The organism is Methylophilus sp. 'Pure River', from assembly GCF_046765995.1.
In the GTDB taxonomy this organism is placed as follows: Bacteria; Pseudomonadota; Gammaproteobacteria; order Burkholderiales; family Methylophilaceae; genus Methylophilus.
In genome coordinates, this window is sequence record NZ_JBKOUE010000012.1 from 1 (window position 1) to 57,671 (window position 57,671).

52 protein-coding genes, 1 tRNA gene and 1 other RNA gene (1 of these 54 running past the window's edge) are annotated in these 57,671 nt (G+C 48.2%); 26 read left to right on the forward strand and 28 right to left on the reverse strand.

All coding sequences use genetic code 11. The features are described from left to right. The 8 genes from ACIDE9_RS13335 to cheZ all read left to right on the forward strand — a co-directional run. Positions 1 to 531: methyl-accepting chemotaxis protein (locus tag ACIDE9_RS13335; protein ID WP_411995190.1), on the forward strand; the 531-nt coding region annotated here is incomplete at its 5' end. A 333-nt stretch (positions 532 to 864) separates the two neighbouring features. Continuing rightward, a complete protein-coding gene (locus ACIDE9_RS13340; protein ID WP_411995191.1) occupies positions 865 to 3,432 on the forward strand; it encodes a methyl-accepting chemotaxis protein in 2,568 nt (855 codons plus the stop codon). 52 nt (positions 3,433 to 3,484) lie between these two features. Continuing rightward, on the forward strand, positions 3,485 to 4,192 hold the full coding sequence (gene fae, locus ACIDE9_RS13345) for a formaldehyde-activating enzyme (protein ID WP_194754522.1): 708 nt from the start codon (positions 3,485 to 3,487) through the stop codon (positions 4,190 to 4,192). Between the two features lie 44 nt (positions 4,193 to 4,236). Continuing rightward, on the forward strand, positions 4,237 to 5,136 hold the full coding sequence (locus ACIDE9_RS13350; RefSeq protein WP_411995192.1) for a CheR family methyltransferase: 900 nt from the start codon (positions 4,237 to 4,239) through the stop codon (positions 5,134 to 5,136). Further along, positions 5,133 to 5,741, forward strand: coding sequence for a chemoreceptor glutamine deamidase CheD (gene cheD / locus ACIDE9_RS13355; protein ID WP_411995193.1), 609 nt, complete (start codon positions 5,133 to 5,135; stop codon positions 5,739 to 5,741). Before ACIDE9_RS13350 ends, cheD begins: the two co-directional genes overlap by 4 nt. Positions 5,742 to 5,765: 24 nt before the next feature. Further along, on the forward strand, positions 5,766 to 6,836 hold the full coding sequence (locus ACIDE9_RS13360; RefSeq protein ID WP_194741958.1) for a protein-glutamate methylesterase/protein-glutamine glutaminase: 1,071 nt from the start codon (positions 5,766 to 5,768) through the stop codon (positions 6,834 to 6,836). Between the two features lie 111 nt (positions 6,837 to 6,947). Beyond that, entirely contained in the window at positions 6,948 to 7,346 is a 399-nt protein-coding gene (gene cheY, locus ACIDE9_RS13365; RefSeq protein WP_019882316.1) for a chemotaxis response regulator CheY, read from the forward strand. A gap of 2 nt (positions 7,347 to 7,348) precedes the next feature. Next, positions 7,349 to 8,029, forward strand: coding sequence for a protein phosphatase CheZ (gene cheZ / locus ACIDE9_RS13370; RefSeq protein ID WP_194754519.1), 681 nt, complete (start codon positions 7,349 to 7,351; stop codon positions 8,027 to 8,029). A gap of 47 nt (positions 8,030 to 8,076) precedes the next feature. On the opposite strand, the gene ACIDE9_RS13375 is transcribed toward cheZ, so the two are convergent. Continuing rightward, complete coding sequence (locus ACIDE9_RS13375) at positions 8,077 to 8,457, reverse strand: DUF779 domain-containing protein (protein WP_194741960.1); 381 nt, start codon at positions 8,455 to 8,457, stop codon at positions 8,077 to 8,079. A gap of 107 nt (positions 8,458 to 8,564) precedes the next feature. Next, complete coding sequence (locus ACIDE9_RS13380) at positions 8,565 to 10,085, reverse strand: aldehyde dehydrogenase family protein (RefSeq protein ID WP_194754518.1); 1,521 nt, start codon at positions 10,083 to 10,085, stop codon at positions 8,565 to 8,567. A 322-nt stretch (positions 10,086 to 10,407) separates the two neighbouring features. Between ACIDE9_RS13380 and ACIDE9_RS13385 the strand changes: the two genes are divergently transcribed. After that, positions 10,408 to 10,497, forward strand: a tRNA-Ser gene (locus ACIDE9_RS13385). A gap of 58 nt (positions 10,498 to 10,555) precedes the next feature. Here the strand turns inward: ACIDE9_RS13385 and ACIDE9_RS13390 are convergent. From ACIDE9_RS13390 to cmk, 6 genes are all read right to left on the reverse strand, one after another. After that, positions 10,556 to 10,855, reverse strand: a complete 300-nt coding sequence (locus ACIDE9_RS13390; RefSeq protein WP_411995194.1) for a ComEA family DNA-binding protein — start codon at positions 10,853 to 10,855, stop codon at positions 10,556 to 10,558. A 110-nt stretch (positions 10,856 to 10,965) separates the two neighbouring features. Then, positions 10,966 to 11,661 carry an orotidine-5'-phosphate decarboxylase gene (gene pyrF, locus ACIDE9_RS13395; protein ID WP_411995195.1) on the reverse strand — a complete coding sequence of 232 codons (696 nt, stop codon included), beginning with the start codon at positions 11,659 to 11,661 and terminating at the stop codon, positions 10,966 to 10,968. Between the two features lie 33 nt (positions 11,662 to 11,694). Beyond that, positions 11,695 to 12,924, reverse strand: a complete 1,230-nt coding sequence (gene lapB / locus ACIDE9_RS13400) for a lipopolysaccharide assembly protein LapB (RefSeq protein WP_411995196.1) — start codon at positions 12,922 to 12,924, stop codon at positions 11,695 to 11,697. 130 nt (positions 12,925 to 13,054) lie between these two features. Next, a complete protein-coding gene (locus ACIDE9_RS13405; protein ID WP_018985241.1) occupies positions 13,055 to 13,342 on the reverse strand; it encodes an integration host factor subunit beta in 288 nt (95 codons plus the stop codon). A gap of 14 nt (positions 13,343 to 13,356) precedes the next feature. Then, positions 13,357 to 14,823, reverse strand: a complete 1,467-nt coding sequence (gene rpsA, locus ACIDE9_RS13410; RefSeq protein ID WP_228519930.1) for a 30S ribosomal protein S1 — start codon at positions 14,821 to 14,823, stop codon at positions 13,357 to 13,359. Between the two features lie 207 nt (positions 14,824 to 15,030). Continuing rightward, entirely contained in the window at positions 15,031 to 15,708 is a 678-nt protein-coding gene (gene cmk / locus ACIDE9_RS13415) for a (d)CMP kinase (protein ID WP_411995197.1), read from the reverse strand. 91 nt (positions 15,709 to 15,799) lie between these two features. Here cmk and ACIDE9_RS13420 point away from each other — a divergent pair, with 91 nt between their 5' ends. After that, positions 15,800 to 16,024 carry a DUF2061 domain-containing protein gene (locus tag ACIDE9_RS13420; protein WP_194754505.1) on the forward strand — a complete coding sequence of 75 codons (225 nt, stop codon included), beginning with the start codon at positions 15,800 to 15,802 and terminating at the stop codon, positions 16,022 to 16,024. Positions 16,025 to 16,029: 5 nt separating this feature from the next. Here the strand turns inward: ACIDE9_RS13420 and aroA are convergent, their stop codons facing one another. Together aroA and ACIDE9_RS13430 are read right to left on the reverse strand one after the other, a co-directional pair. Continuing rightward, a complete protein-coding gene (aroA, locus tag ACIDE9_RS13425; RefSeq protein ID WP_411995198.1) occupies positions 16,030 to 17,310 on the reverse strand; it encodes a 3-phosphoshikimate 1-carboxyvinyltransferase in 1,281 nt (426 codons plus the stop codon). 12 nt (positions 17,311 to 17,322) lie between these two features. Further along, positions 17,323 to 18,192, reverse strand: a complete 870-nt coding sequence (locus tag ACIDE9_RS13430; protein WP_411995199.1) for a prephenate dehydrogenase — start codon at positions 18,190 to 18,192, stop codon at positions 17,323 to 17,325. An 81-nt stretch (positions 18,193 to 18,273) separates the two neighbouring features. Between ACIDE9_RS13430 and ssrA the strand changes: the two genes are divergently transcribed. Continuing rightward, positions 18,274 to 18,638, forward strand: a transfer-messenger RNA (tmRNA) gene (ssrA, locus tag ACIDE9_RS13435). Between the two features lie 124 nt (positions 18,639 to 18,762). Here ssrA and ACIDE9_RS13440 read toward each other — a convergent pair. The 6 genes from ACIDE9_RS13440 to ACIDE9_RS13465 form a co-directional block, all read right to left on the reverse strand. Further along, a complete protein-coding gene (locus tag ACIDE9_RS13440; RefSeq protein ID WP_411995200.1) occupies positions 18,763 to 19,194 on the reverse strand; it encodes a hypothetical protein in 432 nt (143 codons plus the stop codon). 223 nt (positions 19,195 to 19,417) lie between these two features. Continuing rightward, positions 19,418 to 20,494, reverse strand: a complete 1,077-nt coding sequence (locus ACIDE9_RS13445; protein ID WP_411995201.1) for a two-component system response regulator — start codon at positions 20,492 to 20,494, stop codon at positions 19,418 to 19,420. Positions 20,495 to 20,529: 35 nt separating this feature from the next. Then, positions 20,530 to 20,889 (reverse strand): response regulator, encoded by a 360-nt coding sequence (locus ACIDE9_RS13450; protein ID WP_411995202.1) that lies wholly within the window; start codon positions 20,887 to 20,889, stop codon positions 20,530 to 20,532. Further along, complete coding sequence (locus ACIDE9_RS13455; protein WP_411995203.1) at positions 20,867 to 24,106, reverse strand: response regulator; 3,240 nt, start codon at positions 24,104 to 24,106, stop codon at positions 20,867 to 20,869. The genes ACIDE9_RS13450 and ACIDE9_RS13455 overlap by 23 nt, the downstream gene beginning before the upstream one ends. A 311-nt stretch (positions 24,107 to 24,417) precedes the next feature. Further along, entirely contained in the window at positions 24,418 to 24,933 is a 516-nt protein-coding gene (locus ACIDE9_RS13460) for an FxDxF family PEP-CTERM protein (protein ID WP_411995204.1), read from the reverse strand. A gap of 261 nt (positions 24,934 to 25,194) precedes the next feature. Further along, positions 25,195 to 26,997: a pyrroloquinoline quinone-dependent dehydrogenase gene (locus ACIDE9_RS13465; RefSeq protein WP_411995205.1), complete on the reverse strand. Its 1,803-nt coding sequence runs from the start codon at positions 26,995 to 26,997 to the stop codon at positions 25,195 to 25,197. A gap of 155 nt (positions 26,998 to 27,152) precedes the next feature. On the opposite strand from ACIDE9_RS13465, the gene ACIDE9_RS13470 reads away from it, so the two are divergent. From ACIDE9_RS13470 to ACIDE9_RS13520, 11 genes are read left to right on the forward strand one after another with little or no spacing between them, the layout of a single operon-like run. Further along, positions 27,153 to 28,205, forward strand: coding sequence for an SAM-dependent methyltransferase (locus tag ACIDE9_RS13470; protein ID WP_411995206.1), 1,053 nt, complete (start codon positions 27,153 to 27,155; stop codon positions 28,203 to 28,205). A gap of 30 nt (positions 28,206 to 28,235) precedes the next feature. Then, positions 28,236 to 28,757, forward strand: a complete 522-nt coding sequence (locus ACIDE9_RS13475) for a DUF2878 domain-containing protein (protein WP_411995207.1) — start codon at positions 28,236 to 28,238, stop codon at positions 28,755 to 28,757. Further along, positions 28,754 to 29,530: a DUF1295 domain-containing protein gene (locus ACIDE9_RS13480; RefSeq protein WP_411995208.1), complete on the forward strand. Its 777-nt coding sequence runs from the start codon at positions 28,754 to 28,756 to the stop codon at positions 29,528 to 29,530. Before ACIDE9_RS13475 ends, ACIDE9_RS13480 begins: the two co-directional genes overlap by 4 nt. Beyond that, positions 29,523 to 30,158: a DUF6134 family protein gene (locus tag ACIDE9_RS13485; RefSeq protein ID WP_411995209.1), complete on the forward strand. Its 636-nt coding sequence runs from the start codon at positions 29,523 to 29,525 to the stop codon at positions 30,156 to 30,158. The genes ACIDE9_RS13480 and ACIDE9_RS13485 overlap by 8 nt, the downstream gene beginning before the upstream one ends. 38 nt (positions 30,159 to 30,196) lie before the next feature. Continuing rightward, the gene (locus ACIDE9_RS13490; RefSeq protein ID WP_411995210.1) at positions 30,197 to 30,703 is read left to right on the forward strand and encodes a lipocalin family protein; all 507 of its coding nucleotides are present in this window, start codon (positions 30,197 to 30,199) and stop codon (positions 30,701 to 30,703) included. A gap of 42 nt (positions 30,704 to 30,745) precedes the next feature. After that, the gene (locus ACIDE9_RS13495; RefSeq protein WP_411995211.1) at positions 30,746 to 31,687 is read left to right on the forward strand and encodes an acyl-CoA desaturase; all 942 of its coding nucleotides are present in this window, start codon (positions 30,746 to 30,748) and stop codon (positions 31,685 to 31,687) included. Between the two features lie 9 nt (positions 31,688 to 31,696). Continuing rightward, positions 31,697 to 32,944 (forward strand): NAD(P)/FAD-dependent oxidoreductase, encoded by a 1,248-nt coding sequence (locus ACIDE9_RS13500; RefSeq protein WP_411995259.1) that lies wholly within the window; start codon positions 31,697 to 31,699, stop codon positions 32,942 to 32,944. Continuing rightward, complete coding sequence (locus ACIDE9_RS13505; protein WP_411995212.1) at positions 32,941 to 33,723, forward strand: DUF1365 domain-containing protein; 783 nt, start codon at positions 32,941 to 32,943, stop codon at positions 33,721 to 33,723. Before ACIDE9_RS13500 ends, ACIDE9_RS13505 begins: the two co-directional genes overlap by 4 nt. Positions 33,724 to 33,725: 2 nt before the next feature. Beyond that, positions 33,726 to 35,012, forward strand: coding sequence for a class I SAM-dependent methyltransferase (locus tag ACIDE9_RS13510; protein ID WP_411995213.1), 1,287 nt, complete (start codon positions 33,726 to 33,728; stop codon positions 35,010 to 35,012). Positions 35,013 to 35,047: 35 nt separating this feature from the next. Further along, positions 35,048 to 37,012 (forward strand): bifunctional tRNA (5-methylaminomethyl-2-thiouridine)(34)-methyltransferase MnmD/FAD-dependent 5-carboxymethylaminomethyl-2-thiouridine(34) oxidoreductase MnmC, encoded by a 1,965-nt coding sequence (mnmC, locus tag ACIDE9_RS13515; protein WP_411995214.1) that lies wholly within the window; start codon positions 35,048 to 35,050, stop codon positions 37,010 to 37,012. Next, complete coding sequence (locus tag ACIDE9_RS13520; protein ID WP_411995215.1) at positions 37,009 to 38,796, forward strand: tetratricopeptide repeat protein; 1,788 nt, start codon at positions 37,009 to 37,011, stop codon at positions 38,794 to 38,796. Before mnmC ends, ACIDE9_RS13520 begins: the two co-directional genes overlap by 4 nt. On the opposite strand, the gene ACIDE9_RS13525 is transcribed toward ACIDE9_RS13520, so the two are convergent. Beyond that, a complete protein-coding gene (locus tag ACIDE9_RS13525; RefSeq protein WP_411995216.1) occupies positions 38,793 to 39,704 on the reverse strand; it encodes a DMT family transporter in 912 nt (303 codons plus the stop codon). The two genes, ACIDE9_RS13520 and ACIDE9_RS13525, sit on opposite strands and share 4 nt — an antisense overlap. 15 nt (positions 39,705 to 39,719) lie before the next feature. Between ACIDE9_RS13525 and dapC the strand changes: the two genes are divergently transcribed. Further along, positions 39,720 to 40,910, forward strand: coding sequence for a succinyldiaminopimelate transaminase (dapC, locus tag ACIDE9_RS13530; protein WP_411995217.1), 1,191 nt, complete (start codon positions 39,720 to 39,722; stop codon positions 40,908 to 40,910). A 71-nt stretch (positions 40,911 to 40,981) separates the two neighbouring features. Here the strand turns inward: dapC and ACIDE9_RS13535 are convergent, their stop codons facing one another. From ACIDE9_RS13535 to ACIDE9_RS13565, 7 genes are all read right to left on the reverse strand, one after another. Next, positions 40,982 to 41,497: a PEP-CTERM sorting domain-containing protein gene (locus ACIDE9_RS13535; protein ID WP_411995218.1), complete on the reverse strand. Its 516-nt coding sequence runs from the start codon at positions 41,495 to 41,497 to the stop codon at positions 40,982 to 40,984. A gap of 36 nt (positions 41,498 to 41,533) precedes the next feature. Then, positions 41,534 to 42,022 carry a hypothetical protein gene (locus tag ACIDE9_RS13540; protein ID WP_411995219.1) on the reverse strand — a complete coding sequence of 163 codons (489 nt, stop codon included), beginning with the start codon at positions 42,020 to 42,022 and terminating at the stop codon, positions 41,534 to 41,536. A gap of 341 nt (positions 42,023 to 42,363) precedes the next feature. Then, positions 42,364 to 43,809 carry a phosphomannomutase gene (locus tag ACIDE9_RS13545; protein WP_411995220.1) on the reverse strand — a complete coding sequence of 482 codons (1,446 nt, stop codon included), beginning with the start codon at positions 43,807 to 43,809 and terminating at the stop codon, positions 42,364 to 42,366. Then, complete coding sequence (locus ACIDE9_RS13550; protein WP_411995221.1) at positions 43,796 to 45,208, reverse strand: mannose-1-phosphate guanylyltransferase/mannose-6-phosphate isomerase; 1,413 nt, start codon at positions 45,206 to 45,208, stop codon at positions 43,796 to 43,798. Before ACIDE9_RS13550 ends, ACIDE9_RS13545 begins: the two co-directional genes overlap by 14 nt. 33 nt (positions 45,209 to 45,241) lie before the next feature. After that, positions 45,242 to 46,216, reverse strand: coding sequence for a UDP-glucose 4-epimerase GalE (galE, locus tag ACIDE9_RS13555; protein WP_194741999.1), 975 nt, complete (start codon positions 46,214 to 46,216; stop codon positions 45,242 to 45,244). An 18-nt stretch (positions 46,217 to 46,234) separates the two neighbouring features. Continuing rightward, complete coding sequence (locus ACIDE9_RS13560) at positions 46,235 to 47,401, reverse strand: nucleotide sugar dehydrogenase (RefSeq protein WP_411995222.1); 1,167 nt, start codon at positions 47,399 to 47,401, stop codon at positions 46,235 to 46,237. Positions 47,402 to 47,447: 46 nt separating this feature from the next. Continuing rightward, on the reverse strand, positions 47,448 to 48,209 hold the full coding sequence (locus ACIDE9_RS13565; RefSeq protein ID WP_411995223.1) for a WecB/TagA/CpsF family glycosyltransferase: 762 nt from the start codon (positions 48,207 to 48,209) through the stop codon (positions 47,448 to 47,450). A gap of 249 nt (positions 48,210 to 48,458) precedes the next feature. On the opposite strand from ACIDE9_RS13565, the gene ACIDE9_RS13570 reads away from it, so the two are divergent. The 3 genes from ACIDE9_RS13570 to ACIDE9_RS13580 are packed head-to-tail and all read left to right on the forward strand — an operon-like array spanning position 48,459 to position 52,105. After that, positions 48,459 to 50,138, forward strand: coding sequence for an FAD-dependent oxidoreductase (locus ACIDE9_RS13570; RefSeq protein WP_411995224.1), 1,680 nt, complete (start codon positions 48,459 to 48,461; stop codon positions 50,136 to 50,138). A gap of 13 nt (positions 50,139 to 50,151) precedes the next feature. Next, positions 50,152 to 51,123, forward strand: a complete 972-nt coding sequence (locus tag ACIDE9_RS13575; RefSeq protein ID WP_411995225.1) for an NAD-dependent epimerase/dehydratase family protein — start codon at positions 50,152 to 50,154, stop codon at positions 51,121 to 51,123. Then, entirely contained in the window at positions 51,110 to 52,105 is a 996-nt protein-coding gene (locus ACIDE9_RS13580; RefSeq protein WP_411995226.1) for an acyltransferase family protein, read from the forward strand. Before ACIDE9_RS13575 ends, ACIDE9_RS13580 begins: the two co-directional genes overlap by 14 nt. Positions 52,106 to 52,121: 16 nt before the next feature. On the opposite strand, the gene ACIDE9_RS13585 is transcribed toward ACIDE9_RS13580, so the two are convergent. The 4 genes from ACIDE9_RS13585 to ACIDE9_RS13600 all read right to left on the reverse strand — a co-directional run. Continuing rightward, a complete protein-coding gene (locus ACIDE9_RS13585; protein WP_411995227.1) occupies positions 52,122 to 53,537 on the reverse strand; it encodes a hypothetical protein in 1,416 nt (471 codons plus the stop codon). A 329-nt stretch (positions 53,538 to 53,866) separates the two neighbouring features. Continuing rightward, entirely contained in the window at positions 53,867 to 55,345 is a 1,479-nt protein-coding gene (locus tag ACIDE9_RS13590; protein WP_411995228.1) for an Atrophin-1 multi-domain protein, read from the reverse strand. Positions 55,346 to 55,809: 464 nt separating this feature from the next. Next, positions 55,810 to 56,889 carry an acyltransferase family protein gene (locus ACIDE9_RS13595; protein ID WP_411995229.1) on the reverse strand — a complete coding sequence of 360 codons (1,080 nt, stop codon included), beginning with the start codon at positions 56,887 to 56,889 and terminating at the stop codon, positions 55,810 to 55,812. 42 nt (positions 56,890 to 56,931) lie between these two features. Then, positions 56,932 to 57,671, reverse strand: partial view of a glycosyltransferase family 2 protein gene (locus ACIDE9_RS13600; RefSeq protein ID WP_411995230.1) — the 3' portion only. Its footprint extends 448 nt past the window's final position; the window shows 740 of its 1,188 coding nt (coding positions 449–1,188); its start codon lies off the right edge, out of view; it ends in the stop codon at positions 56,932 to 56,934.

Sequence of the window (57,671 nt, forward strand, 5' to 3'; positions counted from 1 at the left end):
AGTGCCGCCAAAGAGATCAAAGAACTGATCACTGACTCTGTGAATAAAACCACAGAAGGCACCAAGCTGGTAGAGAATGCTGGTAACACCATGGACGAAGTGGTTTCTTCAGTACAACGTGTGGCAGACATCATCAGTGAAATCTCTGCGGCTTCTACAGAGCAGACCACGGGTATTGACCAGGTGAACCAGGCAGTGACCAGCATGGATGAAACCACGCAACAGAATGCGGCCTTGGTGGAAGAGGCTGCAGCTGCGGCTGAATCCCTGGTCGACCAGGCCAACCAGCTAGCGGATGCTGTTAGCCAGTTCAAGCTTGAGGGACGTGTAGGCGGTGGTTTCGGCCAAAGCAGCCAGTCCAGCGGTTTTAAAGCCAGCCCGCATGTCTCTGCGTCGTCACCACCGGTGTCCAGCAGTTTCAGCAGCGCATCGTCCGGGCGACCTGTGGCGGCACCCAAACCGCACGCGGCACCCGCGCCCAAGATATCGGCCAAAACTGGCACCGATGATAGTGATTGGGAAGAGTTTTAACAGGATGTAAAACAAAAAACCGGCTGCTGATGCAGCCGGTTTTTTTATGGCTGCTCATGGCGCAGCCAGTTGCCAGCCCTTGTCACAAGCCACTCTGGCCAACATGCGCATTTGAATTTCTTTAGGGTTGCAATTACAGCAAAAGAGCCGAGATTCCCCTTTTTACAGGCAATTCAATTCGGGCTTGAATGTTGAATAATCATCAACATAGGCCGACAAACAAGATAAACAGGCCAGTTACCGGGATTTGAAATCAATTAAGGAGCGGCAAACATGTCCTCATCATCGTTAAATACATTGACGTTGAGTACATTGGCGGGAAAATTTTCTCACATGAAACTCAAGTCACAGTTGGGCTTAATGCTGGCTGTGCTGGGTGCAGGCATTGTCACGACCAGTTACCTGGATAATTTAGGCGATCGCGAGTTGGCGATTCATGGTGCGCATTATCAGCAAATCATCAATCACAAGGATTTAATTGCGGATGTATTGCCGCCGCCTGAATATTTGATCGAATCCTGGCTCACCGTGCTTGAAATGGTGTCTTTGAACAACCAGTCTGTGCAGGCACTGGTGGATAAAGGCAACACACTGAAAAAGTCATTTGAGGAGCGTCATGCCTACTGGCAAACACAATTGCCGGAATCCGCTTTGAAAAGCAGTGTGATAGGCCCTTTGTTTGAGAGTGGCAATCAGTTTTTCAACGTGCGTGACAACGAGGTTATTCCCGCTATCCGCAGTGGTGATAAAAAGCAAATTGATCAGGCCCTGGAAAGATTGCAGGCCGCTTATCAAAAGCATAGACTGGCGGTTGACAATGTCGTCAAACTGGCGAGTGATGGTGCCTTACGCATTGAGCAGCAAACGCCAGTGTTGATTAACCAGAATGAGTGGATTAACTATGGCCTGAATATTGGCCTGATGCTGTTCACTGTGGCAGTGGGTTCGTTATTGATTACGTCGATCAGACGTAATGTGGGTGGTGAAACTTATGAAGCGCTGGAGGCGGCCAAAGGCATTGCCAGTGGCGACTTTAATAGCAGCTCAGAGTCACATGCCAACAGTGATGATAATGTGATTCATGCCTTAAACCAGGCCAAAGCAACTTTACGCACATTAGATCAGCAAATGACGCATGTCGTGGCTGAGCACGCCAAAGGCAACATCAAGGCCATTATTGATGTCGACAAGTTTAGTGGCGAGTATTGCAATATGGCGCAGGATATTAATCGCATGCTCAATATGCATGCCGATATCCTGCACAAAACCAGTCAGTCCATGCAGTTGCTGGGGGAAGGTGATTTTAGCGCCCAGCTGGAAACCTTGCCAGGCGATTTAAATGCTTTGAATGTCAGCTTTGACAGCTTGAAGAATAACGTCAAAACACTGATTTCTGATATGGCACAGGTCTCTGCGGCACATGCACAAGGGGAGATTGATGCCTTGCTGGATATCAGCCAGTTTGATGGTGACTTTAAAGCGGTGGCAGAAGGCGTGAACCACATGGTGACGGCTTATGTCAGTGATACCGAGAAGTTTATTGCGGTGATGGACAACATTGGCCGTGGCGACCTGACAGTACAGCTGGAAGCCATGCCTGGCCAAAAAGCCGCCATGAACAAGAGCGTAGACCGCATTCGCGGCAATCTGAAAGGCATTGTCGACTCTGTGAATTGGGTCAATGCCGAGCATGAAAAAGGCAATATTGACATGACCTTGCGTGCCGATATGTTTAAAGGCCAGTTCTCAGTGCTCGCTGCCAGCATCAACCAGATTGTGGCCGGGCACATTGAATTGAACCAGAAAGCCATGGCCTGTGTGCAGGCGTTTGGCGATGGCGACTTTGACGCACCATTAGAGCGTTTCCCTGGCCAAAAAGCCCAAATTAATCAAACCATTGAGCAAGTACGCAGCAATTTGAAAGCATTGAATGCAGATGCACAAATGCTGGCAGAAGCGGCCCGTGAAGGCCGTGTGACGGTGCGCGCCAATGCCACACAACACCCTGGCGACTATCGCAAGATTGTTGAGGGCATGAACCAGACGCTGGATATGATTGTTGAGCCGGTGCTGACCGTGAAAGCGGCTGCCGAGTCCATCAATATTGCCGCCAAGGAAATCGCCCAAGGCAATGCCGACCTCAGCCGCCGTACCGAAGACCAGGCCGCTAACCTTGAAAAAACAGCGTCCAGCATGGATGAACTGGCTTCGACCGTGAAACAGAATGCTGACAACGCCAAACAGGCCAATCACTTGGCCGCGCAGGCATCAGAAGTCGCCGTTAAAGGCGGTGAAGTGGTCAATGCCGTGGTGAGTACCATGAGTGATATCAACGAAAGCGCACGCAAGATTGAAGACATTATTTCTGTCATCGATAGCATCGCTTTCCAGACCAATATCCTGGCGCTGAATGCGGCCGTTGAGGCGGCACGTGCCGGTGAGCAGGGCCGTGGTTTTGCGGTGGTGGCCAACGAAGTGGGTAGCCTGGCGCAACGTTCATCTGTGGCCGCACGTGAAATTAAAGAGTTGATTAATGACTCCGTAAACAAGACTGCAGAAGGTAGTCGCCAGGTTGAGGAAGCCGGTAACACCATGCATGAGATTGTGGATTCAGTAAAACGCGTCAGTGTCATTATCGGTGAAATTGCCTCCGCCTCTAACGAACAGAGTGCAGGCATTGCTCTGGTCAATGATGCCGTGATCCGCATGGACGATGTGACGCAACAGAATACCGCCTTGGTAGAAGAGGCAGCAGCAGCGGCTGAGTCATTGATGGATCATGCCAATGAACTGGCAACCGCTGTCGGTGTATTTATTGTGGATGGGCATGCAACAACGCCCGGCCACAAAGCAGGAAATGCAGGCTGGGGCGATGCTTATCGCCAGGTCAGCAACGGTTAGGGTGGTCGCAATCGCCCTTTAATAAGTAGTACTTTTATCAGGAGTTAAAAAAATGGCTGTGATTGATCGAGTGTTAATTGGTGAAGGTTTGGTTATCGAAGATCGCCCAGAGGGTGGCTTGGATTTGAAAAATGTGGCGCACATTGACTTAATTATGGGCCCACGCGGTAGCGCTGCAGAAGACGCATTTTGTCGTACGCTCACCGACCAAAAACAAGGGGTAAACGGTTTATTGGCGATTGCAGCGCCAAACATGATGGTAAAACCAAACACTGTAATGTTTAACAAAGTGACGATTAAAGATGGTCGTCAGGCAACACAGATGTTTGGCCCAGCGCAACGTGGCGTGGCCATGGCTGTGATGGACTGTGTCGCTGATGGCACGATCCCACTGGAAGAGGCTGATGACGTATTTATCTGCGTTGGCGTGTTTATCGACAGCAAAGCAGACATGGATGACCGTATCCAGGACTGGAACTATCGCGCAACGAAAATTGCGATTAAAGCCGCGATTGCCCGCGAGCCTAAAGCCGCTGATGTGGTGAAACAGTACAAAGAAGCCTTGCATCCATTTGCAGCACAAACCCCAGAAGCACAAAACCGCCGTGCTGATGACCAGGCTGCTGCATTGGCAATCTCTCAAATGAAAGAGCGTAGCCAGTTTGCACGCACCAGTGCTGAAACCAAAGCACGTGAAGACAAGCAAGTTGAATTGGCAATTGCACAAATGAAAGATCGTATTGATACAACAAAGGCCTAATTTTTAGCCAATGTTCACCCAACGGATTTGCATAGGATAACGAAGTGAGTGCATTGAAAAAACAAGAACAGGAAGAGCGCGAGTTTTTGTTTACGCGCGATGATTTCGTCAGAATTAAAAGCCTGATTTATCGCCATGCAGGCATTTCATTATCCGATGCAAAGACCGATATGGTGTATAGCCGTATTGGTCGGCGGTTACGCGCATTGGATATGCTCAGCTTCAAGCAGTATCTGGACACGTTGGAAAACCATAACAACGCAGATGAGTGGCAGGCATTTACCAATGCACTGACCACGAATCTGACCTCATTCTTTCGGGAAGAGCATCACTTCCCGATCTTAGCGGAACATTTGAGCAAGCTTTCCGCACGCAAGCCTGCCAAACCGATACGCATCTGGTGTTCAGCGGCATCGACCGGGGAAGAACCTTATTCGATTGCCATCACCGCTTGCGAGGCCTTTAATACACTCAAGCCGCCGGTTGAAATTATTGCTACTGACATTGATACCAATGTGCTGGCAACGGCCGCGGCAGGGGTTTATCCTCTGGATCGCATCAAAAAAATGGAAGATGCCAGAGTACGCAAGTTTTTTGAAAGAGGCACTGGCAAGCACGATGGACTGGTGCGTGTGAAGAAGGCAGTACGCGAGTTGATTCATTTCCATCAGCTCAACTTGCTGGATACACAATGGCCATTTCACGACGGCTTTGACGTGATCTTTTGTCGCAACGTCATGATTTATTTTGACAAGCCGACACAAGGCAAGATTATTGATAAATTTGTCACCTTAATGCATGAAGACAGCTTGTTGCTGGCCGGACATTCGGAAAACTTTTTGTATGTTTCCGATCACCTGCAACTGTTAGGAAAAACCGTCTATAAATTAAAAACCAGTGGCGCGGCACGTTCCAGCCTGTTTACGCATCGGAAATCGACATGAGTGTCATGCAAGAAGAAATTTCAACCACCCTGTATTTTGACAGGACGTTTAACACAAACGCCGCCAAAATCTCACCAGGGGAGTATTACTACACCGATAAGGACATGCTGATTGTCACTGTGCTCGGTTCGTGTGTGTCTGCCTGTATCCGCGACAGCCGTACCGGCATTGGCGGCATGAACCACTTCATGCTACCGGAAGGTGGCAGTGCGGATAAAGACAGCCCGGTTTCTGAATCTATGCGCTATGGCACCTATGCCATGGAAGTATTGATTAACCAGTTGCTGCGTAATGGCGCTAAACGAGAAAACCTGGAAGCGAAAATTTTTGGTGGCGGCAATGTGTTGCGCAGTTTTACCACCAATAACGTGGGTGACCGCAACGCGGCTTTCGTTAAAAAATACCTCAAAGAAGAAGGTATTAAAGTGACTGGCGAAGACTTGCTGGATATCTATCCGCGTAAAGTCTACTTTTTTCCCAAAACGGGCAAAGTGCTGGTTAAAAAACTGAAACAACTGAACAACTACACCTTGGTCAAGCGCGAACAGGCTTACTCCAGCAAGCTGCAGACCAACGATGTGGGTGGCGATATCGATTTGTTTTAATAATAATTAAAAAGAGGGCATGCCATGAAAACAAAAGTGCTCGTGATAGATGATTCGGCACTGATCCGCAGTCTGCTGAGCGAGATTATCAATGACACCAAGGATCTGGAAGTGGTCGGTACCGCGCCGGATCCACTGGTGGCTAGAGAAATGATCAAGCAATTGAACCCGGATGTATTGACCCTGGACGTGGAAATGCCACGCATGGATGGGTTGGATTTTCTGGAAAAACTCATGCGCTTGCGCCCGATGCCAGTGTTGATGGTGTCTACGCTGACTGAAAAGGGCTCTGAAATTACACTGCGTGCGCTGGAACTCGGCGCGACAGACTTTGTGACCAAGCCTAAAATGGGCATTGCACAAGGCATGCAACAGTATGCGGACGAAATCACAGACAAAATCCGCACTGCCTCCAGGGCTAAAGTCAGTACTTTGCAAAGTATTGCCAAGGCCTCGAATACGCAGGTGCAACAAAATGCGATCCGCAATCCGCTGATCAGTAGTGAAAAGCTATTGATTATTGGCGCCTCTACAGGTGGCACCGAGGCGATTAAAGCCGTATTGATGCAAATGCCTTCAGATTGCCCGGGAATCCTGATTACCCAGCATATGCCAGCCGGATTTACCAAGTCTTTTGCCGAGCGCCTGAACAGTTTGTGCAAAATTGCGGTGAAAGAAGCGGTGGATGGTGAGCGTGTCTTGCCAGGCCATGCGTATATCGCCCCTGGTGACAAACATTTGTTGCTGGCCAGAAGCGGTGCGAACTATGTGACCAAGCTGTCAGACAGCGAGCCGGTCAATAGACATAAACCTTCAGTCGATGTATTGTTTGATTCTGCAGCCATCAATGCGGGTAAAAACGCAGTGGGCATTATCCTGACTGGCATGGGCAAGGATGGCGCTGCAGGGATGCTGCGCATGAAGAATGCTGGTGCCTATAATTTTTCACAAAATGAAGAAAGCTGCGTAGTGTATGGCATGCCGCGCGAGGCAGTCGCGCATGGTGGCGTCCATGAGGTGGGGCATCTGAAAGACCTGCCGCGAATGGTGCTACATTATTTAGCTACTAATAGTGAACGTGCCCTGCGTGTGTAACGTAGCGGTGAACAAACAGACAAATCCCGGTTTTATTGACAATAGCATTGCGTGTCATTTGTCAGATAATCAATGCTACGGGATAGGTAACTAATGATAGTGGAGTAACAAATGGGCAACCCTAATACAAAATTTCTGGTAGTGGACGACTTTTCCACCATGCGTAGAATCGTACGTAACCTGCTCAAGGAGTTGGGTTATAACAATGTGGAAGAGGCCGAAGATGGCGCGGATGCATTGAACAAGCTGCGTAATGGTGACTTTGAGTTTGTGGTCTCGGACTGGAATATGCCGAACATGGATGGTTTAACCATGTTGCAGAATATCCGTGCGGATAACAAGCTCTCTAAATTGCCAGTACTGATGGTGACCGCCGAAGCGAAGAAAGAAAACATCATCGCAGCGGCACAGGCGAAAGCAAATGGTTATGTCGTAAAACCATTTACGGCAGCCACCCTGGAAGAGAAATTATCCAAAATCTTTGAAAAATTGGAAAAAGGCGAGGTGTAACCATGACCGAAGCTGTCAATCCTAATCAGGATAATCTTGTCGTGGACATTGCTGCCACCATCATGCAAGACCTGAATGGAAATCAACAAGAAGAAATGATCAGCCGGATTGGTCACATGACACGCTCGCTGCATGACAGCTTGAGTGGCTTGGGCTATGACAAAGTGCTTGAACAGGTCGCCCAGGAAATCCCTGATGCACGTGACCGTTTGAGCTATGTCGCTAAAATGACAGAGCAGGCTGCAGAGCGTGTGTTAAATGCGACAGATCAGGCCACGCCGCTGCAATCTGAATTGGCAGACCGTGCCGGTGCATTAAAACAGCGCTGGGAAGAGGTGATGCAACGTGCCTCACTGAAGTCAGAATATGATGCCGTGGTGCAGGAAACATTGGCTTATTTGGCATTGGCCAACGAACATACCACCACCACGAAGTCGTTGCTGATGGATATCATGATGGCGCAAGACTTCCAGGACCTGACTGGTCAGGTGATTAAGAAAGTCACCACGCTGGCGCAAGACCTGGAAAGACAACTGGTGCAAGTGCTGGTTGATTTTGCCCCACCAGTGAAAAAAGACGATGATTCTTTATTGAACGGCCCACAAATTGATCCGCATAATACGGTGGATGTGGTGGCTAACCAGGAACAGGTCGATGATTTGCTGGAAAGCCTAGGCTTCTAATGGTGTATCGGCTTATCAAAAAAGGCATCCTTGGATGCCTTTTTTATTTACTGCAAGCCTATGCGTTGCTCAGGCTGCAACTGCGTCAACTCTTCATCTGAATATAAACGGCCACGTGTAATAAACGCCATGCCACTGCCACAATCCAGTGAGAATGAACCGCTGGAACCAGGCATCGCATCCAGTATGGTATGCGTGCTGTGCATAAAGCTGAAGTGGCTGTCGCTCATGTAAAAAATGGCGCCGCCAGGTAAATCACCCAGCTTTACGTCTGCCGGGCTAGGCCTGAATTCTGCGGCTGGCAGACACATGGGGCCACTGCCTTCGCAACAGCCACCAGACTGGAAAAAAACGATAGGGCCATGTTGTGCCGTCAGTTGTTCAATCAGTGCAACGGCCGCTGGTGTTGCAGAAACGCGCTCAGTCATTTATCTCTCCCCGTTGATCTTGCCATCATGACATTATAGATAAAAAAAGGAGCGAAAAATTCGCTCCTTTTTTAAGCCTTCATACTTGTCTGGCGTTTACCCGAAAATTAGAAGAATCCCAATTTTTTCGGGCTGTAGCTGACCAGCATGTTTTTCGTTTGCTGGTAGTGATCTAACATCATTTTGTGGGTTTCACGGCCAATACCAGACTCTTTGTAACCACCAAATGCGGCGTGTGCAGGGTAGGCGTGGTAACAGTTGGTCCAGACACGGCCAGCCTTGATGCCACGACCCATGCGATACGCACGGCTGCCGTCACGTGTCCATACGCCTGAGCCCAGGCCGAAGATGGTGTCGTTAGCAATGCTCAAGGCTTCCGCTTCGTCTTTAAAGGTCGTCACAGCCAAGACCGGTCCAAAAATCTCTTCCTGGAAGATACGCATTTTATTATGGCCTTTGAACAGCGTTGGCTTGATGTAATAACCTTCTGCCAAATCACCGCCCAGAATATTGCGCTCGCCACCACACAGTTGCTGCGCGCCTTCCTGGCGGCCGATATCCATGTACGACAGAATCTTGTTCACCTGGTCCTGAGAGGCTTGTGCGCCTATCATGGTGTTTGGATCCAGCGGGTTGCCTTGCTTGATTGCGGCCACGCGTGGCAATACACGCTCCATAAACTTGTCGTAAATGGATTCCTGGATCAATGCACGGGAAGGGCAGGTACAGACCTCGCCCTGGTTAAAGGCAAACAGCACAAGGCCTTCAACAGCTTTATCCAAAAAGTCATCGTCAGCGGCCATGATGTCTTCAAAGAAAACGTTAGGCGATTTGCCACCCAACTCCAGCGTCGCAGGAATCAGGTTGTTGGCAGCAGCCTGGGCAATATAACGGCCAGTGGCGGTTGAGCCGGTAAAGGCGATTTTGGCGATACGTTTGCTGGTAGACAACGGCGCGCCGACTTCACGGCCAAAGCCATTCACCACGTTAATAACACCAGGTGGCAGCAAATCTGCAATCACTTCCATCAAAATCAACAAGCTGATTGGGGTGAACTCTGCAGGTTTCATCACCACTACGTTACCCGCGGCAACAGCTGGTGCCAGTTTCCAGGCGGCCATCAGAATAGGGAAGTTCCATGGAATAATCTGGCCAACGACGCCCAGCGGTTCATGGAAGTGATAAGCCACGGTGTTTTCATCCAGCTCACTGATGCTGCCTTCTTGAGCGCGCAAAGCACCGGCAAAGTAGCGGAAGTGATCAGCGGCTAACGGGATGTCAGCATTCAGCGTTTCACGAATCGGCTTGCCATTGTCCACGGTTTCTGCCGTGGCAATCAGTTCAAGGTTTTGCTCAATGCGGTCAGCAATTTTCAGCAAGAGGTTAGAACGTTCAACGACTGAAGTTTTGCCCCATTTGTCTGCCGCCGCATGTGCCGCGTCTAATGCCAGCTCGACATCTTCAGCGCTGGAGCGTGCAGCCTGGGTATATGGTTTACCGGTAATGGGTGAAATCACATCAAAATATTCACCTTTCACCGGCGCAACCCATTTGCCACCGATAAAGTTGTCATACTTGGCTTTGTATGGGACTTTGACGCCCATCGCCTTAAGAAGATCCAAACTCATAGTTACTCCTGTACTTTTTCTATTAATGTTGTAGCAGAACTGCTCTCCAAACCGCTTGCATCAAATCGCAATTAGCTATCGCGATAAACATGCCTTAACACCTTATTTTACAAGGCTTAGGCGACTGTTTGTGTGCTAAACATTAAACCTTCATGCTGACAAAAGCAAGCCTTTTTAGATAACTTTTTGATGATTTATAAGAGTGCTGAGTGGTGTTATAGAGTGCGTTTTTATGGCCTGTTTTGACCGATGCGCGCCTGAAAAAATCCATTAAATTGTTTGGCGGCAAAGAGTTTTATGGGCTATAATCGCGCCTTCTTTCGGAGAGATGGATGAGCGGTTTAAGTCACCACCCTGGAAAGGTGGCATAGGGGCAACTCTATCGAGGGTTCGAATCCCTCTCTCTCCGCCAAATATAAAAAGCACCCATTGGGTGCTTTTTTGTTTTTACGATTTAAGCTGCAATATTGCTATTTCTTTTTATCTACTTTGATCGCTTCTGCAGATGGTGGCTTTTTACCGCTAATGCTGACATCTTTTTTCAGGTTAGCTAATGTTGCCTGACCAATGCCCGGCACCTGATCGAGTTCATCCACAGATTTAAAGCCACCACTTTTTTTGCGATATTCAATGATGGCCTGTGCTTTTGCCGGGCCGATGCCATTCAGGCTTTCTAATTCGGCCTGGCTGGCGGTATTGATATCGACGACGGCATAAGCGGCTGGTAACAGAATGAAATACAGTAAATAAGCCAAGATGGTTTGCTTCATATATCCTCCGTATGGTCAAAAATAAAAAACAGGCTCAAGTGGCCTGTTTTTTATTTTACTGACGCGCTACAGATGCAAATGCTCCTGTGGTGTTATATTGTTAATTTATATTAAATATTTTTAATAATTGCGTTTAGCGCAACAAGCGGGTCAGCGGCTTGTGTAATAGGGCGCCCAATTACCAGGTAGTGTGCACCCAGATTTAATGCATCCTCTGGCGTGACGATTCTGGTTTGGTCGTCCTGGCTCGCATCACGCGGGCGAATACCAGGCGTCACCAGGCAAAAGGCTGCACCTAACGCCTCTTTAAGCATCTGCGCCTCTTGTGCCGAGCAGACAACACCATTTAAACCGGCCTGTTGCGTCATGGTGGCCAGTGCTAACACGTGCTCATTGAGAGAGCGTTGAATCCCTAAGCTGTGCAAGGTGGCTTCATCCATGCTGGTTAATACGGTGACGGCAATGAGTAAAGGGGCCTTGTTGCCAAAGGCTTTGTCCAGCCCTTCACGTGCTGCCTGCATCATGGGCAAACCACCACTGGCATGCACATTTAGCATCCAGACGCCCAGGTTAGCTGCCGCCTGACAGGCTTTGGCGACGGTGTTAGGAATATCGTGGAATTTTAAATCGAGGAAAACATCGTATTCGCGTTTGACCAGCGACTCTACGAATGCTGGGCCAGCCGCAGTAAATAACTCTTTGCCGACTTTGAGCTTGCAGAGTGTAGGATCCAGGCGGTCAACCAGGGCGGTGGCAGATGCAGCATCTGCGTAGTCCAGGGCGACAATAATTTTGCTATCAGTCATAAAAGGTGATTCGTATATTCTGGTTAATAAAGACTACTTGCGTTTGAGTAGCTTGATATCTCTGATGGTTGCCTCAGTGGGTTCAGGGGGGAGTGATTCCCAGGCGTTACAGGCCGGGCATTGCCAGTGATATTGTTTGGCGCGGAAGCCGCACTGGTCACAATAATAAGCAGCACGGTCACCAATAGCGTTACGCACGGTCTGTTGCATCAGTTGCAGGTCATGCTGTTCGTCATCCAGCATGGCGCGTGCTTGCAATAGCTGGTCCAGCGATTTCAGGCTGGGTTTGCGTATCAGCTCATTACGCGCCAGTTTGGCGGCTTTGTCAGCGCCTTCTGCTTGCAACGTTGCTTCATATAGCACGGACATCATACTGCTGATTTGATAGGTTTCCAGGTATTGGTGTAATTGGTTCAAGCCTTCGCTCAACCCTTTGCTGACTTTATTGGATTCTGTATCATTTTCACCATACAGCAATGAATAGCTCTTGAGCATTTTTTGCGCAACTAGGCCCAGGTGTTCTGGTGCCTGCATTTCAATCCGTTTCCAAAGCGCAATCGCGTCTGTATGGTGGCCTTGTTGTGCGGCGATGTCACCTAGCAACACATTGGCGCGTACACAGTTTTTATTAGCGTCCAACGCTTGTTCCAGCTGTGTTTTGGCATGCGCCCAATCCTGGCGAATCATGGCATTGGCGGCCAGTTCGCAGTAATATTGTGCAACCTCTTTGCGGTAAGAAATGCCAGAAGAGCGTTCCAGCTCAATGGCAATGGCAATCGCTTCTGACCATTCGCGTTCTTTGACATAGATTTCAAGCAAATGCCGCAAGGCTGCTTGTTCATAGCGTGTATGACGCAGGGTCTTGAAGATCTCTTCAGCGCGGTCATACAAACCGGCTTTAAAGTAATCTTGTGCGAGCTCGACCTTGATCGAGGTCGATTGCTGCTCGGTCAGCTCATAATTTTCGAGCAAATTCATATGCAGGTGAATAGCGCGGTCGGTTTCACCGGTGCGGCGGAACAGGCTACCAAGCACAAAGTGCAGTTCGAGGGAGTCTTTGTTCAGATAAAGCGCTTCGCTAAACGCATCTACCGCTTTGTGATACTGGTCTGCAATCAACAGATTGAGGCCTTTAAAATAGGTGGCTGGCAGTGAAGTGGATTCTGCAATCAATTGCTTGATATCCACGCGGGCGGCAATCCAGCCCAGTGTAAAAAACAGCGGCAGAATCAATAGCCACCAATATTCAAATTCAACCAGCATAGGGGGTCTCTTTTCAGGTCAGGCTTTATTTTACCCAAGCAGTGGTCGATGCGCTATGAATAGCGTTGATCACAGGTAAAAAAAACGGTATCCGAAGATACCGTTTTTTGCTTACTACTTAATCAAAAAATTAAGATTCGATAGCGTCTACGCGGTCACGCAGCTCTTTACCCGCTTTAAAGTGTGGCACGTACTTGGCCGGAACTTGTACTTTTGTACCAGTTTTCGGGTTACGTCCCAGACGAGGCGGGCGATAGTTGAGGCTAAAGCTGCCAAAACCGCGTATCTCGATACGCTCGCCCGTCGCCAGGTTTTCCGTCATCGCATCGAGGATGGTTTTGACGGATAACTCGGCATCTTTCAGCACTAATTGCGGAAAGCGCTGGGCAAGCAAGTCTATCAGTTCAGATCTTGTCATGATCTAAAGCCTTCTTATTTTTTGCTGTCCAGCTTGGCTTTCAACAAAGCACCCAAGTTGGTTGTGCCAGCAGAAGCTTCGTCGATCATTACATCGTCAGCTTTTGCTTTCTTGGCTTTTGGTTTGCCAGATTTGTCGTCACCAATCGGAGCGCTGTTGCCGCTAGGATCTTCAGTCAACTGTTTAACGCCCAGAGAGATACGCTCTTTCTCAACGTCAATGCCCAGGATAACGGCTTGCAGCTCGTCACCTTTCTTGAAGTTGCGGATTGCTTCTTCGCCAGACTGTGTCCATGACAGGTCAGACAAGTGAACCAAGCCATCGATGCCACCTGGCAAGCCGATAAACACACCGAAGTCAGTGATAGACTTGATTTGGCCAGATACTTTGTCACCTTTAGCGTGAGTAGCAGCGAAATCATCCCATGGGTTTGGTTTGCACTGTTTCATGCCCAGTGACAAACGACGACGGTCTTCGTCGATTTCCAGGATCATGACTTCAACTTCGTCGCCCAATTGAGCGATTTTGCCTGGGTGAATGTTCTTGTTGGTCCAGTCCATTTCAGACACGTGTACCAAACCTTCGATACCTGGTTCTACTTCAACGAACGCGCCGTAGTCAGTCAGGTTAGATACTTTACCGAACAGGCGTGTGCCTACTGGGTAACGGCGGCTCAATGCCACCCATGGGTCGTCGCCCAATTGTTTGATGCCCAGAGAAACACGGTTTTTCTCTTGGTCGAATTTCAGGATCTTGGCTTCAACTTCTTCACCAACGGTCAGCACTTCAGATGGGTGCTTCACACGGCGCCATGCCAGGTCAGTGATGTGCAACAGGCCATCGATACCACCCAGATCCACGAACGCGCCGTAGTCGGTGATGTTTTTAACGATACCTTTGATCACTGCACCTTCGGTCAGGCTGCCCAGCAGTGCTTCACGGTCGGCACCCAGGGTGTCTTCCATCACTGCGCGGCGTGAAACCACGATGTTGTTACGCTTACGGTCCAGTTTGATGACTTTGAAGTCCCACTCTTTGTTTTCGTAAGGAGTCGTGTCTTTAACCGGACGGATGTCTACCAGTGAACCTGGCAAGAATGCCATGATGCCGCTGACAGAAACACGCAGACCGCCTTTAACACGGCTGCTCACAAAACCTTTGACCACGCGGCCTTCGTTCATGGCTTCTTCCAGATCCAGCCATGCTTGCATTTTCTTCGCTTTTTCGCGAGAAAGTTGTGTAGAACCAAAACCATCTTCCAGTTTTTCGATCGCTACTTTAACGAAGTCGCCAACGGCAACTTCCAGCTCGCCTTGAGCATTTTTGAATTCACCAGCGTTGATCACGCTTTCGGATTTCAAGCCAGCGTTCACGATAACGAAATCGTTGTCTACAGACACTACTTCGGCGGTGATTACTTCACCTGCGCGCATTTCCTGGCGGGCCAGGCTTTCTTCGAAGAGGGCTGCAAAAGATTCCATGGAAGAGGATGTATTAGAAATAGAAGCCATTAAAAAATTGTCCAATTTTTACTCGCATGAAAGACAGACATCCTTCAGCGAGCCACTGTTACGCAAGTGCGCAAGCAATGGAAAAGGTTAAAAAATATTGCCCAAGCATGACTTGAGCAATCCGAATCCAAAACTATACACAAAAAAATTATTGAGTTCAATGACTTAAGCGGTTTTTTATGCGGTTTGGCTGGCTTTTTTAAAGGCTTCGATAATGATGTTCACGGCCTGCTCGATATTCTTGTCTGTTGTATCAAGCAAAATGGCGTCTGGCAATTGTTTCAAAGGGGCGGCGGCGCGCTGGCTATCGCGCAGGTCGCGCTGTTGCAAATCTGCCAGAATCAGGTCGTAATCGGCTGTTTCACCACGGTTAATCAGCTGGTCGTAGCGGCGTTTGGCGCGGGTTTCGACTGCGGCCGTCAGGAAAACTTTCAATCCGGCATCCGGAAAAATCACCGAGCCTATGTCGCGGCCATCACCTACCAGCCCCGGCGTTTGCCTGAAGTTGCGCTGTGTCTGCAGCAGGGCGGTGCGTACTTCTGGATGCACGGCCACTTCAGAGGCACCTTTGCCCATTTGCTCGGTGCGAATATGAGTGCTGACCTGTTCGCCATTCAAATAGGCTTCACCGTTCTCGAACTTGATATCCAGCTTAGCTGCAATTTCAGCCAGTGTGCTGGCATCGGACCAGGCAACATTTTGTTGGTAGGCAGCATACGCCAGCAGCCGGTAAATGGCGCCGGAATCCAGGTAGTGGAAGCCGAAATATTTGGCCACGCGCTCGGCGACGCTGCCTTTACCTGAAGCAGAGGGGCCATCAATGGCGATGACGTGCGGAAGGGGTGTGTTCGTCATAAATTTTACTTATCAAATTCTTTTAAACAATGAATTGGATTTTGATTTTGGGCTTTTGTAACATGGAGCCATCGTTTTGAAGGAGCCTACCATGATTAAAACCGCCTCATTCGCCATGCTGCACTTTAGCGTCGCCTTTACCGTTGCCTATTTGCTGACTGGCAGCATGTTAGTGGGCGGGCTCATGGCACTGGTGGAGCCCGCTTGCAATACCGTTGTGTTTTATTTTCACGAACGTGCCTGGCAGCGTCACCAGCATAGCCATGCTGCTACACCGGCAGAGCCAGATGAGCATGAGTGGGCCTATGCCGCTTAAGCGGCTTAACGCGCAATGCTGGCAAATACCTTAAAGTATTCTGGAAACGTTTTGCCCACGCACTTTGGATCATTAATGGTAATTGGCACGCCAGCCAGACTGATCAGTGAAAAACACATAGCCATGCGGTGATCATCGTAGGTGTCGATCACTGCATTCGGCGTCAGTTGTGCCGGTGGCGTGACTTGAATATAGTCAGCACCTTCAACAACGGTGGCACCCACTTTGCGTAACTCTGTTGCCATGGCGGCAATGCGGTCGGTCTCTTTCACGCGCCAGCTGGCAATATTGCGTAACGTGGTTGTGCCGTGGGCGAATATCGCCATTACACCCAATGTCATGGCGGCATCCGGAATATGATTGCAATCAAGGTCTATTGCTTGCAGCGATTGTGTTTTTTCGGCGCGAACGTGGTTGTCACCGTAGCTGATACGGCCACCCATCAAGTTGGCGGCTTCTGCAAAGCGGATGTCGCCCTGGATACTCTGCTCGCCAACGCCGTTAACGGTGACATCGCCAGCCAAAATGCCTGCTGCAATAAAGTAAGAGGCGCTTGAAGCATCGCCTTCCACATAAATCTCGCCCGGCGACTGATAACGCGCTACTGCCGGAATATGAAAACGCTCCCAGCCATCACGTTGCACGGTGATACCAAAACGCTGCATCAGGTTAAGCGTGATTTCAATATAAGGTTTTGAAATCAGTTCACCGACGACTTCTATGCTGGCGGCTTGCCCGGTTAACGGTAGCGCCATGAGTAGGGCCGTTAAAAACTGGCTAGATACATCACCGCGGATTTTAATCGGCTGGCTAACATCCAGCTGTGCAGGGGAAATCTGCAGGGGAGGGTAGCCCTCGTTGGCCAGGTAGTCCACCTGGGCGCCGGCTTGCTTTAAGGCATCCACCAGGTCGCCGATTGGGCGTTCGTGCATGCGTGCGATGCCGTGCAAGTGATAGTCGCCGCTAGAAAAAGCCAGCGCAGCCGTGAGTGGCCTGAACGCCGTGCCAGCATTGCCTAAAAATAAATCGGCTTTTTTGTTGGGAAAATTGCCGCTACAACCGGTGACTTGCCAGGCGTTTTCACCGATGTTTTCCAGCTTGACGCCTAAAGCCGTTAAGGCTTCCAGCATGCGTGCTGTATCATCTGAGGCCAGTAAGTCGCGAATGACGGTGACGCCATCGCTCAAGGCGGCCAGTAATAAGGTGCGGTTGGAGATACTTTTTGAACCTGGCAGGGTGATTGCGCCTTGTGCCTGATGTGCCGCGGGTAAATGCAGTTGTTCCATAAGTTAAGCTAATTATTGAATTTTAGATTTTGCCCAGTCATTACGGGCACGGCTGGCATGGTCAAACAGAGTGTGCAGAGCATCGTCATCGCTGTTTTCCAGCAATAATGTCATGTCACTCACCGCTTGCTGATAGGTTTTTAATTCGTTTAATAATGCCTGTTTATTTGCCAGCGCAATATCTCGCCACATTTCAGGGTGGCTACCAGCAATGCGGGTAAAGTCACGAAAACCGCTGGCGGCAAATTTGAACAAGAGCTCTGCGTTATCGCGCTTGGCCAAATCGTCAACCAGCGCAAATGCCAGCAAATGCGGTAAATGACTAACGGCAGCAAAGACACTGTCATGCTCTTGTGGGCTCATGTTGCTCACAACCGCCCCACATTGCTGCCACAATGCCGCCACTTTCTCTAATGCCTGTGGCTGTGTGGTTGGTTCTGGCGTCAAAATGACATTTTTCCCTACATATAAATCTGCCAATGCTGCAGAGGGGCCACTTTTTTCAGCCCCAGCAATCGGGTGACCACCTACAAACTGGCCAATGTGATCGCCCAGTTCAGCGCGGGCATAAGCCATCACATCTGACTTGGTGCTGCCCGCGTCAGTGATAGCCATGTGCTGGTTGATATAAGGGCGTATTGCTTTCAAAATGGCTGGCGTCTGTGCCACCGGGGTCGCGATCAACACCAGGTCAGCCCCTGACAAGGCCAGGCCAATGTCTGTTTCTGCGGTATCAATTAATCCTAGCTGTAATGCCTCTTGCAAACTTTGAGCGCTACGGCCTACGCCGGTGATATGAGGCGCATGAGGGTGTTTTTTTAGCGCCAATGCTACCGAGCCGCCAATCAATCCCACTCCGAAAATCACAATTTTTTTGAACATAGCCGGATTGTACCATGTCATATATTGGCGCTCGAAGTTTGGCTAGCCAGCTTTTCAGGCGTATAATCCCAAGATTGCATTGGGGCTGACCCGGTTTCGACGTGGGTTGCAAAGCAGTGCAGGGCATACCGAGGATTCAGGTTCCCTCGTAAATCCATCTGAACAAGTATAGTCGCAAACGACGAAACTTACGCTCTGGCTGCTTAATCCAGCCGGACGCTGCACCGAAGAGCCTCTCGGTCGGGCCGGGTAACCGGCAGCAGCGTCATTTAGAGAGGATCGTGTCTTATCGGGTTGCTTGGTAAGGCATTAAATCTAAGGCAACTCGCTAGTCATCTGCTTGCTCGTTGGTGGGTGCCTGGTTAAACATAAACAACACAGCTAAGTATGTAGAACTGTCTGTGGAGGGCTTGCGGACGGGGGTTCAATTCCCCCCAGCTCCACCAATAATAGTAATAGATTAATTTAATCCTTTAATTGATTGTTTTTAATGGATTATTTAATTTTTAAAATAAAAAACCACCCTTAATGGGTGGTTTTTTATTGCCTGTGCCGTCCGGTGATGAATGCTTATTCCTCAAGCATTTCAGTCGTTTGATTTTCTGCTTCCTGTTTTTTACTGCTCACTAACAGTGCCTTTTTAAAGCGCTTGCAATAACGGCGCTTGGTGAGCGTCGTCATCTCATCAAACAGCATCATTTTCCATAAATACTTGGTCTCAACTAACTCTGCATTCAGTGCCGCTTCGTTGGCGTAGCTTCTTAGTACGTGATGGCTGTAGCCAATGCGATAGGGTGCAAATGCCCGTCTCTTAATGATATTCAATTTGATCTCTGGTGCAGCTTGTTTTCCCGATAGCCATCTATCGAGGGTGTCTGGTTTGACATTTACCAGGTGCGTGAGCTCCTTGAGTGACAGTGTTCCCAGATACTCACCAATTTTAAGGCACCAAATTAAGGTGTATTGCGTATGTAATTTCTTTAAGCGATTTCTATCTTGCATAGCCACTCCCGTAAAACCTTGCACAAACTACATTTGGATATTAACACTTGTTTTATAAATGTAAATGACATGGAAGGTGTTATTGAAAAATGATTGTTATGTGCATTTGTGGCAATGAATTGATCATCCATATTAATATTCGCATAATGTATATTATGTTAAATTATAGGTGCGCGATGAAAAGCAAGGATTGGCATCTCAGGTTTGAATATCCCCTACATTTTTAAACCTCAGGGTCTGAATGTTCTTCAAAGATATCCCTGAAGCGCGAGGAAAGTTTTTTGAATGCATTGAGGACTGTGGGATCAAAGTGGTCGGGATGTGTGCGGCCATCACCTTGCATAATGATGTGTAAGGCATGCTCGTGTGTAAATGCCGGTTTATAAGGGCGCTTGCTACGGAGTGCGTCATACACATCGCTGATCATCATGATGCGGGCAGACAAGGGAATTTCTTCGGCCTTTAATCCGTTGGGGTAGCCACTGCCATCCCAGCATTCGTGATGATTTAATGCAATTTCAGCCCCCATTATGGTAAACGGTGACGTACTGTTGCCCTGCCCCAAAATGCTGTTACCGAGCACAGTATGCGTTTTCATGATTTCCCATTCTTCAGGCGTGTGTACGTCGGGTTTGAGCAGGATATGGTCTGGAATGCCAATTTTTCCGACATCATGTAGCGGGCTGGCATGATAGATGGTATCGACAAATTCAGGACTCATGCCCAGGTCACTGGCGAGTTCTTTGCAAAAAAATGCAATGCGATGAATATGCTCGCCGGTTTCTTTGTCGCGGAATTCGGCAGCGCGCATAATGCTGAACATAGAGTCAAAGTAGCTTGAGCGCAACTGGGCTGTTCGTTCTTCAACTTGTATTTCCAGGGTGCGGCTGTAGTCGGTTAAAAAGTCGTTGTATTCTTTGAGCCGTAATAAATTACGAACCCTGATCCAGAGTTCGGCTCGATCTACTGGTTTGGTGACAAACTCTTCTACCCCGCATTGCAATGCACGCATTTTGGAGGTGCGGTCGATGAGGGCTGTGAGCATGATAATCGGGATAACTTTTGTCGCTTCGTTGTTTTTGAGTTGCTCGGCCAGCTCAAAGCCATTTAAAACAGGCATCATGGCGTCTAGCAAAATCAGGTCTGGCTGATGCGATGAAATCAGCTCAAGCGCCATTTTTCCATCATGGGCTTGTAACGTGGCATAGCCTTCGGATGAGAGCAAGGCCTCTAGATAGCTACGATTGTTTTCTTCGTCATCAACAATAAGTATGGTCTTGCGCGTGACTTTCATGTCCATAGTTATCCCTGCCGTCTGGTTTTTAGGTTGTTTTTTTAAAGCAAAGCATTAATTTTTTGCAAGAACTCTTTGTAGCGAATGGGTTTAGCGATATAGCCATCACAGCCCGCCTGACGCATTTTCTCTTCATCGCCCTTCATCGCAAAGGCTGTGAGTGCGATGATCTTGATATGGCTGGTGTTTGCATCTTGCTTGAGCAACCGTGCCGCCGTTAGTCCGTCCATACCAGGTAACTGTATGTCCATGAGGATCATTTCGGGCGCATGGCTATGTGCAATACTGATACCATCCACAGCATTGACTGCCTGCAGTACATCATGCCCAGACGTTTCTAACAGTAGCTGAGCCAGTTTCATATTGTTCGGGTTGTCTTCAATGATCAGTATTTTTGCCATGCTTGTCTCGCTGCTTTTTGGGCGGCCGGCTGCTTTGTTTGCCAGCCAATGCGCGATGTACTTCGCTGATGAAGTTGCCATGGTTGAATTCAGACTTTTCCAGCACGGCTAATACTTGCCCCTTGAGCACGTGGTGGTCTTCTGGCGTCAAAAATTTAGAGGTCACAATAATGATAGGAATTTTGGCCGTGCGTTTATCCTGTTTTAACTCTTCTACAACCTCAAATCCATTAATTTCGGGCATCATTAAATCCAGCACAATCAAGTCAGGCTTTTGCAGTTTTGCAATATGCGTAGCCTCATTACCGCCATAGGCGCGCAGCACTGTATGGTTGGCGTGCTCCAGATACGATGAAATGATTTCTACCGCTTTGGGGTCGTCATCTACGACCAGCACTTTCAGGCCTGTTTGCGTGCTGGATGGCCGTGTAAATCCCAGTTTGCTTAAAGCCGTTTGCAAGTCGTCTGCAGACACGGGTTTTTGTAACACCTGAGCGGCACCTAACGATAAGCCGCGATTGCTATCTGCCACAATCGAGACAATCACTACCGGAATATGGGCGAGTTTTTTATTGGCCTTGAGTTTGGTTAAAAACTCCCAGCCATCCATGCCTGGCAACAAAATATCCAGCGTAATTAAATCAGGCGGTGTGCCATCGGCCAGAATCGTCAGGGCAATTTCGGCGGTCGCTGCGCGGGTGACTCGGCAGTGATCAGACTCCAGTTGCAGCCTGATCAAGTCAGCGGCACGGTCATCGTCCTCTAGTACCAGCACATGCGGCGGTTCAGCATTGTGCAACTGCCAGGAAGACTCTTCTGTTTGGTTTTCGCCTGCGGCGACATCTTTCAGATGGGCGACATATTCTAGCCATACGGTGAAGGTACTCCCCTCCCCCGGTGTGCTGCTGACGGCAACTGCTCCGTTGTGTAGCTCAGATAGTTTGCGGACTAACGCCAAGCCCAGGCCTGTACCTTCAAAGCGTCTGGAAAGCGTGCTTTCAACCTGGACAAATGGTTGGAACAGGCGAGAAATATCTTGCGCTTCAATGCCTATGCCGGTGTCTGTAATCGATATTTGCAGGAATTGCTGGGCATTGCCCAGTGGCGTAGTATCGCGCCCTGTCAGTACTCCTGCTTGCTCAAGCACGCTATCATGCGACACCAGATGTGCCCGCAAAGTGACCTGCCCGCCTTCTTCGGTAAATTTGACCGCATTGGACAGCAAGTTATACACAATCTGCTTGACCTTGCGCGCATCCAGCCAGGCATTGCCTAATTCATTCGATAGGTCAGTGATTAGTTTGATGCGTTGTGAGGCGGCTTTTTCTTTAATGATGGACAGGCAGTTTTGTAACAGCAACTGGACATCGGTGAGCTCGGGCTCAAGCTCCATGCGGCCTGCTTCGATTTTTGAAAGATCCAGTACATCGTTAATCAGTGACAGCAGGTGCTGCCCACTCTCAAAAATATCATTCACATAGTTTTTTTGTTTATCTGCTAGCGGGCCAATCAAGCCATCGCGCAGTATCTCCGAAAAACCAATAATGGCATTGAGTGGCGTGCGTAACTCATGTGACATGGTGGCCAAAAACTCAGACTTCATTTTGTCGGCTTCTAGCAACTGTTTGTTTTTTAAACCGACTTCTTCACTGCGCAGGTGCAATTGTTCCGCCAGCAGCTTGAGGTCGCCATATTGCTGGATATTATGCAACGCGACGCCCAGTTGCGCCGATAAACGCTCAATAAAGGTTTTATCGCGCTCGCTAATGCTGTGACTTGCCGCCAGCACCAGGGCGGCCAGGCTCTTTTCCTGGTAAGTCACCGGGCAAATGATGATGGCAGCAGGTTTGAGTGAAAATAAGCCGGTCTCAATCGTCAACGAAGGAAACGCATCCATATCACTAATGATCAGCGTTTGGTTGTTTTGAATCGCCTCCCCAATCACGCCGTCACCTAGTTTGAACGCACTGAGGATCCCCGTTGGCGCTGCATGCGCGGTCTCCAGGCGGTAGAATCCACTCCATTCGTCGTAGCTATAAATGGCAGAGACCGGAAAAGCATGATTTCTAGCCAGAATATCCAGCATACTGGGTAGTATCTGCGTGCGGTCATAATTGGCATTGAACAGCCTTAGCACTTCGCTATGTGTTTGGTCATACATGGCGGCATGTGTCAGGTCATATTCAATCTGTTTAAAGTCAGTCACATTGCGCGCTATTGTAGATAAATGCGTAGGCACGCCCTCTGCATCACGATGCACCACAATCACTTGAGACACTGGAACTTCGGTGCCTGCGCGGGTCGTATAAGCACTCTCGCCGCTCCAAACACCGGTTGCCAGTGCGGCGGGAATTGCCTGCTGGTGGATTAATGCAGCCGCCCAGGCCGGGTGCAATTTTGTGATTGATTGCGTCGCAATCTCCTCATGCTCCCCCATACCCAACAGCTTGCGCCCACCGCTGTTCAGATAAAAATAATCGCCTTGCAGGTTGGTGTTGGCAATCAGGTCAGGCGACGCATCCAGAATGTCGGTGAGTCGCTTTTGCTCAGCTGCCGTTCGTCTTCGTATATTCAGGTCGCGTTGAATGCGCCAGATCAGTAGTGGGAAGAAAATAAGAATGGCGACCGACATGACGGTAAACAATGTCAGCAGGTCTTTGGCGTGGCTTTGCTCTGATTGGGTGCGCTCAGTGAGCAGGTTTTGTTCTTCAAGCGACATGGCGCTAAAAACGCCACGAATTTCAAGCATATCCTCTCTGCGGATGGCATCTTTACGCAGAATGTCTCTGAGTTTAGCGATGGAGGTGGTACGTGCAATTTCAATAATCTGGTTGAAATAGATAATTCGCCTATCAACCAATTGCCGTAACTGCGTGATTTGACGCTGTTGAAAACTGTTGTCTTTGGTTAAAACAGCCAACTCGGTGATGTCTTTTTGCAGCTCTATCAGCGCTGCATCGCGGCGCGTAATGGCACTATCATCGCCGGTCAGGAGGAAACCGCGTTGAGAGACTTCCAACTGGTTGAACAGAGTCAAGCCACGTTCCAGCTTGGTAATTACTTCATTGGTATGGCTGACCCAGCGATTGTTTTCAGAAAAGCGCTGTAAATAGATAATACTGGTGATGCCGAGAATGACCAGCAGCGCAAAAAAGCTGATGAATCCATAAATAATGATGGACTCCAGCCCCCACTTTGCTTTATTTTTTGCGTTCAAACCGATGCGACCCTGCAATCAAGCATTACGACTCCTGTCTTGTTTTTAACATCAAGAATCTATCAGTTTCCGCATGTGTGCCAGCAGGCAATTGAATGGCGGTGTTTACATATTGACTACAATAGAACGTAGTTTGCTTAATTTATGCGCAGCCGTTATGTATGTCAATGCTAATTTGTACTAAACAAGTATATACCCGGATAATGATTGTGAGTATTACGCTTGTCGCTCGCTGAATCATGGCTTCTGTTGGGTAGATGGGCAAATAAAAAAGGGCTACAAGAGCCCTTTTTTATGCAGCAAGCAAAAAATTATTTTGCTTTGCGACGGCTTACCAAGCCCATCAAACCTAAGCCAGCCAGCATCAAAGCGTATGTATCCGCTTCTGGTACTGGTGTAATTGGATTGATGTTGAAGCTGACATTGAAGTCACCGCCCAAAGAACCAGACAGTTTGCCTGTGGCAGTCAGGAAATAAGTACCAGCAGCCAGGTTGGTCAATGTGGTCACGGCTTCGCCGTTTGCATCATAAAAACCATAGTTCATAAATGTCACGTCATATTGTGCATTGTTGCCTGTGGTGATTTCTGTGATGCTGTATGAAAAATCAGATACCTGAGTCAGGTTGATTTCATAAGAGTCTTCAAAATATGGGCCTCTTACATATGAAGCGCCAGTGGTTTTAATAATATCAGCATCAGCGATCAAGCGAACAAAATCCAGGCTCTGGCTGGTCGTGTATGGACCAAAGTCTTGCGCTTGTGCTGCAGATATAGATGCAATGCCGAATACGCCAGCGATTGCCATTTTTTTCAAGGTTTGAAACATTACAACTTCTCCAAGAATGAATACTAACTAAAAAACTATAATCATTATTTGTGACAACCGTTAGACAGGCAATAGTACTAACGGGCTAGTTCATGGCTTATTTTTATAATCATAAAACTGCAATTTCAAAATCGCAGCCATTCTAACTGTTTACGCTACATTCTGTAAATTTAACAATCTGTTTTTCAAGAAAAAAATGCCATTTTTAGCCGTTAAAAATATATAGCAACCAATCTAATTGGTTGGAATTTTAAAAAAGGATTAATGCTTTGACGGCAATTTAAACGTTAAAATACGGTCACCTTGCTTGAAACCAAACAGCGAGTTACCGCCACTGACCACCGCAATATATTGTTCGCCATTGATTTGATATGTAATCGGTGGTGCATTGACGCCATACTCCGATGCAAACTGCCATAACGATTGCCCGGTTTGACTGTTATAGGCGGCGAATTTTCCATCGCCCTCCCCGCAAAACAATACCCCGCCCGCTGTGGCCAGCACACCACCTACCAAAGGCTGGCTGGTTTTGTGTTGCCAGGCAATCTGCCCGGATTTAAGGTCAATTGCACTGAGTAAGCCCCAGCGCGCATCGTCTGTTGGTTCGCTGGCAGCATAGCGGATTGGCTTTTCACCTGCGCTGACTTCAGTTTCGTGCACGCTGTATTTGATCGGGCTGTGCATCGCCGCGACATAAGCCTTTTGCTGCTGTTCATCTACGCTGACTGGCGACCAATTGGCACCACCAAGAATGCCCGGGTAGACAATCGTGCCTTCTGCGCTCGGTTTTTTGAATAGGTTGTGTTGTGGTACAAAGGGTGCCGATTTAGCCAGGAATTGCCCGTTGGCACGGTCATGAATATAGAACCAGCCCGTTTTACTCGCCTGGCCGACTGCAGCAATGGTTTTGCCCTGGTGGTTGTAATTAAACAATACTGGCGGGCTGGCCAAATCATAGCCCCATAAGTCATGTGGTACTTGTTGGTAATGCCATTTGTATTGGCCGGTTTCTGTATCCAGGGCGACCAGCGAAACGGTGTAAAGGTTGTCGCCAGGCCTGGAAACATCATTCATTTGCGGCGACGGATTGCCGGTTCCAAAATACAGGGTGTGGCTAGCAGTATCAATGGCAGGTGTGCTCCAGGCCGAACCGCCGCCAAAACGCGCAGCATCCGGGTAGTCTGGCAGAGCGGCTTGCTCCGCAGCAATATCTCGATCGAATTGATTCCCGTCAGCGGTTTTTGTTGCAAACTGCCCTTCCCAGCCTTGCTTGGGAATGGTGTCAAATTGCCAGACCTGGTGACCGTCATTGACATCAAACGCCGCCAGAAAACCTGGGCGGCCATAGCGTCCGGTGACACCGATTACAGCGCCCAAGGGTGCATCACTGCGCGGGTTGTCGATATGCAGGCCGTAACCAACACCGGTAATACCAATAATGACTTTATGCTGGTATACCACCGGCGCCATAGCGATGCCCACGCCGGTGCCGCCAGTGACTTTACGTGTTTTATTCGGGTCCGAGCCACTTAAAGCATCCTGGTGTTCGGTATTCACCTGGTTGCCTGCTACATCAATATCCCACAGCTTTTGCCCGCTTTGTGCATCCAGTGCGATCAGCCTGGCATCTACCGTGCCGATAAAGACCTTGCCTTCTGCCACGGCGACGCCGCGATTGGCCGGGCCACAGCACATCTGCCAGTCTGCTTTGCGTTCGTGTGTGTATTTCCATAATAGCTTGCCGCTGGCTGCATCCAGGGCTAATACGTGGTTAAACGGCAGGCTGACATACATGATGCCATTCACCACAATTGGCGTGGCCTGAAAGGTTGCCTTCACGCCTGTTTCTATAGACCAAGCTGGTTGCAATTGGGACACATTGTTTTGGTTGATCTGCGACAGCGCTGAAAAACGCTGCGATGCCATATTTAAACCATAACTTGGCCAATCCACCTGGTTATTGTGTTGTGCCTGCGGCTTGGTCGCTTGTGTGCAGGCCAGCAAGAGGCCGCAAATGGTAGCAGTAATGCAACGTGTAATCTGTTTGTGAGGTGCCAGGTTCATATCAAAAGCCCATAAACTATACAGGTTAGTATACACCTTAAAAGTGAGGACTTGCCAAGTGGATTAGCCGATGAAAAAAAATTTAAACCACGAAACTAAATCTAGCCTGAAATGGCCATAGACAGTATCAATTAATTCGTACAATAATAATGAGCATGACAACTAAATCTGAAAAAACACCCATTGGACTCAAGCTGGCCGAGAAGGGAATGTTATCTGATGCGTTAATCCGTCGCGGCATCAGGTCGTTGTGCAAGGACAGGTTGCAGGAGATCGCTGCTGGGGATTGCGAAAGCATGCAGTCCAAGCTGATCCAGTTTATTGAGCAAATGGGCTTGGCTGACATTGCGCCTTTATCTGAAAAAGCCAATGCGCAGCACTATGAAATACCGTCGTCGTTTTACCAGTATTGTCTGGGCATGAACCGTAAATACAGCAGCTGTTTTTGGCAGCATGATACGCAAACACTCGATGAAGCTGAGCAACTGGCGCTAGCGCAAACCTGTTCACATGCATGCCTGGGTGGGCCATTAGCTATATTAGAACTGGGTTGTGGCTGGGGCTCGCTGACCTTGTGGATGGCCAGTCATTATCCTAGTGCGCAGATTACCGGGGTTTCTAACTCAGCCTCGCAACGCGAATATATCTTGCAGCAAGCCAAGGCACGGGGACTGTCGAATATCAATATCATTACCGCAGACATGAATGTGTTTGATACTACGCAAACATTTGACCGCGTGGTCTCTGTAGAGATGTTCGAGCATATGCGCAATTACCAGGCGTTGTATGCACGGGTGGCGCGTTGGCTCAAACCGGATGGTTTGTTTTTTAAGCACATATTCGTGCACAAAGACGCGGTCTATCCATTTGATGTGAAAGCAGATGATGACTGGATGAGTCAGTACTTTTTTAGTGGTGGCATGATGCCCAGTGATGATCTGCCACTGTATTTCCAGGATGACCTGAAAATTGTGAACAAGTGGCGCTGGAACGGCACGCATTATCAAAAAACGGCTAATGCATGGCTTGCCAATATGGATAAACACCATGCTGAACTGACCTCTGTTTTAGAGTCGATTTATGGCAAGGCAGACGCTGAACTCTGGCGTCAACGCTGGCGTATTTTCTTTATGGCATGTGCCGAACTGTTTGGTTTCAATCAAGGCCAGACATGGTGGGTGAGCCACTATCTGTTTTCAAAAAAATAGAAAACACTCGATATGCCAACGCAAAAGTGGATGATCCTTAATTTTCTGGGCTTTCAGTTGTTATGGTGGGTCTGTGTGTTATCCGCAACCTCCCCTGTTGGCGGGCTCGTGCTACTGTTGGTGGCTTTAATTTCAGCCGCTCAATTACACTGGCTCGAAGGTTGGCAGCAAGTTGTGCCCACCCTGCTTGCTGCCACGACAGGCTGCATTCTTGATCAAACCATGCTGATGGCTGGCTGGATCAAGTTTCATCATCAATTGCCGCTAGCGCATGCTGCCGTGCTGCCCCTTTGGATGATGGCATTGTGGTTGGCGTTTGCGAATACACTGAATCTCAGCATGCGCTGGATGCAACAACACTTGTTTATGGCAGCCGTTTTGGGTGCAATTTTTGGTCCTGTTGCCTATTTGGCTGCCGAAAAACTGGGTGCAGTGCGACTGTACTCCACGGTAAGCTTGGTTTTGATCGCCATTGAATGGGCGGTGGCCTTGCCGCTGATGCTGTTGATACGCCGCCGATTTAATCAACATATGGGTATCGCCCTGCCATGATTTACTACTACGCCCTGATCGCTATCCTGACGTTCGCGCTCTGCGGATGGTTATTGAGCTTTGCCACCCGTCACTACAGCCATGTCGATAGTATGTGGAGTTTGTTTATGGCGATCACGGCTTACGTGACAGCGATATTCACTTACGACCTGTCACTGCGCGCCGCGCTGGTAATCACTGCAGTGACATTGTGGGCGCTGCGCCTGAGTATTTTTCTCACCTGGCGCAACTGTGGAAAAGAGGACCATCGCTACGAAACGATACGCATCAACAACGAGCCCTTTTTCGTTTTTAAGAGTGTTTATATTATTTTTGCTTTCCAGGGAGTATTGGCCTGGTTGATTTCCTATCCTGTCTACAGCGCTGTCAGTAGCCATACACCGCTGCAATGGCTGGATTATGCAGGTTTATCTTTATTTGTAATCGGGTTTTACTGGGAGGTGGTTGCCGACTGGCAGCTCATGCAGTTTCGAGCACAGCCCGAGCATGATGCCGCCGTGATGAATCATGGTTTATGGCGATATAGCAGACATCCCAACTATTTTGGTGAGGCCCTCATCTGGTGGGGATTTGCTTTGCTAGCCGCAACGGATGGAAATGTCTTTATTTGGTTTTCGCCCGTTTTAATGACTTTTTTACTGCTCAAATTCAGTGGTGTGTATTTGATGGAGCAGACCATACACAGGCGTAGGCCAGGTTACCGCGAATATGTAGCAACGACCAATGCGTTTATCCCTGGTTTACCAAAAAGCAAGCGGGCTGACCATGATTAAACGCATAACGCTAAGCTTGGCCTTAGCCTATAGCGTGTTGTGCAGTCAGATGGTGCAAGCACAAGAATGGTCATTTGCTGTCTGGCTCGATCAACAGCAGATCGGCACACACCGTTTTAGCTTAGACCAAAACCAACTGCAAAGCCGGGCAGACTTTAAAGTGAAAGTGTTGTTTATCAATGCTTATCGCTACCAGCACCAAGCCGATGAAACCTGGCAAGGTCCATGCCTGAAAAAACTCAGCGCCCATACCGAAGAAAATAAAGCGCGCACCGACGTCACAGGTCAGCAGCAGGATGCGCAGTTCGTGGTGGAGAACAATAGCCGTAAGCAATTCCTGCCTGGCTGCGTGATGACATTTGCTTACTGGAATCCGGAAATTCTCAAGCAAACGCGCTTGCTCAATCCGCAAAATGCAGAGTATCTGGATATCACGGTGACAGATCAGGGGTTTAAAAATATGACCGTCAAAGGGCAAGCTATCAGTGCTCACCAATATTATTTGCAAGGCAGGTTTGAAGGAAAAGACAAGCTGAAAATTACCTTGTGGTATGACCAGAAACAAGAATGGGTGGGACTGGAATCGGTCACGCCAGAAGGATATAAAATTGTTTATAAACTCATTTAATCAATATGATGAATATTTTAGTTAAAGTGATTTGTATCATGATGCTATTGGGATTAAGTGCCTGTCAAAACCTGCCGCCGATCAAAACGGTGCACCAGGTGGATCTGGATCGCTTTATGGGTGACTGGTATGTGATCGCAGCGATTCCTACATTGATCGAAAAGGATCCCTACAGCCCGCATGAACGATATGAAAAAAATGCGGATGGCAGTATTGCGACCACCTTCAGTTTTCGCCAAAGCAGCTTTGACGGACCAGTTAAAACCTATCATCCGACAGGCTATGTGGTGCCTGATAGCGGTAATGCTGAATGGCGGATGCAGTTTTTATGGCCATTCAAGTCTGAATATTTAATCGCCTACCTGAGTGACGATTACCAGCACACCATTATTGCCAGAAATAAGCGCGACTATGTCTGGCTGATGTCGCGCATGCCACACCTGGACAAGGAAACTTACACCAATCTGGTTTCAAGGATTGAGGCGATGGGCTATGACGTGCGCAAATTGCGCGTTTTTCCGCAGCAAGATTCCCATACAAAATAAACCAACAATAATACGCATGAGACTTTGGAGAGAGGTATCACGATGCAACAGAGAACGCATGGCCTGCTCTGGCGGCTGATAGGCTGGCTGGATAATCAGCAATACCAGCCCCCGGCATATGCCAATGCTGAGAGCATAGACTGGTGGCGGGTATTGCCTTTTGTCGCGCTGCATATTGCCTTGCTTGCTCTGTTATGGGTCGGTTGGAGCCCATTTGCCGTCATGTTTGCTTTGTTGATGTATGTGGTGCGCATGTTTGCCGTGACGGGGTTTTATCATCGTTATTTTGCGCACAAAACCTTTCAAACTTCGCGCATTGCACAATTTTTGTTTGCATTAATTGGTGCGATGGCCGTGCAGCGAGGCCCGTTGTGGTGGGCGGCACATCATCGCAGCCACCATGTACATGCCGATCAGCCGCAAGATATACACTCCCCTCACCAGCATGGCTTTTTATGGAGCCACCTGGGCTGGTTTTTAAGTCATGCCAACTTTAAAACACAGGTGGATCGTGTCCGTGAGTTGACTCGATTCAAAGAGCTCTGCTGGCTGGATCGTTTTGATAGCCTGGTCCCTATTGCGCTGGCATTTGGCTTATTTGGCCTGGGCGAGCTGCTCAGTCAGTATGCGCCTGGATTGCAGACAAATGGCTGGCAGCTATTGGTGTGGGGATTTGTCGTGTCTACGATTGCTTTGTATCACGCCACATTTTGCGTCAACTCGCTGGCCCATGTCTGGGGCAGCCGTCGTTATGCCACACGTGACCACAGCCGCAACAATTTGCTGATCGCTATTTTCACTCTGGGCGAAGGCTGGCATAACAATCACCACCATTTTCCGGGCTCAGCCAAACAGGGGTTTTATTGGTGGGAGATTGATTTCACCTACTATGGCTTAAAGGTGCTGGAGGCCATGGGACTCATCTGGAACCTCAAGCAAGTGCCGGTCGACGTGCGTGATCAACGTGCGGTAGAAAGGCCTTAATCCATGGGGTTGAATATCGCAATCATCGGTGGCGGCATTGCTGGTAACACCCTTGCCTACCATTTGCATCAACAGCACCAGATTACCCTGTTTGAAGCCAATGACTATATTGGCGGACATACGCATACCCACCAGGTAGAAGTTGGTGGCGAAACCCATGCAGTAGACACCGGTTTTATTGTTTTCAATGATAAAACCTACCCGCAATTTGAACACCTGCTGCGTGAAGCTGGCGTTGCCTGGCGTGATAGCAGCATGAGTTTCAGCGTGCGTAACGAGTTAACCGGTCTTGAGTACAATGGCACCACGTTTAACAGCCTGTTTGCGCAGCGGCGAAATTTACTCTCCCCGGCGTTTTACCGCATGGTGCGCGATATCCTGCGCTTTAACAAACAGTCTCTCAGCCTGTTAGCCCCTGGGACAGAAATCGCGCTCGGCGAATATTTGCAACAGCATGGATATTCCCGGCAATTTATCCGCGATTACATTATCCCTATGGGTGCAGCTATCTGGTCTACCGATGCCGAGCAAATGCTGCAATTTCCTGCGCGCTTTTTTGTGCGGTTTTTTCACCACCATGGCATGCTCACTATAGAACAGCGGCCCCAATGGCGGACCATCGTTGGCGGTTCTGCGGCCTATCTGCAAAAGCTAACGGCTGGTTACCGTGATCGCATCGAGCTCAATTGTCCAGTGGCGTCAGTGCAGCGGCATGCACAAGGCGTGACGCTAAACACCAAAAACGGCCAGTCGCTCACGTTTGACTATGTGTTTTTTGCCTGCCATAGCGATGAAGCCCTGCGTATTCTGGGCGTGGAGGCGACTGCTGCCGAGTCTGACATCCTGGCCGCGATTCCTTACCAGGATAATACGGTGTATCTGCATACCGATGCGCGTTTGATGCCCAAGCGCAAGCTTGCCTGGGCGGCGTGGAATTACCATGTTACGCCGAGCCCGAGTGGCAAGGTACAAGTCACCTACAATATGAATATTCTGCAAGGCATACAATCCGCTGAGCCTTTACTGGTCACACTCAACTATACCGATGCGATTGATCCGGCCAAAATCATTAAAAAATTGCATTATCGGCATCCGCTTTATACTCTGCAAGGCGCACGTGCGCAGGCCAGACATGCCGATATCAGCGGCCACAACCGCACAGGCTACGCCGGTGCCTATTGGCGCAACGGATTTCATGAAGACGGCGTCGTCAGTGCATTGGCTGCCATTGATCATTTCAAGGTGGCAATGCGATGACTGCCCCAGGCATGCCTCAACGAGTAACGCATAGCGCCATCTACACCGGATGGGTCAGCCATCAGCGTTTGCAGCCCAGGCTGCATGGCTTTAAATACCGCTTATTCATGCTTTACCTGGATTTGGAAGAGTTGCCATTATTGTTTGAAAACAATCGATTATGGTCATATCTTAAACCGAACTTAGCTTACTTTAGACGTGAGGATTATTTAGGCGCCACTGACAAACCACTGGATCTTTGTGTGCGTGACCTGGTAGAGCAACACACCGGCCAACGACCTTTAGGGCGCATAGGTTTGCTCACCCATGGCCGTTATTGGGGCATTTGCTTTAACCCGGTCAGTTTTTATTACTGCCACGATCAGGCTGGTGAATTACAGGCAATTGTCAGTCATATCACCAATACACCGTGGAAAGCGCAATTTGCGTATGTGCATGATGTGAAGCAAGACCGGTCACTGTTATTTAAACTACAAAAAAGCTTTCATGTGTCGCCTTTTATGCCTATGGATATTCAATATCAATGGCAGTTTTCACCGCCTGATGCGACGCTCAGTGTCCATATGCAAAGTTGGCAGCAAGCGCAGGCCATGTTTTATGCCACATTAAAACTGCAACGCCAGCCCTGGCAAGCCAGCACGTTGAACAGGCTGTTGTTCAGTTATCCATGGATGACCCTGAAAGTCATTGTGGCGATCTACTGGCAAGCACTACGCCTATGGCTTAAAAGAACGCCTTTTTATTCACACCCTGACCAGCATTCCCGTTTTGGAGACTGACCATGAAGTCTGAACTTTCTTCGACTCCCATCATCATGGATACACTGACTGCACCGCTCAAATCTAAAAGCCGTGCCAGATGGGTAGCCACATTGGCCAAATCGCAAGTGCTCAAACGTCTGGCCAGCTTGAAACTGGGCCAACTCACGGTGATTGATGGCATTGAGAAATATGTGTTTGGTCAAGCATCGACACAAGCACCTGTCGCAACCATCACCATTTTGGATTCACGCTTTTATGGTGAAATTGCCTTCGGTGGCAGTATTGGCGCCGGTGAGGCTTATATGCTGGGTTACTGGCAGGCGGATTCACTCACCAATGTCATTCGCTTGATGGTACTGAATCAAGCGGTGACTGATAAGTTGGAGGGCGGCTATCAGTGGCTGAGCAAACCGCTACTCAAGCTGTTTCATTGGCTGAATAGTAATAGCGAAGCTGGAAGCCAAAAAAATATTGCGGCGCATTATGACCTGGGTAACGATTTGTTCAAGCTGTTTCTGGATCCGAGCATGATGTATTCGTCGGCGATTTTTGATACAGAGGCGACGACACTGCAAGCAGCGTCAGCACGTAAGTTACAGGTCATTTGCGACAAGTTGCAACTGACCGCTCATGATCATGTGCTTGAAATAGGCACTGGCTGGGGCGGGTTTGCTATTTATGCGGCCAAACACTATGGATGCAGAGTCACCACCACGACCATTTCTGAGCAACAATATGTGTTGGCAAAAGCACACATTGCCGCTGAGGGCTTACAGGCGCAGATTACGCTACTCAAGCAAGATTACCGGCAATTGCAAGGGCAGTATGACAAGCTGGTTTCGATTGAGATGATAGAAGCGGTCGGGCACCAGTATTACGATACTTATTTTAGTAAGGTCAGCCAACTGCTAAAGCCTGATGGCGTGGCTTTGATTCAGGCCATCACTATTGCCGACCAGCGTTATGACAGTGCGATTCGTTCGGTAGACTTTATCCAGCGTTATATTTTCCCGGGCTCTAACATCCCCTCCAATACTGCCATGCTGGCCAGTATGACCCGTAGCAGCGATTTGCGATTGGTGGATTTGCAGGATATCGGCCTGCACTACGCCACTACCTTGCGCCACTGGCGGGAGAATTTTTTTGCCCATATAGAAGCAGTGAGAAAATTGGGCTATAGCGAAGTGTTTATTCGCATGTGGGATTTTTATTTAAGTTATTGTGAGGGCGGATTTGCCGAGTGTGCGCTGGGTGATGTGCATCTGTTAATGGCCAAGCCCGGCTACCGTGCGTTAATCCGAGTCTAGCACCGCAAAAGTGCAGGCATGGTAAACTTGCGTGCATGAGCACGCATGCAGTTTTAGAGTGGCGCAACGGTTTGCCCTACTCCACACAGTTCGATGATGTTTATTTCTCAGTCAACCCGGATCACCCACAGCATGGGCTGGCTGAAACGCGTCATGTCTTTCTGCAACACAACCAGTTACAGGCAAGATGGCAGCAATTGCCGACCGACCGCCCCAGCCATTTTGTGATTGTTGAAACCGGTTTTGGCAGTGGCCTCAACTTCTTGGCAGCCTTGCAATTGTGGCAACAAACGGCCCCTGCCTCAGCCCATTTACACTTTGTCAGTATTGAAATTGCGCCATTTACCTTGCAAGACCTGCAGATGGCGCATGCACATTTCCCAGAGCTCGCTGCCATGAGCCAGGCTTTATGCCAGCAATATCATTTGCTGCAACCAGGCATTAATCAGCTGGAACTACCTGCATTCTCTGCCAGTTTGACCTTGCATATCGGCGATAGCCAGCAGATATTACCGCAGCTACAACTGCAGGCTGACGCCTGGTTTTTGGATGGATTTGCCCCGGCGAAAAACCCTCAAATGTGGCAGCCTTATTTATTTGAATGTATGGCCAGATGCGCCCATGCCGGGACCACATTTGCCACGTTTACCAGTGCAGGACTGGTCAAGCGTGGTTTGCAAGCGGTTGGCTTTCAGGTTGAAAAAACACGCGGATTTGGCAAAAAACGTGAAATGTTATGCGGCGCATGGCCGCTATCCGAACAGTCCGCTGCAGCATTGCCTAAAGTGGCGATTATTGGGGCCGGTATTGCTGGATCTAGTACCGCCTGGCAGTTAGCCGGTTTAGGCTGCGAGGTGCATGTGTTTGAACGTGCCGCGCAGATTGCCAATGGCGCCTCTGGCAATCCCCGAGGCATGCTCTACCCCAGGCTGAATGCCGAAAAACCACAAAATGATCAATTGGCATGGCGCAGCTATAGTTTTAGTGTGCGGCATTATGCCAGTCTTAATTTGGGTGAAGAGGCTTTTCAAGTCTGTGGTTTGTTACAGCTGGGGAGTAACCCGCGCGAGCATAAGCGGGTACAAAAAGTGGCCAGCCGCTATGCAGCATTAGGCTTGTTGCAACAACTCGATGCGGCCCAGGCCAGCGTGCAGGCTGGGGTTAGTCTGACGCATGATTGCCTGTACTTTGCTGCGGGTGCCTGGGTGAATCCAGCCACAGCCTGTGCGCGAATGATGGACCATGCCAATATTACGCTGCATCTGCAGCAGGATATTCGTCAATTGTCTCTACAAAAACGAGGTTGGCAGCTGAGTCATCAGGCTGGAGCAATCAATGAATACTTTGATGCTGTGATTGTCTGCAATGCGGCAGACGCGGCCAAGCTATTGCCTGATAGTGGCATGTGGCTGAATCCGGTGCGCGGCCAGATGGGCATGATTGCCGGGCAACCATCTATGCAGGCCCTCAAGGTCGTGTTATGTGGCGATGGTTATTTGACGCCCTTGTTTAAAGGTCAACATGCGATGGGGGCTACTTTTGCCCCGGGTGATTGTAGCACCGAGGTGCGCGAGCAGGATAACTTGAGTAATCTCGACATGGTGGGCAAGTTAAGTCCGCATTTTGATCATGTCAGCGCCGCAGACGTGACTTATGCGCGCGCATCGTCCAGGTGCGGTTCACCGGACTATTTGCCTTATGTCGGGCCTGTGCTGCCGACAGCAACGTTGAATGCACAAGAGGCGGCTATTAGCGATTTTGCAGCATTACCTGCGCCGCAAGGTTTATATGTGCATGTCGCGCATGGCAGCAAAGGCCTGATGACAGCGCCTTATTGTGCTGCCATGCTGGCCAGGCGCTTGTTAAGCGACTTTGGCGCCAGATTGCCGCAACTGACAGAAGACAGCTTCTGGTATGGATTGCACCCACAGCGTCATTTATTCAAGCAACTGGGTTGGAAGTCATTGCTCAACCCCTTCAATGATCAGGCACCAGCATGAATGACAGCATTCAGCAGTTAAAGCAGCAATTGGTGCGCACGCCACAAGACCCTGAGCTGTATTATGAACTGGGGCGACACTACCTGACACTTAAGCAAGCTGAGGATGCAGAACAGGCATTTCTTCAGGCGCTACGGTGGGCGCCGGATCATCCGCAAATATTGATGCAACTCGGCAACGTCGCCAGTTTGCGCGGGAATGAGGCTGCCGCTGCGCAATATTTCAGGCAATCCTTGGCACAAGATGTGCAACAGGCCGATGTACATTTTAACCTGGCGAATAGCCTGCGCAAGCTGGGTGACAATGCCCTGGCGATTCAACATTACAAGCATGCTCTGGCTCTGGCACCTGACGATGCCGAGTGTCACAACAACCTGGGCAATGCTTACCGTGAACAAGGCCAGCTGGATTTAGCCGTAGCGGCGTATGCACAGGCGATCAAGCTGGATCCTCACCTGCTACATGCCAAAGTGCACTGGATTCATCAAAAACAACATATGGCAGACTGGCAAGGGCTGGATACTGCCATTGCCGAGGTGCGTGCTGCATTAACGCACAATCCCCAGGCGCAGATTCCGCCTTTTGCGTTTTTGGCGATGCCGGGTACCACGGCGACAGAGCAACTGGCATGCGCAAGCAATTGGGCGCAGTTGCATTATGGCCATATCCAGCCCCTGGCAGCTTCTCCACAGGCTAGCCAAACAGTCAATCAGCAGCGCATCAAAGTCGCCTACCTGTCTTCTGATTTCCGCCGTCACCCACTGGCTTATTTAGTCACGGATGTGATTGCTGCGCATGATCCATACCAGTTTGAAGTATTTTTATATAGCAACAGCAAAGACGACCACTCAGATGAGCGTCTCGCCTTGTTTGCCGCAGCCAATCATTGGGTAGATATCACCAGCATGGCAGACGCTGCAGTCGCTTCACATATGCAGCGCATGGGGATAGATGTCCTGGTTGATTTAACGGGCTATACGCAAAATAGCCGTAGCGGCGTCGCCGCCTACCGCCCTGCCCGCATCCACATTAATTGGCTGGGCTATCCCGGCAGTATGGGCCTGGTGAATGGCAGGCCATTATTTGATGCCATTATTGTAGATAACACCTTGAACGCCGTGGCGTTGGCCGAGCAGCCCGTGGTATTGCCATGCTATCAGGCAAACAATGCACAACGCCCCATGGCTGAGGCTGGTACACGCGAACAGCATGGCTTGCCTGCACAGGGTTTTGTGTTTTGTTGCTTGAACCAGAGTTTTAAAATCACACCGGATGTGTTTACTGGCTGGATGCGTATTCTGCAGCAAGTGCCAGATGGTGTTTTGTGGCTATTGCAATGTAACCAGTGGGCCACACGGCATCTGCAACAGCAGGCGCAAGCCGCTGGCATTACTGCCAATCGATTGGTGTTTGCGCCACGCACCAACATTGCGCAGCATATTGCCAGGCAGCAACATGCCGACCTGATGCTGGATACTGCGCCTTATAACGCGCATACCACCGCTAGTGATGCTTTATGGCAAGGGATTCCCCTGCTTACGCTGGCTGGCGACACGTTCCCGGCCAGGGTAAGTGCCAGTTTGCTCAAACATATCGGGCTGGATGAATGCATTTGTGCCGACTGGGCGACGCTTGAACAGCGCGCTATCACTTTGGCGCATGATGCAAGCGCACTGGCATTGCTCAAGTCTAAAGTGAAAAGCCAGGCTGGTGTGCTGTTTGAGCCGCACACATTCTGCCTGCAACTGGAGCAGGTTTATCGGCAATTGCTGTCTCGCGCTTAGTCAGACTCGCCGACACTGACAGATAATATGCCTGCGGCAATAATGCAACAGCCGCCTATCATTTCCATCGCTGACATTGTTTCGTGCGCCAGAAAATAGGCTGCAACCGCTGCAACAATCAACTCAGTCATAAACAAGACGGATGCCTGAATCGCCGGAATTTTAGTCACGCCATATTGCACTAGCAAGGTCGCTGAAACCAACAATAAGGCAATCACCAATAGCGTGATAGCCACTTGTGAAGTGAAGAGTGATGCCGTCATAAATGCAAGGCCAGCGATGCCAGATTGCCAGAATAATACCAATAGGGATAAGCCAAAGACGCCCAGCCACACCAGCATGCCTTTAGCTGCAATCGTCAAATGTGTGGAAAAGCGGGTCATGACATTGGTTAAAGAGAAACCAATCCCTGCAGAGAGTGCCAGCCAGTCCGAGGTGGATTGCGGCCAGGGCCACATCCATTGTCCGTTGGTTAGCATTAAAACGGCGCCCAGTAGTGATAATGCAATGGCCAGCAGCTGCGGTTGATGCCAGGGCTCATGCAGCCAAACTCTCGCCAGTAACAAGGTCCACAGTGGCGACAAGTAAAATAGCAGCATTACCCGCATGACTTCACCGTCAATAATCGCCAGCACATAGGCCAGGTTGGTCCAGCCTGCAATCAGGCTCAACCAATAGGCAGAGGCCGGGACTTGCAGGATGCATGTGAAGCGTCGCCAGAACAGCATGCCACCTATCAACAACGCCAGGCTATAACTCAATAAACTGGACTGCACACCAGACAAGCCGATATCGTTGAGCAGGCGGTAGGGATACCAGATAACACCCCAGCACAACGCACCATAGATCAATGCTGCTGAGGCCGTATATTTTTGCCCGGAAGCTTTTTGTTTATGTGACAGGCTCACTTATAATACACACCTATGAATCCAAATTTAAACCTACTCCAGCCTTATCCTTTTCAACGCTTGCGCGATCTGTTTCAAGGCCTGACGCCTAATCCGGCGTTTAGCCCTGTCAACCTGTCGATTGGTGAGCCTAAACACGCCACACCGAGTATCATTAGTGGCGCACTCGCCAGCAACCTGGGGGGATTGGCCAGTTATCCTACCACAATCGGCATACCAGCCTTGCGTGAAGCGATTAATCAGTGGTTGCAACGTCGCTATAGCATACCGGCACTCAATATCGATAAAGCGATTCTTCCGGTCAATGGCAGTCGAGAAGCCTTGTTTGCATTTGCGCAAGCGGTGGTCGATACCAGTGTTACCCAGCAACCAGTCGTGATTTCGCCTAACCCGTTTTACCAGATTTATGAAGGTGCCGCCTTTTTGGCCGGTGCGCAACCCTACTTTATCAACACCACGCCAGACAACGACTTTGTCATGGACCTGACACAAGTGCCGGTGGATATCCTCAAGCGTACACAACTAGTGTTTGTATGCAGCCCGGGTAACCCGTCCGGCAAGGTCATGGATATCCAGGCTTGGAAAACCCTGTTTGAACTGTCTGACCAATATGGGTTTGTCATTGCGTCGGATGAGTGTTACTCAGAAATCTATTTTGATGAAAATAACCCACCAGTAGGTGCCTTGCAGGCTGCGCATCAGCTTGGGCGCGACTTTAGCCGTGTCGTCATGTTCAGCTCGCTGTCCAAGCGATCAAACGTACCAGGCATGCGCTCGGGTTTTGTCGCGGGCGATGCTGATATTGTTGAAAAGTTTGCCTTGTATCGCACCTATCATGGCTGCGCCATGAACCCGGCCGTGCAGGCAGCCAGTGTCGTCGCCTGGAATGATGAGACGCATGTGATTCATAATCGTGCGTTATACAGTGAAAAATTCAGCGCTGTGACGCCCTTGTTGCAACAGGTATGGCCACACACACAATTGGCAGATGCCGCGTTCTATCTATGGATTAATACGCAACAAGACGATACAGCCGTTGCCCGGCAGCTATATCAGGAATTAAATATCACAGTGTTGCCAGGCTCTTTCCTGGCACGTGAGGCGCATGGCCTTAACCCTGGCAAGGGCTTTATTCGCATGGCGTTGGTGGCGTCGACAGACGAAACCATTGCCGCCGCGCAAAGGATTAAAGGCTACCTTAAGTAGCGCATGCGTTTGCGTTAAAAACAAAAAAGCCGGTTGCAAATGCAAACCGGCTTTTTTGTTGCAAGCAAAAATTAAGCAAATTTTCTGCGAGCGATCAAACCAATGATACCTAAACCAACCAGCATCAAAGCGTTGCTTTCTGGTTCTGGTACTGGCACGGTTTCGTGTGCAGTAAATGTCAGTTTGTTTGACAAGGTCACATTCAATGCACCAGGGTTAAATTTAAACTGGTAGTCATTGCCAGCCATCAGGTCAACAAACGTAAACGTCGTTGTTGAGCCAAACGTCAAAGCTGGAATGCTATACGAAGTAATCAGTGTACTAGTTGAATCATACAGGCTAAAACTAGAGCCAACGCCAATGCCTAACAAGGCTTTAAAGTCTACAGTGACTGTAGAGTCAGAGCTCAGGTCAAACGTGTAAACATCAGGCAACCAGAATGCGCCAACTTGCAGCAATGATTGCTCGACGACTGGACCTGCATTCAGGTCACCCAAGTCAGTTACGTTTGTTGTTGCAAACGCCTGCTGGGAGAAACTGATGGCGGACACCAACGCCATAGATCCCAAAATATTAGATACTTTCATACCCTCTCCTCAATTAAAAAAACAATAAACCTTTAATTAGGCTGAATGTGATTTACGCAATGACACCAGACCCATCATGGTCAGGCCAACCAGCATCAACAGACCCAAATCTGGTTCTGGCACTGGAGTACTCACATTAAAGCTTAAATAATATTGACCGCCACTAAAACCATCTGCTGAGCCAGTCACACGTAACTGGTACAGGCCTGGGGTCAGGATGGATGGCGTAGTCACCAAATTGTTGTCCACATCATAGAGACCATAGCTAAAGGTGTCATTGATGATGTTGTATGAGGCATCTTCAATTTCTGTAATCAGGAAAGACAATTTACCTGCCACTTGCATATCCAGGTCATAGATATCGCTGAAGGTGAAGGTATCATCGACACCAGCATCGCGGTTAACAGTCGCCAGGTAATCCGTGGTGCCATAGCTTAAAGTGAGGCTGGTGGCGTTGGCATGGCCAGCAAATGCAAACAAAGCTGCAGAAACGATTGATATTTTTTTCAACCAATGCATAAACATGGTATTTCTCCTCGGTACAGTTAATTATTAGCCATCTTATTATGTCGTCGGGCTTATTTATATAGCCCATATTGGCCAATCATTTTTTCTTGTTATTGATTAATAAGCAAAAATGAGGCCAAGTGTGTAAGCAATCGTAACCACATGATTTTATTTATATATTTATGTGATAACCATTTAAGTGATGTGGCGATGTGTTTGCTTTGCACCACTTTTCGGAACCTGATGCTTGTAATGCACCATTTCAATGCACTGTATTTTACAGCGCCTTTACAAAAAGTAGCAAAAGAATTTGTCAGAAATATGACAAATATGCCGATATTTCTGACATGTGAAGTGCTTTATAGCGATGCGAGTTGCTGTAATACCTTGTTTACCAACGCTTGCGCCGCGATCACGGAGTCGCTTTCGGCATAACACCGTAACTCAGGTGCATTACCAGACGGGCGTAAATGAACGATGTTGCCTGACTGACAGGTCACTCTAAGGCCATCCGTGGCGTCAATACTGGAAACCGTTTCATCCAGATTCAGTGCTTGCAACATTTGTTGTGCTGAACTGGACCAGTTTTCAAGCAAGGCCTTACTTTTTGCTGTTGCAAAATTTTGCAGGCGATCACTAGCCGTATACCGTTGCGGCAATGAGGCCACCAACGCAGAAAGCGGTTGGTTTTGGCGTTTTGATTGTGCCAGCAGACAGACCACAGGCAATACTGCATCACGGGTTGGCAGTGGCGCCAATGTTGGGTAGGCCGGCACGGTTGAGCCTAACAAGAAGCCACCGTTAGCTTCAAAACCGGCCACGCTGCTGGCGCCGTTTTCTTGCAACGTTTCCATGCCAGCAATTACATAAGGCGAACCTATACGTGTGCGTGTGACTTGCTTAAATGCGCCACTGGCCTCGATGGCCGTGTTACAACTGACAGGCACCGCCAGATGCGTGATGTTGAGTGCCTGAGCTGTCAGCAACCCCACAATATCACCGCGTAACCACTGCCCTTTTTCATCGCTCATTAATGGCCGGTCGCCATCACCATCGGTTGAGATAATCGCGTCTACAGAATATTCCTTGGCCCAGTTCAGTCCCTTTTGCATATCCTCTGCAGAAACGGCTTCTGTATCAATTGGGACAAAGGTATCCGAGCGCTCTAGGCAAATGACTTCGGCGCCCAATTCTCCCAGCAGTTGTGGCATCAAATCACGGCCAACGCTGGAGTGTTGGTACACTGCCAGTTTTTGGCCCGCGAGTGCGCCCTCGCCCAGCAAGTCTTTATAGCGCTGGATATACGCATTTCTGGCCACAGGATTTTCTGCAGGCAACGCAGATAATATCCCGGCAAATGGCTGCAACTCACATACCAGCATCGCGCTTTCGTCGGCCTTGCTGATTTCACCGTCAGGACGGTAGAACTTGAGGCCATTACGGTCAAATGGAATGTGGCTGCCGGTCACCATGATGCCTGGGATTTGTTGCATCTGCGCAAACAAGGCAAGCGCCGGAGTGGGAATCGCCCCGCAAAAAATGACTTCCAGGCCGAGTTGTTCAAGCATATTGGCACAAGCGACAGCAATATTCGGGCTGCTAGGACGCAAGTCAATGGCAATCGCCACCTGCTTAAAGTTAAAAGACTGCTTGAGTGTCTGGATAAATGCTTGCGTGTAAGCTGCACACACTCCGTCTGTCATGGCAGTCACCAATCCTCTGGCACCACTGGTGCCAAAGGCCACACCGCTTTGCTGCATCACTGCTTGTAACACATCAGTACCTTGCATCTTAGTTGCGGCCATAGGTATCTTCATAACGGACAATATCATCTTCGCCCAGATAGCTGCCAGATTGCACTTCAATCAAATGCAATGGTAATTTGCCTGGGTTTTCCAAGCGATGCGTGGAGCCAATCGGGATGTAGGTCGATTCATTTTCGGTGAACAGCTTGGTCTGGCCATCGACGGTAATCATGGCTGACCCGCTCACGACCACCCAGTGCTCGGCGCGATGATGGTGCATTTGCAGCGACAGTTTCTCACCAGGTTTGACCATAATCCGCTTCACCTGGAAGCGCTCGCCAACATCAATGCCTTCGTACCAGCCCCATGGGCGATAAACGCGTGGATGCATTTGATGCTCAGTACGGCCACTGGCCTTAAGGTGGTCGACAATATTTTTCACATCCTGCGCACAGTCCCGATGCGCAACCAGCACAGCATCTCCGGTTTCTACAATCAGCAAGTCCTCCACGCCAACAGCTGCGACAAATCTGTGTTCAGCGCGTATTAGCGTATTCGTCACATTTTTAAGAAACACATCGCCACGTATTGCGTTACCAGACGCATCATTGGGCTGTACGTCTTTTAAGGCAGTCCAAGAGCCGACATCATTCCAACCCATGCTTGCCGGGACAACCGCCGCCAACTTGGTTTTTTCCATTACTGCGTAGTCAATCGAATCTGAAGGTGATTCAGCAAATGAAGCTTCGTGCAACCGCACAAAATCAAGATCCTTGTAGCTTTGCTCAACCGCTTGAGTCACAGCGCTCACCATGGCAGGAGCGTATTGTTGTAACTCGGCCAGGAATACAGTTGGTTTAAACAAAAACATACCGCTATTCCAGTTGAAGTTGCCAGCGTCCAGATATTGCTGTGCGGTGACAGCATCTGGTTTTTCTACAAAGCGCGCCACCTCAAAACAGCCATCCGCAGTAGCCAGGGCATTGCCGGACTGAATGTAGCCATACCCCGTTTCAGGCTGCGTCGGCTCAATACCAAACGTCACCAGTTTGCCCTGCTCGGCAGCAACGCTGGCACGGCGCACGGCGGCTTCAAAGGCCACCACATCGGTAATCACATGGTCGGCAGGCAATACCAGCATCAAGACATCTTTATCTTTTAAAGCAATGGCTGCTGCAGCGATGGCTGGTGCCGTGTTACGTGCCACGGGCTCCAGTACAATCGCTTCAGGGTTTAAATTAACCTGACGCAGTTGCTCCGCGACCAAAAAGCGGTGGACGTTACCACAAACAACAATCGGAGGCTCAATTTCAGCCCAACTGGATAAACGCAATAATGTCTCTTGTAGCATGGTGTTTTCGCTGACCAATGGCAAGAGCTGCTTAGGCAACACTGCGCGGGACAATGGCCACAATCGCGTCCCGGAACCACCAGAAAGAATCACTGGAACAATTTTCATCTTTATCAACCTTATAGCTGTATTTTGAATGCGTTAATTTGACTGTTTGCGTTCCCACTGCCAGGCATGTGAGACGATGGTATCCAATGCGGTATAGGTCGGTTGCCAAGCCAAAATGCTTCTTGCACGCTTGGCATCTGCTACCAGTCGAGCCGGATCGCCCTCGCGTCGCGGACCGTTAATCACAGTCACCTGCTTTCCTGACACTTTCTGAACAGCATCAATCACCTCCTGCACCGAGAATCCTGAGCCGTTGCCCAAGTTAAAGCGGTCACTGCTACCGCCTTTGGTTAAATACTCCAGCGCGGCCAGGTGGGCAGAACACAAATCGACAATGTGGATGTAGTCGCGAATGCAGGTGCCATCTGGCGTATCATAATCGCGGCCAAATACCTGAATATTGTCACGGCGTCCGGAGGCGGCTTGCAAGATTAATGGAATCAGGTGTGTTTCCGGATCATGGCGCTCACCCAGCTGCCCTTCAGGATCAGCGCCTGCTGCATTAAAATAACGCAAGCAGACTGAGCGTAAATCGAACGCTTTGTCATAGTCAGCCAGCACTTGTTCAATCATCCACTTTGAGCGCCCATAAGGATTTAATGGGCGATTAGGATGAGCTTCATCAATCGGCACGTAATCAGGTTCACCAAACACTGCGGCAGTCGAGGAAAAAATAAACTTCTTCACCTCAAACTCGAGCATGACATCCAGCAGGTTCAAAGTGTTAGTGACATTATTGCGGTAATAAATGTCCGGCTTGCGCACAGATTCGCCTACCTGGATATAAGAGGCAAAGTGCATCACTGCTTCAGGCTGATACTGTTCAAATACCTGATGCAAGCCCTGCGTATCTGCCAGGTCGCCTTCAACAAACGTACCGCCCAGTACCGCATCCCGATGGCCACTGGATAAATTATCCAGCGTGATGACCTCATGGCCTGCACCCAGCAACATTTTTACCATATGGGAGCCAATATAACCTGCCCCGCCAACCACTAACACACGCATAGTTCTATCCAGAAATGATTAATCGCTGCCAAACAGGTCACGGGTATATACTTTGCCTACAACATCAGCCAATTCCTTGGCTTGCCTGTTAGCAATAATGACATCCGACATCTGCTTGAACTGGTCAAGATCTTTAATGACTTTAGAGTGGAAAAACTCGGACTCTTCCAGCACCGGTTCATACACCACCACCTCGATGCCTTTGCCTTTAATCCGTTTCATAATGCCCTGAATGGAGGATGCCCTGAAGTTGTCAGAACCAGCCTTCATAATCAAACGATAAATACCAACCACTTTCGGTTTTTTCTTGATAATGCTATCGGCGACAAAGTCTTTGCGAGTGGTATTGGCCTCCACAATAGCGTTGATCAGGTTTTGCGGCACTTGTGAATAGTTGGCCAGCAACTGTTTGGTGTCTTTAGGCAAGCAGTAACCGCCATAACCAAAGGATGGGTTGTTGTAGTGATTGCCAATGCGTGGATCCATACACACGCCTTCAATAATCTGGCGGGTATTCAGGCCGTGTGTCTCAGCATAAGTGTCCAGCTCATTAAAATAAGCGACACGCATGGCCAGGAAGGTATTGGCAAACAGCTTGATCGCTTCAGCCTCTGAGCTATTGGTTAATAAAATAGCTGCATCTGGCTTCAGGCAATTGTCTTTGAGCAAATTGGCAAATTTTTGCGCACGGTCTGACACCTCACCCACTACAATCCGCGATGGATACAAGTTATCGTAAAGCGCTTTGCCTTCGCGTAAAAACTCAGGCGAAAAAATCAGGTTGTTGCAATTGAGTTCAGCGCGGATTTTTTCCGTATAGCCCACGGGAATGGTGGATTTAATGACCATCACCGCATCTGGGTTGATTGCCATCACATCTTTAATCACCGCTTCTACGGACTTCGTGTTGAAGTAATTAGTCTCAGCATCGTAGTCTGTTGGGGTCGCAATCACCACAAACTCAGCATTTTTATAAGCCTCGTTTTTATCGGTAGTCGCTTTAAAGTTTAGCTGCTTATTTGCTAAAAAATCTTCAATCTCACGGTCAACAATCGGTGACTTTTTCTGATTCAGCAGTGCAACCTTCTCCGGCACAATGTCTAGCGCAACCACTTCATTTTTTTGAGCCAATAAAACGGCCAACGACAACCCTACATAACCAGTACCCGCAATTGCAATTTTCACAGTGGCTCCTTCAATATTTCTAAACTAAATTCTTTTTGTGACACCGTTATTTTTTCATCCACTCACGGATAAACAGCCGGGGGAAAATAATGGCATCTACTGCATATCTTTTGACCAGGCGTTTGGGCTCGGAGCACATTCTGTGCAGCCATTCGAGGCCAGTCTTGCGCATCCACATTGGCGCTCTTGGTTTATTGCCAGCCAGAAAGTCAATGGTGGCACCTACGCAGAGTGCTACTTTAACGGGGAGCTTGTGTGCATGTTTTTCTACCCAAATCTCTTGCTTGGGTGCGCCCAGGCCAATCACCAGTAAGTCTGCTTTAGCCTCTGCAACAGATTGGCAGATACGATCACAATAGGCTGGATCTTTTTCAAAGCCGAAATCCGGGCTCAAAATCCCGACCACTTCGACCATCGGCCAAGTTGCTTTTATGTTAGCGGCAGCCACCTCACCAACGCCGGGCATGGCACCGAGCAGGTAAATTCTCAAGGGTAGTTGCTGCTGTTGAAAGCGTTCAAAAATATTCGGGACAAGGTCACTGCCAGGAACCGTTTCAGGCAGTGCTTTTCCCAGAATTCTGGAGGCCAGCACTACTGGGCGGCCGTCTGCAACTACCATGGCAGCATGGTCATAAGCCTGTTTAAACGCGGGATTTTTTTCAAGCAGCACAACGTGGTCGACGTTAGGGGTTACGACATATTTACAGTCGTTGTCTCCAAACTGCAGCCACTCCTGTAACACATCAATAGCGCCATTCATCGAGAACTTGTGAATGGTGATTCCAAACATTTCTATGGTATTTGACATAAACAGCCTGAGACTCGACACGGTTAATTATGTTGGTGAACAATTACGTAGGATTACGTAAAAATTTATGATTATTTTTTCAGTCGCACGTGAATAAAAAAAGAACCTGTGTGATATGGTATAACCCATACGGATTATGCGATATAAGACATTTAACCTATTCCGACGATAACGCCACTGCTTACACCTCATCTACAGTTTCAATAATAACGCTTATTTGTGAATTTTTTTAAGTGATTTAACAAAAATATGATTAGCAATTTAAATAACCTGCCCTCCGGTTCAACGATTGAAGCTGATGTCTGTATTGTCGGGGCAGGCGCAGCAGGCGTATCCCTTGCACTCTCCTTGTCTGGACGGGGTTTGAAAATCCTGCTATTGGAATCAGGCTTTGAATTTGCTGATGACAAAACGCAGGACCTGTATGCCGGAGAAGTGGCAGACGAAAAATTGCACAGCCCGCCTGACAAATACAGGCAACGTAGATTTGGCGGCTCAACAACGATTTGGGGTGGTCGCTGCATGCCGTTTGATCCGATTGACTTTGAGCAACGTGAATATGTGCCCCACAGCGGCTGGCCTATCAGTTACCAGGATCTCGCGCCTTATTACGTGATGGCAAACAAATTGCTGGAAGCTGGTCGCTATGAATACGATGCTGACCAAGTCTTTGACCCGGAGCAACAGGCGGCAATCAAAGGATTTAAAAGCGACATCCTTAAAACGAATAATCTGGAGCGATTCTCTTGCCCGACCAATGTCGGTGATCGCTACCAGCACAGGCTCGCATTAGCAAAAGATGTAGAAGTGCTGTTGGGCGCCAACTGTACAGCAATCCGTCTTACAGCCACGGGTGAGCGTGTGCAACAACTGGACATTCATAGCCTTGCAGGCACCAAGGCCACCGTTGTGGCAAAAAGAGTGATTCTGGCCACTGGCGGGATTGAAACAACCCGCTTACTGCTCACCTCCAATGATGTTTGCCCCAATGGGATTGGTAACCAGCATGATCTGGTCGGTCGTTACTATCAGTGCCATATTGCCGGTAATCTAGGCAAGTTAACCGTGCTAGGGGCAACCAGCAATGTGCGCCATGGTTATGAAGTCTCGCCAGAGGGGATTTATTGCCGCCGCCGTTTTGCCCTCACGGCAGAGACACAGCGAAAAATCGGCGCTGGCAACATGGTCGCCAGGCTGCACTTCCCTAAAATTGTCGATCCATCACACAAAATTGGCGTGTTATCTGGCTTGTTCCTGGCCAAAAACTTTATCAGTTATGAATATGGCAAGCGCCTCAAAGATGGTCAATCCAGCCTGGGTATATACCTAAAGCATTTTGCCAATATCATTCTTGATCCTATTGATACTGTTAAGTTTTTGGTTCACTGGGTTACCAAAAGAACCTTGGCCAAGCGTAAATTTCCTTCGGTTATTTTAAATAACAAAAGCAACCAGTTCACGTTTGAAATTCATGGTGAACAATATCCCAATCCAGAGAGTCGAATTACATTAATTGATGAAACGGATGTGTTTGGCATGCGTAAGGTGAAAGTCGACTGGAAATACTTGCCAGAAGACATAGAGTCTATCCGCCGCTCGCTCAAGCTGTTTGTACAAGAGATCAATCAAAGCGGTTTAGCCACATTTGAATTCAGCGACGAGCAACTTGAAGAAGATTTAACCCGCTTTGGCGCCTACGGTGGTCACCATATTGGCACGACCAGAATGGGCAATACCCCGGAAACCTCTGTTGTGGATGCAAATTGCAAAATCCACAATGTAGATAATCTATATATCGCCAGTGCATCTGTGTTTCCAACCAGCAGTCAGGCTAACCCTACCCTGACCATTGTCGCCATGAGCTTACGCCTGGCAGACCACATTGCAGACACGTTGCACGCTGGCAAAGCATCGTATTCAATCATCTAGTTAGGAAGTACCTATGAAAGTCTTAATCCTTGGCGCCACCGGCCATGTAGGTAGCCGTCTGCACACGCATTTGCAAAATGCAAACATGACATCTATTGCTGCCTCCAGGGGCAGGATGCGTAACAATATGGATAACCACGTCATTCTTGATAGCATGAATCTGTCCGCGTTGACCAAGCAGTTGCAAAGTGTGGATGCCGTTGTTAATTGCGTCGCCGGGGATAAAAACTCGATAGGTACTGGTGCGCAAATATTGACCCAAGCCGCGCTGGCCGCAGGCAAGCCGACGATCGTGCATTTAAGTACCATGTCAGTATATGGTGCCAGTGAAGGCGTGATTACCGAAGACTCCCCTTTTGACCCATCTTATAACTGGTATGCCGCTGCAAAATGCGAGGCAGAAGCACACATGCAGGCCTATGCAAAAGCAGGCGGAAAAGTAGTGACTTTCAGACCAGGTTGCATCCATGGCCCCGGTAGCGTGCAATGGGTAGAGCGCATCGCTAACTTATTAAAAACATTCAGGCTAGGCGACTTGGGTAGTGCTGGAGATGGCTGGAGTAATCTTGTACACGTTGATGACGTGGTTAAAGCCATACACTTGGGCCTCGAACTATCTTTAAATGCTGGCGAGGTGCAGTCGTTTAACCTGGCAGCACCAGATAGTCCGCGATGGAACCAGTATTTTACTGACCTGGCGCAGGCGATTAATGCGACACCTATCAAACGCATCCACCCGCTACAACTCAAGCTGGATTCAAAAGCCTTTAGCCCTGTGGTAAAAATCTCTCAAAAGCTCCTCAGCAAAGCAAAACAGGGCCATTTGGCCAGCCAGTTGCCAGAGCCACTCCCCCCTTCTTTAGTTCGTCTATTCAAACAACACATCTTTCTGGATGCGCAAAAAATCTCTGCCAACTTTTCATTCATGACTTATGAGCAAAGTTTATTAAGTTCTGTTGAATGGTTGAAAAATGAGCAACGCTAATCATATGACGCGCTACGCCTACCTCGATGGTTGGCGTGGACTTTCAATTCTGGCTGTGCTTATCGGCCACTTTCTTAACATCCACGGCTTCAATGCTGGCAGGTTTGGGGTGGAGATGTTTTTTGTGCTCAGCGGACGGTTGATGGCCGAGATTTTGTTTATAAAACATACGCCTTTGCCCAGCTTTTTTAAAAGACGAATCTCACGCGTATGGCCTGCGCTGTTCGTATTCATTATTGCTATGTGGATTATTTTTGGCAGAACAGAAAATGGCTTGCATGTTGGCTATCAAAGTGTGTTGGCAACACTGATGTTCACCTATAACTACTACAGCATTTATGTAACACACACGCCAGTGCTGGATCACATTTGGTCACTGTGTATTGAAGAGCATACTTACATACTGCTGGCGTTGGTTGCTTTACTCTCCAGAAAATACCGCTTTGATCCGACGAAGCCACTCATTGCACTTTGCTTGGTTTTTCTGGTGAATGGCGCGCTGCTTACTTTCGGCCAACATCTGGACTATTACAATGTGTATTGGCGATCAGATACCAGAAGTGCCTCAATATTAATTGGAGTAATCAGCTTTTTGCTATTTAACCAGTCAGATAAAAAGGTGCATCCTCTCACCTCTATCGCCCTGTTGGCGCTAGCAGTCGCATTCAACCTTAACCCTATTCCCGATCCGATCAAATATAGCCTGGGAACCATTTGTGTCGCTATTGCCATTTGTACGATCAAAGAGTTACCCGATTACGTGATGAGGTTGTTATGCCACCCTTTGTTAACCAGAATCGGGCTGATTTCATTTTCGCTCTACCTATGGCAACAACCCTGTTACAAAATGATTCATCAAGGACATTCCAGAGTCTTCTTGTTAGCAGCAGCCTTCATCATCGCTGCCTTTAGCTACCACTTTATAGAAGTGCCCGCTAGAAAGTTTCTAAATGAGTTGGGGACTAAAAAAAGTAAAGCTTAGATGATTGCCTGGCTAGCTACTCATCAATACGCACCAGGGCGCCCGATACGGTAGAGGGTTCTCCCACCCCACTAATTGCGATGGTGGTCGTATCGTAGTTATCCAACGGCCAGGTAAAAGTGACACTTTGCCCATCAATCAGTGCCTTTGAATCATAACTGACGTAGTCATTCTTTTCCGGATCACGAATCACAAACCTGAGCTTGCCGCCACCGGTAGTAGCTGCTGTCAGCTGATATTTATAGCCCTTCTTGGGCTTTGCCCAAGAGACATGTGTCACAGAACGGCCAGAAGGATTGGATTGCACAATCTCTTCATCAGTAGTATCAAACACAACAGCTTGCTGAATAGAGTCAAACTTACCAAGCTGACTGCAATTATTATTACAAATATCACTATCCGCCTGATAGCTGTAGCCCCTTGCCCAGGGGCCTCTAAATGAAAGTACGTTCAAGTTTTTGTTAGCTTGGAAGCTGTTGCCATTGCCATCGAGCCATCCTTGCACAGAAGTGACCATACGCAACGCTTTTTGGATTAATGTCAGCTCATACCAGCCGCTCCCTGTAACACGGGTTGCCGCGCCTATCTCTGAGTAAACCACATAGGCCGTACCATAGTTTCGATCAATGACATACGCACCATAGGTTTTCAGGGTATTGGCTATTTTTTTGACTAATGGCGTTTGAATCTTGGAAACATCAAAATTAGAGGGTAGCATCAATAACGCCCCCTCTGGAATTTGTCCCGTATAGTTAGAGACATCTACATCTGTAGATGTTGCCGGAAATACGTACGACTTTGACAGTGCATTATCAGTTAACGAAACTGCTAATGCATGCCTGAACATAGTATCGCCATCATCCACCTCATGAACTCTAATCATGCCAGCGCAAGCCGCTACCCCCGTTGCGCGTCCACCTTGGTAATAATGTGCAGGATCGCCCCAGCCTGTTCCATTTAATGGTGACCAGGCATAAAGTAGAGATGTCCATTCACCATTCACATTCTTCAACTTGTAAAAAGAATGAATGACTCGCGTCTCCATATCAAATATATCGGCGTGACCATCAGAACCTATTGCAGGCATTACATTCGTTGGCCAATGGGGAATAGTCAGTTCTGGAACCATCTTCTCAGCATCCCGGTCGTGAATCCCACCATAGCCTGGACCAACCTTAATTGTCATTGCTGCGTCGGTGGCATCGGCATAAAAGCATGAAGCAGAAAAAGCTGGCGTATTTGCTGTTGGATTGTATAGAGAATCAGGGATGATGTAGTTTGAGAATGTAGGTGACACCGGAACACTATTCCACAATGAATCTGCGGTGAAAGGCCGAGCGTAACTACTAAACTCAATTGCAACTGCGTTAAAGCTTGATACCACGATCATGAATAGCAGTGCTTTTTTGCTTATTCCTTTTACATTTATCATTTAGGCTCCTTAGTCATCAATTTGTCTAACCAAACAAAAGTTAAATTTACAAATTAAACTATACCCCGAAAATGTAAATTAAATTTAAGTTAAGGAGTGGGGCTAGGCTTTTCTCAAGCGCAGTTGATATTTAATGTGATAAAAACGTTGAGATAGATATAAAGCGACGCATCATCCAGCGCTTGCTTGCCGAATGCGCAAGGATTTTATGATTTTGAAGGGGTAGTCACAGCTGGCGGTAATGCTCCGGCAACGCAATTGGAGCATACAACCGCCGATTCTATGATTTAATACACTTAGTTTTTAGGAGCTTCTATACGTAGTTTGAACTACTTAACGCGTAATAATGTGCCACTGACACTAGAACTGGGGCCAATGCCGCTGGTCGCATACAAGCTGAAGTAAAGCTCGCCAGCAGGCCACAAAAAGGTCGCAGATTGTCCATTGGCTAAATCGTAAGTATCAACCCTTGTTTTCCATTGTTTATCGTAAATAATCAGTCTCAATTGACCGCCACCCGTTGTAATCGCGGTAAGTTTAAATTTCTCGCCGGCAATAGGTTTGGCCCATGAAATTTGACTGATAGACCGACCGGATGGATTGGACTGCGAGATGCGCGATGTGGTCGGACCGAAAACGACAGCCTGCTTCCATGTATTGAATTTACCGACTAAAGGGTCCGCTTTATCCCATACTGTTCCACGCTTGACGCCCCAGGGTCCACGCATGGACAGAATATTTAAATTCTTTTCTGGAATGAACGCTCTGCCAGAAGCGTCAACCCAAGACTTGACTGAAGTCACCATACGCAAAGACTGGCGAATTAAATGTAATTCATTAGCCGCTTTTAAGTTATAGCCATTTTTATGCAGGTTGAGCCCAGAACCCGTTTCTGCATAAATCACGAAAGGGGTCCCAAAGTTACCATCAACGACATAAGCACCATACACCCTCAATGTATTCGCAATCTTGATTAACTCTGGCGTTTTTAGTTGAGAGACATTAAAACTCGGCGGCAACATGACTAATGCGCCTTCTGGAATTTTGCCGGTATTGGTTGCGCTGTAGTGATCAGCCGACGTGGCTGGATAAACATATCCGGGAGCTGCACCGCTCGTATCCAGCGACATTGCTAGCGCATGAGGGTAAATCGGATCACTGCTTGTGAACTCATTTTTCCTGATAATTCCTGCACAAGCACCAATGCCAACGGCTCTTGCCCCATGATAATAATGCGCAGGATCGCCCCAACCAGAACCATTCATAGGCGCCCAGGCATACAAATTGGCTGTCCACTCGCCATTGATGTTTTTAAGCCTCCAGAACGAATGAATGACTCCATTAGCAACATCGTAAATATCGGCATGACCGTCGCTACCAGTTGCAGCCACTAGGTCTGCTGGCCAATGTGGTATCTCTACCTGAGGCAGAGAAGTTTCTGCATCCGCGTCATATACCCCCTTTGACCCCGGTATAGGCTTCACAAGCATAGGGCCGCTTTTATCATCTGCAAAGAAACAACCAGAAGAATATATCCCTGACTCAATTAAGGGGTTGAATTTGGCAAGAGGTATCACAAAATCTGAAAAACTTGGCGAGATTGGTCGACTATTCCATAACGAATTCGTCGCAAAAGGTTTGGTGTAATATTGTCCCGTTTGTACTTGGTTGTTAGCCGTATCTGTACGTATTTGAGCGCTCGGAACATTAGGGTCTATCGCACCGATAGCATTGATGGCACTAAATAGCAGCGCTGAGGCTAGGCAATTCTGGGTAATAAAAGGCACTTGAGTGAATGCTTTCATCATTTACTCCTAAAGGGTAAGGTTATGATTTAAATGATCAGCAAGTCGCATGAATCAAACTCGTTGCTTTGCCTAAGTTAGATCAGAATACCAGTCAATCGGGACCATAAAACCTGTCAGAACTTGTCACAACATTCACGCAATGCTTTTAGAAAGTGACAAAGTTGGGGAGTTTGATAATCGCCTTGATTTAAATAGTTTGATAATCTAGCTTCAGATCAATTCAACAAAGTACTTAGCAAAAAATATACCACTCAACTATCCAACGTTAAGAAGCTTTTTTACCAGGCATTGAATTAGGCAAGAGCACAACCAATCATAGCCACATAGGCATGATGACATCCATTAGCTCGGGTAATCAATGGGCGTGAACACCCCGCTCTCTATGAGCTTTTTGACTTAAAAGAAAACAAGTTTTGTTGATACCACTTTATTTCGACACCCTTTAGAGGCTAAAGAGTTTAAATTTAATATTTAATTTTTTGGCTTAATTTAATCACGGGTCTTTCAATAATTAAATACATTAAATATGAAAGTAATAAACAAGAAACTATTGTAAAGGCTAGAACTATGAAGTCCGTAAGAACTCCAATATCAAAAAACTTCCTCACTAATCTGGCGCTTATTCCTGTAACACTGTTATGAATTAAGTACAGGCTATATGAAATTAAACCTAAAATTTGCAACCATTTAAAACTGAGCCAAGTACCCATTTTATTTTTCTTAAGTGCAAAGTATAAAGCGATTGAAGTAATCGCAGAAGTCAGTGCAAATATATCCTGCTTATAAGCACTGATTACGAGTATGGATAAACAAAATAAAACGGCATAAATCTCGAAGCTGTTCTTTTTCGAAATGAGCCATCCTACCAATGCTCCAGCACTAAATGCATACCAATAATTTATAAACAATAGATGCTCTTGAGAGTAAAGGTAAATCAAATTATGGTTTTCATCAGAGGACCAAAATAGCCAAATTAGGCCCATCAAAGTTGAGCTGATGAGTATTGAAAATTGGTGACGAGAGTTATCTTCGAACTTAGAAGCTAAAAACATAATAAATCCAAAGACTAAATAAAACTGTATCTCGTAGCATAACGTCCAATAAACAACATTGATTTGTTTGTAGTTGAGAAATCCTTGAAGATATAAAAAGTGTGCTGCAATATTTGACGGAGATGGGAAGACGCCCGCATGGTCAACATAATGAATTTTCACAGCAAGTAATATTAGCGTTATGGCTATCGAAAAATAGTATGGTGGGGATATTCTAACCAGACGCCTAAGAAAAAAATTCTTAAATTGTGGCATTCCTATATGTTTGTTATTGGTTGTAACTGCCATAACAAAACCACTTAATACAAAGAAAATAGGAACTCCCAAATTACCATATTCGAAGACAATTGTAGAAATGGTCTTCCCTAGAAATTGAGAGAGCTGATTAACATGATCCCCATGAAATAAGTGATAGAAAACTACCCATAACGCAGCTAAACCACGTAAACCATCGGCAAAGGCGTATCTATTTTCGTTTTTGTTAATACTCATAGAACTCACAAGTGAAATTAATAATCAGAACCAGTGTATTAGTTAGTCTTTTCTAGATTTGACCCACTCAACCTGGCGATTCTTGAAGAAATTCAGGTACAGCTTGATTTTACTCAGGGCATACACTGGTGCATAAGCAAATAAGGACATGATAGGTAAGATATTTCTACCATGTTTGAACCAGGCAATTAAAACAAAGCCAGTCAATATTGCAAACACCCCTACTCCTAGTGACCATGGCTGTGCATCACCAGTGAGTATCCATGCTGCCGCCGATACAAATGCAAACAGGGCGGACAATAAAAAGAGCAATGCCAGTGGCGGCACAATCAGGTCTAAAGCCATTGCAACAATAGAAAAGTTGAAAGACTTGATACCTTTAACCAGCAGTGGGATGCCTTCTTTGACAATCATGCTGATGTGGCCATGTTCCCAACGCTTTCTTTGAGACTCTGTTCCTGCATCGTGTTCCGGAAACAAGCTGGTGACATATGCTTCAGGGCAAAAGCCAGGAGCGCGATAAGCGATCGTTAAATCAATTCCCAGCTTCATATCTTCGACGATACTGCCATGCACCAGGTTAGCATTTTCAATTTGTTGCCAAGGGAATGCCATGCCAGAGCCCATCAGTTGCATTGGTAAGCCAAGACGATGAAAACCCAATGGCCTGGTCCAACTTTTTACAACATAGGCAAATTCCGCAATTTTGGACTTGATGTCGCCACTGGCTTTTGACTGAATCAAATAAAGCGCCTGAATGGCCCTTTGCCTGGTAACAACAG

Coding starts and splice junctions, on each gene's coding strand:
- ACIDE9_RS13340 (WP_411995191.1), top strand. CDS start 865: ATGAAACTCAAGTCACAGTTGGGCTTAATGCTGGCTGTGCTGGGTGCA.
- fae (WP_194754522.1), top strand. CDS start 3,485: ATGGCTGTGATTGATCGAGTGTTAATTGGTGAAGGTTTGGTTATCGAA.
- cheD (WP_411995193.1), top strand. CDS start 5,133: ATGAGTGTCATGCAAGAAGAAATTTCAACCACCCTGTATTTTGACAGG.
- ACIDE9_RS13360 (WP_194741958.1), top strand. CDS start 5,766: ATGAAAACAAAAGTGCTCGTGATAGATGATTCGGCACTGATCCGCAGT.
- cheY (WP_019882316.1), top strand. CDS start 6,948: ATGGGCAACCCTAATACAAAATTTCTGGTAGTGGACGACTTTTCCACC.
- cheZ (WP_194754519.1), top strand. CDS start 7,349: ATGACCGAAGCTGTCAATCCTAATCAGGATAATCTTGTCGTGGACATT.
- ACIDE9_RS13375 (WP_194741960.1), bottom strand. CDS start 8,457: ATGACTGAGCGCGTTTCTGCAACACCAGCGGCCGTTGCACTGATTGAA.
- ACIDE9_RS13380 (WP_194754518.1), bottom strand. CDS start 10,085: ATGAGTTTGGATCTTCTTAAGGCGATGGGCGTCAAAGTCCCATACAAA.
- ACIDE9_RS13390 (WP_411995194.1), bottom strand. CDS start 10,855: ATGAAGCAAACCATCTTGGCTTATTTACTGTATTTCATTCTGTTACCA.
- pyrF (WP_411995195.1), bottom strand. CDS start 11,661: ATGACTGATAGCAAAATTATTGTCGCCCTGGACTACGCAGATGCTGCA.
- lapB (WP_411995196.1), bottom strand. CDS start 12,924: ATGCTGGTTGAATTTGAATATTGGTGGCTATTGATTCTGCCGCTGTTT.
- ACIDE9_RS13405 (WP_018985241.1), bottom strand. CDS start 13,342: ATGACAAGATCTGAACTGATAGACTTGCTTGCCCAGCGCTTTCCGCAA.
- rpsA (WP_228519930.1), bottom strand. CDS start 14,823: ATGGAATCTTTTGCAGCCCTCTTCGAAGAAAGCCTGGCCCGCCAGGAA.
- cmk (WP_411995197.1), bottom strand. CDS start 15,708: ATGACGAACACACCCCTTCCGCACGTCATCGCCATTGATGGCCCCTCT.
- ACIDE9_RS13420 (WP_194754505.1), top strand. CDS start 15,800: ATGATTAAAACCGCCTCATTCGCCATGCTGCACTTTAGCGTCGCCTTT.
- aroA (WP_411995198.1), bottom strand. CDS start 17,310: ATGGAACAACTGCATTTACCCGCGGCACATCAGGCACAAGGCGCAATC.
- ACIDE9_RS13430 (WP_411995199.1), bottom strand. CDS start 18,192: ATGTTCAAAAAAATTGTGATTTTCGGAGTGGGATTGATTGGCGGCTCG.
- ACIDE9_RS13440 (WP_411995200.1), bottom strand. CDS start 19,194: ATGCAAGATAGAAATCGCTTAAAGAAATTACATACGCAATACACCTTA.
- ACIDE9_RS13445 (WP_411995201.1), bottom strand. CDS start 20,494: ATGGACATGAAAGTCACGCGCAAGACCATACTTATTGTTGATGACGAA.
- ACIDE9_RS13450 (WP_411995202.1), bottom strand. CDS start 20,889: ATGGCAAAAATACTGATCATTGAAGACAACCCGAACAATATGAAACTG.
- ACIDE9_RS13460 (WP_411995204.1), bottom strand. CDS start 24,933: ATGTTTCAAACCTTGAAAAAAATGGCAATCGCTGGCGTATTCGGCATT.
- ACIDE9_RS13465 (WP_411995205.1), bottom strand. CDS start 26,997: ATGAACCTGGCACCTCACAAACAGATTACACGTTGCATTACTGCTACC.
- ACIDE9_RS13470 (WP_411995206.1), top strand. CDS start 27,153: ATGACAACTAAATCTGAAAAAACACCCATTGGACTCAAGCTGGCCGAG.
- ACIDE9_RS13475 (WP_411995207.1), top strand. CDS start 28,236: ATGATCCTTAATTTTCTGGGCTTTCAGTTGTTATGGTGGGTCTGTGTG.
- ACIDE9_RS13480 (WP_411995208.1), top strand. CDS start 28,754: ATGATTTACTACTACGCCCTGATCGCTATCCTGACGTTCGCGCTCTGC.
- ACIDE9_RS13485 (WP_411995209.1), top strand. CDS start 29,523: ATGATTAAACGCATAACGCTAAGCTTGGCCTTAGCCTATAGCGTGTTG.
- ACIDE9_RS13490 (WP_411995210.1), top strand. CDS start 30,197: ATGATGCTATTGGGATTAAGTGCCTGTCAAAACCTGCCGCCGATCAAA.
- ACIDE9_RS13495 (WP_411995211.1), top strand. CDS start 30,746: ATGCAACAGAGAACGCATGGCCTGCTCTGGCGGCTGATAGGCTGGCTG.
- ACIDE9_RS13505 (WP_411995212.1), top strand. CDS start 32,941: ATGACTGCCCCAGGCATGCCTCAACGAGTAACGCATAGCGCCATCTAC.
- ACIDE9_RS13510 (WP_411995213.1), top strand. CDS start 33,726: ATGAAGTCTGAACTTTCTTCGACTCCCATCATCATGGATACACTGACT.
- mnmC (WP_411995214.1), top strand. CDS start 35,048: ATGAGCACGCATGCAGTTTTAGAGTGGCGCAACGGTTTGCCCTACTCC.
- ACIDE9_RS13520 (WP_411995215.1), top strand. CDS start 37,009: ATGAATGACAGCATTCAGCAGTTAAAGCAGCAATTGGTGCGCACGCCA.
- dapC (WP_411995217.1), top strand. CDS start 39,720: ATGAATCCAAATTTAAACCTACTCCAGCCTTATCCTTTTCAACGCTTG.
- ACIDE9_RS13535 (WP_411995218.1), bottom strand. CDS start 41,497: ATGAAAGTATCTAATATTTTGGGATCTATGGCGTTGGTGTCCGCCATC.
- ACIDE9_RS13540 (WP_411995219.1), bottom strand. CDS start 42,022: ATGTTTATGCATTGGTTGAAAAAAATATCAATCGTTTCTGCAGCTTTG.
- ACIDE9_RS13545 (WP_411995220.1), bottom strand. CDS start 43,809: ATGGCCGCAACTAAGATGCAAGGTACTGATGTGTTACAAGCAGTGATG.
- ACIDE9_RS13550 (WP_411995221.1), bottom strand. CDS start 45,208: ATGAAAATTGTTCCAGTGATTCTTTCTGGTGGTTCCGGGACGCGATTG.
- galE (WP_194741999.1), bottom strand. CDS start 46,216: ATGCGTGTGTTAGTGGTTGGCGGGGCAGGTTATATTGGCTCCCATATG.
- ACIDE9_RS13565 (WP_411995223.1), bottom strand. CDS start 48,209: ATGTCAAATACCATAGAAATGTTTGGAATCACCATTCACAAGTTCTCG.
- ACIDE9_RS13570 (WP_411995224.1), top strand. CDS start 48,459: ATGATTAGCAATTTAAATAACCTGCCCTCCGGTTCAACGATTGAAGCT.
- ACIDE9_RS13575 (WP_411995225.1), top strand. CDS start 50,152: ATGAAAGTCTTAATCCTTGGCGCCACCGGCCATGTAGGTAGCCGTCTG.
- ACIDE9_RS13580 (WP_411995226.1), top strand. CDS start 51,110: ATGAGCAACGCTAATCATATGACGCGCTACGCCTACCTCGATGGTTGG.
- ACIDE9_RS13585 (WP_411995227.1), bottom strand. CDS start 53,537: ATGATAAATGTAAAAGGAATAAGCAAAAAAGCACTGCTATTCATGATC.
- ACIDE9_RS13590 (WP_411995228.1), bottom strand. CDS start 55,345: ATGATGAAAGCATTCACTCAAGTGCCTTTTATTACCCAGAATTGCCTA.
- ACIDE9_RS13595 (WP_411995229.1), bottom strand. CDS start 56,889: ATGAGTATTAACAAAAACGAAAATAGATACGCCTTTGCCGATGGTTTA.